A 57,671-nucleotide genomic window follows, 5' to 3' on the forward strand; every position below is an offset into this window, starting at 1 on the left:
ATCCTGCTGGGCCGTCGCGCAGATCGCCCACGAACGCGCCGCCGACATCGCCACCGCGCACGCCGCCCACCTGGCCCTCGCCACCGGCCTGCCCGTCCTGACCCTGCACCCCGGCACCTACAAGAACGTGGACGCCAGAATCGACACCGAACAGATCACCTGACCCCCACCCCACGCCGGAAGACCGGGTCCCGCAGCGGCATCCAGGACGGCGGTCCGCTCCGTGACAGCCTCGCCTGCTCGGCGGGGTCGGTGACCACGCCGGCCCGCCCGGCCGAGAGCCGCGCCTGGGTGACCTCCCCGGGGACGGCCCCGATCGGGTTGCCGGTCAGTGCTCGCCGCCCGGCGTCGCCTCGGCCGCGGCACCCCACTGACTTCCCGGAGGCGAACCTCAGGGCCGCCGGCGACCATCTGCCGGTGCCGGCGGCCCCGCGGGTCCCGGCCGCGGGACAGCGGCCTACGGGCGCTGCCTCACCCGGTCGACGATCCCCCAGTCCACCACGTGCGAAAGCTGGATGTACTTCTTCTCCCCGGAAGCCGAGATCCGCTCGTCGCGGAAGCCCAGGAATTCATACGACGCCGGGTCGAAGATCAGGTACTTGCGTTCGTAGGACCCGCGCTCGGTGGAGGCGATCCCCACCCCGGTCCGCCCGGCGGAGTCCTGCACCCCCGGGATCGTCTTGATGCCGGGCACAAGGGCCAGCGCCTCGTACGCCGCGGGGCGCAGTCCCTGGGGCAGCACCGGGTTCTTCAGGAGCTCGCCGAGCAGCCAGTAGGCCTCGTACCGCTCGGGCTTGTCGAGATCGCTGATCGGCCGGTCGTCGGGCCGGGAGCCGTAGGAGATGATGGCCAGGATGAGCTTCTCCGGGTCTTGGGGCAGTTTCTCCAGCTTGCTCCACTTCCGGGGTGGCCACACCCCGCCGCCGTTCTCCGCGGGCTCCTCCCACATCTCGCGGCCCAGTTCCATGGTCAAGGAGGGCTTGGAGACGTCCACCGAGTCCCACATCTCGTCGGTGTAGGTCTTGACCTCGCCGGTCTTCTGCTCCGTCTCCTTGATGATCCGCTTCGAGTAGATGAACTGGTCGTCGCGCGGCGCCACCGGCTCCTTCTCCTGCTCGCGCTCCCACGCCGCCGCCCCGTTCAGCACCGTCGCGGCGGCGTTCTCCAGCCGCGGGGTGCTCGTGCCCGGTGCGCGTCCCTCGCCGGAGCCGTCCGTGCCGATCAGCACCGCCGTCCCCGTGACCGCCGTGGCGACCACTGCGGCCGCCGCGAGGCGCAGTGCGTGGCGGCGACCGGGGCCGGTGCCGGTGCGCTGGTCCGCGTGGGCCATCGCGTTGAGCAACTGGTGCCGGGCCCGGTCCCGGGCCGGACCGGCGAGCGGGGCCGCGTCCGCGTCCCACTCCCTCAAGAGTTCGAGTTCGTCATTCATGGTCGGATACCTCTCGCAGTGCCGTCGGATTGGATCCGCCCAATGCTTCGCGCAGCTTGCTGCGAGCCCGGTGCAGCCGTGATCTGACCGTGCCCACGGGGATACCGAGGGCCTGGGCCGCCTCCTCGTAGCCGAGATCACCCCAGGCCACCAGCAGCAGCACGTCCCGGTGCCGAGCGGGCAGCGCGGCCAGCGCCGCCGCCAGCTCGCGGCGTACGGCCCGCGCCCCCACCCGGTCCGCGGCCCGGTCGGCCAGCGGCTCGTCGTGGTCGGCGAGGGCCGGGACCCGGGCCATGGCCTTGAACCGGCGGGCCTCGGCCCGCCGATGCCGGCCGATCAGGTTGGTCGCTATGCCGAACAGCCAGGGCCGGGCGTCGGCGCCCGCGCCGCGGGCCGGGTCGTAGCGATGCCGCTGCCGGAACGCGGTGGTGAAGGTCTCCGCCACGAGGTCATCGGCGACCTCGCCGCCGAGGCGGCGGGCCGCATAGCGGTGCACGGCGTCGGCGTGCCGGTCGAAGAGCGCGGCGAACGCCTCGGGCTCATCCCGGGACCGCGCGATCACTGAGGCGTCGCTCTCCGCATCGGCACGCGTGGTGCCGATGCCGACGCCTGGTCCGACGGTCATCGGGGCTCCTCTCGTCCAAGGGACGACGCTCGAATACTTGGGCTTTCACCTGTCCTTCGCCCATCGCGCCGAAGCGGTTCCCTCAGACCTCATCGGCATGCCCCACGGACGGACCGGAGCGCACTGGGCCCTGCTGGGCCCGGGCGTCGAACTCCGCGCCACGCACTTCGACATCGAGGCCGCAGCCACCCGACTCGGCCAGGACTCTTCCTATCCCGACAGCACCGCATGGGTCGACTGCTTCCCGCACGCCCGCATGCCCGCACGCTCGCGCGACCGACGCCGACGCCCTCGCAGCCTTCGCTCCGTCGAGCCGGGCAAGGTGGCTGACGCGGGTGCGGTCGAGCGGGTGGCCGTCCCACCAGGCATCGAGGCGTATGAGGTTGAGCGCGCGCGACGGCGGAGGAGAAGGCGTGCTCCAGGTGGTCTTCCGGAGACCGACAGAGCGGGGACGTCTCATCCCGGTGACTGCGACGGCCTGGTGGATGGTTCCCGCGGTGCCCACACGGGTTCCGTACTTGGCTCGCCACCGCTTGTCGCGCTGCCGGAGGCGGGCGTGGTCGAGGACTTCTTAGACCTCGCGGGGTTGCGGGGAGGGGATCCGGCCTCCGGTCTTCGAGCTGTGGCGCACTGGTCGCGCGCCGGGCAGGGGCGGCATGTTTCCTGGTTGAACTCGATGACGATGGCCTTTCCCCGGAGATCCCCGGCGGCACCGACCCGCACTGCCCGCGGCACAGCCCCACCGCGGTCGTCTTCGTGCCGGCCCCGCCGGCGGGCGCGGGCACCTGACCGCGCGGCGGGAGCGCGGGAGGACACGGTCACGGCAGGAGGAGGCAGGGTGAGCCGGACGGACGACACACACGCACCCGGCGGCCGGATCGTGGTCGGCGTGGACGGCTCGGAGCCGTCCACGCGGGCACTGCGCTGGGCGCTGCGCCAGGCGGAGCTGACCGGGGGCGTCGTCGACCGGCACCCTGGCATGCGCGGCTCGCACCAGCGGCTGGGGGAGTCCACCGCTCCGTTCACCGACGCCGCCGACGCGATCTTCGGCGGCAGTTGGGCGGGGGACGCGGTCGCGGTCGCCGCCATCGTCTCGGGTCTCGGGGCGCTCAACGGCTGGACGATGATCCGCGCGGAGACGCCGAACCCGGCGGCGCGGACGGACTGTTCCCGCGGGCCGGCGGGCAGGCCGCGCGGCCCTCCCGCCGGCCCGCCGGCCGTCACACCGATCACATCGGGCCAACATCGCTGTATCAGGCCAATTGGACGAGCACGCTCTGTCGCGATCGGCCCGAGGCTCCTACGGTGATACACGCAGTTGGTTCGCACCTCCGTTCGGGGGCGCGTCGCAAGAGGGAACCCGGTGGGAATCCGGGACTGTCCCGCAGCGGTGAGTGGGAGCGAACGCCGTCAATGGCACTGGGGCGTCGAGTCGGCCCGGGAAGCGACGGCCAGTAGTGGTCCGGCGGATGTCCGCCGGGCGGGCCCACGAGTCCGAAGACCTGCCAGCCGCGCACGTGTGAGACGCACGGGCTGTGCACGGCGACCTCGGGGATTGGGTCGGCGCTTCCGAACGTTCCGACGGCGCACGCGCCGCGGAGCCGCCTCCCCCCGGGCCGGTGCCCAAAGGCTCGGGACGACGAGGGAGGACGCGCTCGTGACCGTTGAAGTCCGCATCCACGCCGGCCGTGGACCGACCGGCTGCCGACCCCGCCGCGGCGTGCCGTGCTGACACTCGGGGCAGGAGGACGGGGTCCGCGGCCCTCCGGCGGCCGTGCTGCCTCCGGCGCCTGCCACGGCACGCTGGGCGAGCTCTACCAGGGCCCGCTGGCCCCCGGGCCCGATCCGGACATCGCGCTGGTGTCCTTTCCGGTGGACCGGCACTCCTGGGTCCACTTCACCCCGGGACCGGACCCGGTCACGGCGCCGCCCCTCGGGTGGAAGGCGTCGACGGCGGCGGGCCTCTTCCTCGACCGCTTCGGCCTGTCGCTGCCGTCGGGCCGCTGGAGCACGCACTCCGAGCTGCTCGTCGGTGTCGGGATGGCCAGTTCCACCGCTGATGTCGTCGCGACGCTGCGCTGCCTGTTCCGCGTCTTCTCCCTGCCGTACGACCAGGACGCGGTCCTCGGTGTCCTGGCCGCGATCGAGCGGGCCGACAGCGTCTTCCTGGACGAGTTCGCTCTCCACCTCAGCGCCCGGCACCGCGTGGTCCGGCGGCTGGGCACGGGCATCGGCTTCCACACCGCCTACGTCGCGGAGCCCGGCACCGTGGACACCCAAGCCGTCACGGAGGGGCTGCTGCGGCACTACCGGCGTCGCGGCCAGGAGTACGAGCGGTGCCTGACCGACCTGCTCAAGGGCTTCGAGTCCGGTGACCGGGCCGTCGTCGCCCGAGCGGCGACCGCCAGCGCCGTGCTCTCCCAGGAGGTGCTGCCCAAGGAGACGTTCGAGGACCTGCTGGCCCACCGCGAGGAGTTCGGTGCCGACGGGGTGTTCGTCGCCCACACCGGATCCCTGATCGGCTACCTCTTCTCCCGCCGCCCGACCGGGGAGGCCAAGTCCGACCTGTCCGCTTTCTTCCGCTCGCTCGGCCACCAGTGCTCATTCGCCCAAGGAGGCTACGGGTGATCCACCACCACATCGCCGACGCCCTGAAGACGCCCGATCTGGTCCGCCTCACCGACCGCATGGTCCTGGTCCGGTTCGAGTCGATGAAGATCTACTCCGCGCTCGCGGCCGTCCGGCACCTGCTGGACCGGGGCGCGGTCCGCCCGGGGCAGACCCTGATCGACAGCTCCAGCGGCATCTACGCCTACGCGCTGGCGCTGGCCTGCCACCGCCACGGCCTGCGGTGCCACATCGTCGCGTCCACCACCGTGGACACCACCACCCTCGCCCAGTTGGAGATCCTGGGCGCCACCGTGGAGCAGGTCAGGCCGTCGCGGAACCTGAAACTCGACCAGGAGCTGCGGGTGCGGCGGGTGAAGCAGATCCTCGCCGAACGCCCCGGCTGCCACTGGATGCGCCAGTACCACGACGACGTCCACTACCTCGGCTACCGCGAAGTCGCCGACCTGGTCGCCACGGAGTGCGGCGGGCGGCCGCTGACCGTGGTCGGCGGCGTCGGCTCCGGCGCCTCGACAGGCGGGATCGTGGAGCACCTGCGGCTTCGCGACCCGTCGGTTCGGCTGGTGGGGGTGCAGCCGTTCGGCAGCGTGACGTTCGGCAGCCAGCACCACCACGACCCGGAGGCGATCATCGCGGGGATCGGGTCGTCGATCGTCTTCGACAACGTCCGCCACCACCTGTACGACGCCGTGCACTGGCTGGACTTCACCCACGCCATGGCCGGCGCGGTCGCCCTGCTCCGCGGGCACGCGGTGTTCGCCGGGCTGTCCACCGGCGCCGCCTACCTGGCGGCGGCCCACGAGGCGCGCCGCGACCCCGACCGGCTGCACCTGGTGGTCGGCGCCGACACCGGCCACCGCTACGTCGAGCGGGTCTTCGCCCGCCACCGGGAGGCCCCTGACCCCGCCACGCTCAAGCCCGTGGAGGTCGCGGACCCCGAGGAGATGGCCATGCCGTGGTCCACGATGGCGTGGAACCGCACCCCCTGCCCGGAGCGCTGGAAGGAGCGGGCGGCATGACCGTGGTCTGCCTGGAATCCCTCACCTTCGGACTCGGCCACCTGGTGCGCGCGGCCGACGCGCTCGGCGAGCGGCTGCGGCTGCTGACCCGTGACCCGTCCTGGTACGCCTACGAACTGGACCGGCTCCCCCCGGGCGCCCTGGACGTCGTGGAGACCGACACCTTCGACACCGAGCGGGTGGCCGAGCTGCTGCACCGCACCCCCCGGCTGCGCGGCCTGATCAGCTCCACCGACACCTGGACGCTGGTCGGCGCCGAACTGACCGCCCGTTTCGGCCTGCCCGGCCTCGACCCGGCCGTGCTGCGGCTGACCCGGGACAAGGCCGCCGTGCGGAACCGGCTGCACCGGGCCGGGCTGACCCGGGGCAGGGCCTTCGAGGCCGCGCCCGCCGCCGCGGAGCCGGGCACCGACCCGCGGGCGCTGCTGCTCGAGGAGGTGGGTCTGCCCGCGATCCTGAAGGACTCGGCGGGCACGGGCAGCCAGAATGTGTGGCTGGTCCGGGACGAGCGTGAGCTGGACGCGGCGCTGGCGGAGGCCGCCGGGCGGCGGCTGGCGGGCCGGCTGTTCGCCGAGCCGTGTTTCCGCGGCCCGGTGTACAGCGCCGAGACGCTCACCTGGGCGGGCCGGACCCGGCTGCTGGGCGTCTCGAGCCGGCTGATGTCCCCGGAACCGCGCTTCCGCGAGGAGACGACCGCGTTCCCCGTCGCCTTCCCGGAACCGCGGCGAGTGTCCCTCGAGCAGTGGCTCGGCCGCGTGCTCGCCGCGATCGGGTACACCGACCGCTTCGCCCATGTGGAGTTCGTGCTGACCGCCGACGGCCCGGAGGTGGTGGAGGTCAATCCGCGGATCGGCGGGGCCCTGGTCGGCGAGGGCATGTGCCGGGCGCTGGGCGTCAACGTGTACGAGGCGATGGTGGAGACGGCGCTGGGCCGCTGCCCCCGGCTGATGGACGCCCGGCCGCCCGGCGGGCCGGCGGTGGCCTTCGTCCTCGGCTACCCGGCCGCGCCCGGGGTGTTCACCGGGGTCGCCGGGCTCGACCGGCTGAAGGGGATGCCGGGCGCACCGGCCTGGTACCCGGTCAAGCGGATCGGTGACCGCCTGGAGCACCTCGACGACAGCCGGGGCTACGCGGGCATCGTCTACGCGGAGGCCGAGACCGCCGAACTCGCCACGCACCGGGCCGTGGCCGCCGCCAACACCGTGCGGGTGCTCACCGAGCCCTTCGCCGACCGGCCCGGGCGGACGGACGGTGGGTGAGCGGCCGGGGGCGCCGCGGGCCCGGGCCCCATGGTGGCCACACTCAGCGGTCCGCCGCGGTTCCTGCCGCCCAACTCGTCGCTGATCCCGCTCGGCAGCTTCATGGTCGCCGCGCGGCCGGAACGGCGCGCCGCGCGCCGGCGACGGCGGGGAGGACGGCGGCAGCGGGGAGGGCAGCGGCCGGGCCGAGGGAGAGCACGACGGGAACCGCCACGACGACAACCGGGGCGACGACGGACAAGGAGCACCGAGACACCATGACCCACACGAGCGGATTCCAGGACGACGACTTCTGGACCGAGTTCCACGACTTCCTCTTCCCCGATGAGCGCTACGCCCGGGCGGAGGAACTGCTCGACAGCTCCCCCCTGCTGTCCTTCGCGCCCGAAGCGCGGGTGCTGGACCTGTGCTGCGGGCCGGGCGTGTTCACCGTGCCGCTGGCCCGCCGCGGCTTCGCCGTGACGGGTGTGGACCGCAGCCCGGCCATGCTGGAGCGGGCGCGGGCGCTGTCCGCAGGGGCCGGGGCGCCGGTCCGGTACGTCCGGGCCGACGTGCTGGAGTACGCGGAGCCGGGCGCCTTCGACGTGGTGCTCAACATGTTCACCTCGTTCGGGTACTTCGAGGACCCCGCCGACAACGCCCGCGTCCTGCGCACGATGTACACCTGTCTGGCCCCCGGGGGGAGCGTGCTGCTGGACCTGGCCGGGAAGGAGCAGCTCGCCCGCAGGGTCACCCCGCCGAAGGTGGTGCGGCGCGGCGCGGACCTGCTGGTGCAGACCGACACCGTGCTGGACGACTGGGCGCGGCTGCGCAGCGACTGGGTGCTGGTCCGGGGCGAGCGGGTGACGCGGGCCGCGCTGGTGTGGTTCGTCTACAGCGCCGTGGAGCTGCGGCGGATGGTCGAGGAGGCGGGGTTCGGCCGGGTGGAGGTGTTCGGCGGCTTCGACGGCCGCCCGTACGACGAGAATGCCGAGCGGCTGGTCCTGCGGGCGGTCCGCGAGGGATGAGGCGGTGCGGGGCGTGCGGTCGTGCGCGCGCCCTTTCACCCCCGGTGCACGGATAAGTAGGATCGCCTGGTCATCGCCGCGACGGGAGACAGGAAGCCGGTGCGAATCCGGCACGGTCCCGCCACTGTGACCGGGGAGTGCACCCCTTCGGCATGCCACCGCGCACCGCGTGGGAAGGCAGGGGGAACGTCGATCCGGGAGTCAGGACACTGGCCTGTCGCGGGCCCGTTCCGAGGAGCGCGGACTCCCCAGGAGGCTTCACGTGTACCACCGCATGCCCCGCCGTTCCCGCCTGCGCGCCGCCGCCGCGGCCCTCGCCCTCTCCGCGGCCCTGCTGACCGCCGGGTGCGGCACGGGCGACGACTCCGCCGGCAAGCCGGAGACCGCCGCGTCACCGGTCGACGGCTTCCCGGTCACCATCGACAACTGCGGCGTACGGACGACGTACGACGAGCCGCCCTCCCGGGTGGTCACCATCCACCAGCACCCGGCGGAGCTGATGCTCGCCCTGGGCCTGAAGGACCGCATGGTGGGCACCGCCTTCCCCGACTCGGCAGTCCTGCCCGAGCTGAGGAAGGACTTCGAGGCCGTCCCCGAGCTGGCGAGGAAGGAGCCGTCGTTCGAGACCGTCCTGGACGCCGAGCCGGACTTCGTCTACGGCGGCTACGGCAGCGCGTTCGCCGAGAACGAGGGACGCTCCCGCGAGGCGTTCGCCGACGCGGGCATCGACACCTACCTCAACCGCGAGTACTGCGGCAGGAAGCGGGTGACGATGGAGGACACCTACGACGAGATCCGCACCATCGGCAGGATCTTCGGCGTGCCGGACCGGGCCGACAAGCTGGTCGCCGACCTGCGGGGACGCGTCGGCAAGGCGTCCTCCGCCGTGCGGAGCGAATCCGCCGTCTCGGTGTTCGTCTACGACAGTGGCGACAAGACGGCCTTCACCGCGGGCGGCAGGAGCCTGGGCACCGAGCTCATCCGGCTCGCCGGCGGCCGGAACGCCTTCGCGGACCTCGACGACGTCTTCGCCGACGTCTCCTGGGAGCAGGTCGTGGACCGCGGGCCCGAGGTCATCGCCATCTACGACTACGCCGGCGCCGGCAGCGTCGAGCGGAAGAAGGAGTTCCTGCTCTCCCGGCCCGCGCTCGCCGATGTGCCCGCCATCCGGAACAAGCGGTTCGTGGTGCTGCCGCTGACCGCGACCCTGGTCGGTGTCCGCTCGGCGTACGCGGTCGAGGACCTGGCCCGCGGCCTGCACCCCGGCAGCTTCCGGTGAGGGCTCCTGCCAAGGACACCCCCGCGGCCGCGGACGCCGCCCGGCGCCCGCGCGCCGGGGACCGGCCCGGCCGCGGCTCCCTCACCCTCGCCCTGGTCGCCCTCGGTCTGCTGCTCCTGCTCTCGGCCACGGCCGGCATGGCCATCGGATCGGTGCGCGTGCCCCCCGGCGAGGTGTGGGGCATCGTGACGCACGCGCTCGGCCTCGACCGGTCCGAGCCGACGTGGTCCACGGCACGGGAGACGATCGTCCTGGACGTGCGGGCGCCGCGGGTGCTGCTCGGGGCCGTCACCGGCGCCGGTCTCGCCGTGGTCGGCACCGCCATGCAGGCCCTGGTGCGCAACCCGCTGGCCGAGCCGTATCTGCTCGGGGTCTCCTCCGGGGCGTCCCTCGGCGCGGTGATGGTGATCGTCTTCGGGGTGAGCGTGTTCGGTCCGGTGTCGCTGTCCGCCGCCGCGTTCGCCGGTGCCCTCGGTGCCCTGTTCCTCGTCTACGCCACCGCCAGCACCGGCGGACGCGTCACCTCCTCGCGGCTGGTGCTCTCCGGTGTGGCGATCGCGTCGGTGCTGACCGCGGTGCTGGACCTGCTGCTGCTCACCACGGACCGGGGCAACGAGGCGCGGGCGGTCCTCGCCTGGACCCTGGGCGGCCTGGGCGGAGTCGACTGGGGGACGCTGTGGCTGCCGAGCAGTGCCCTGCTGCTCGGCATCGGGATCCTGATGGCGCGGGCGCGCCACCTGAACCTGCTGCTGGCGGGCGAGGAGGCCGCCACCACGATGGGCCTGGACGTGGCCCGCTTCCGGGCCCGCATGTTCGTGCTGCTCTCCCTGGTCACGGGCGTGCTGGTGGCGGCGGCGGGGCCCATCGGCTTCGTCGGCCTGATGCTGCCGCACATCGTGCGCCTGTTCGTCGGAGGCGACCACCGCCGCGTGCTGCCGACGGCGGCACTGGCCGGAGCGGTCTTCCTGATCTGGGCCGACATCGCCGCGCGCACCGTCGCCGCACCGACGGAGATCCCGGTCGGTGTGCTCACCGCGCTGTGCGGCGGACCGTTCTTCCTGTGGTTGATGCGCCGGGACGCCCGGCGCCACACCGACCGAGGAGTGGCATGACCGCGGCAGAACTGGTCATCGACGGTGTCACCCTCACCGCGGGCGCGCGCCACCTGGTGCGGGAGGTCTCCCTGACCGCGCGCCCCGGTGAGGTGATCGGCCTGGTCGGGCCCAACGGCAGCGGCAAGTCCAGCCTGCTGCGCGCCGTCTACCGCGTGCTGCGCCCGCGGGCCGGCCAGGTCCGTGTCGACGGCGCCGACGCCTGGTCACTGTCCCCGCGGCGCCTGGCCAGGACCCTGGCCGCCGTGGTGCAGGAGCCCGCCGCCGACCTCGACCTGTCGGTGCGCGAGGTCGTCGCGATGGGCCGCACCCCCCACAAGCGGCTGCTCGACGGCGACACCGCCGAGGACGTCGGCCTGATCGAGTCCGCCCTCACCGCGGTGGACGCCGCCGACCTGGCCGACCGCCCCTTCGACCGGCTCTCCGGCGGCGAACGCCAGCGCGTGCTCATCGCCCGCGCCCTCGCCCAGCAGCCGGCGCTCCTCGTCCTGGACGAACCGACCAACCACCTGGACGTCCGGCACCAACTGGAGGTCCTGGGCGTGCTGCGGCGGCTGCCCGCCACCGTCCTGGTGGCCCTGCACGACCTCAACCTGGCCGCCTACTACTGCGACCGGCTGCACGTCCTGCGCGACGGCGAGGTCACAGCCTCCGGCCCGCCCGCCCGGATCCTCACCCCGGAGCTGCTGGCCGAGGTGTACGGCGTCGTCTGCGAGGTCGTCATCCACCCGCGCACCGGCGCGCCGCACGTGACCTTCCTCCCCACGGAGCCGGACCGGGCCGCCCCGGCGGGTTCCTGATCACTCCGATGACTGATCGTGCGGTGCCGTCGCCGGAGGATCGGCCGGGCGGGCCCGCCCGCCGTCGTGGCCGGACACCACCACCGCCAGCAGCCCCACGACCACGGCGCCGACCGCCAGTCTGCCCGCGGCCCGCACGGCCCACCCCGCCCGGGACGCCCCCTCCCGGCGGCCGGGCGGGCCCAGGCGCTCGGCCCGCCGGGCGGGCCGCAGCAGCCGCAGCAGGAGCAGCGCGGCGACCGGCAGTTGCAGCAACCACAGCACGGTGCGCGGCCACTCGTCGTACCAGACGTTGGTGCCGTACAGCAGCGTGTGCCACACACTCAGCACATAGACGACGATCACGAACCGGTGCAGCCGGCGCCAGGTGTTCGCGCCGATGCGGTGCCGCAGGTAGAACAGCAGCCCGAGCGGGACGGCGAGGTAGAGGGCGCCCTGACCGATCGGGATGGCCGTCCGGCCCGTCCCCGAGTCGTACCACCCGGGGACGAACGAGTCCGCGAACCCGCTCCACAGCCGGTCCGCCCAGGACAGCCGGGCCTCGTAGCGCACCAGTTCGGCGGCGAACATCAGCGCGTGCGCGGCCATCAGGGCCATGGTGGTCAGGCTCGTGGTGCGGTGCCAGCGCTCCAGGGCCGCGCGGGAGACCGGCAACCGGTCGGACCGCGGCCCCGACACCAGCAGCCCGAGCATCACCGTGCCCCACGCCCACAGCAGCCCCGACCAGCCGAACGCCTGGCTGAGCAGGTACATCCAGTACTCGGCGGGGTCGTCCATGAACGGCATCACCGCGACCGTCGCCGACGAGCCCGACTCCATCCGCGCGTACAGCAGCGCGAACACCGCCGCCGTCACCCCCACCGCGGCGGCCGCGTCGGGCAGGGCGGCCCGCAGGTCGGCGCGGAGCGCGCCCCGGCCGGCGGCGCTCCGTCCACGTGCCGACGACGCGGCCGTGCCGTCCCCGTCCGGCGTGGCTTCCGGCAGCATCCCCGAACCTCCCGAACACCGGCCACCACCAGGTGGCGTGTGGCATGAGTGACACAAGTGTCACCGAGACACGGCGCTTCACGAGGTCTGCTTCCAGCCAGAACGGAGCACCCCGGTCCGGTGGGTGCGGCGTGGGGGCAGGAGCGCCGCCGTGGCTGGCTGGTCAGTGGCCCGCGACGACGCCGGACAGTTCGTTGGTGCTCTTCGGCAGGGTCACGGAGCCGAGCTTCTCGCCCGATTCGATGTCGACGGCGTGGAGCTTGCGCTTGCCCGGCTCGGAGACGTACGCGGTGTGGTCGCGGACGAACAGGGTGGGCCGGGCCTGCTGCCAGTCCAGCGGTTCCCGCCACTCGTCCACGACGGGGATCTTCTTGTCCACCTTGCCCGTGCCGGGGTCGATGACGTGCAGGGCGCCGTCGGTGCCGAGGACGAGCGCCTCGCCGTGCGGGCCGCGGCCGAGCGAGCGGAACGAGTAGCTGGTGCCCAGGTCGACCAGGCGCAGCTTCGCGGTCCCGGTGTCGATCAGGGACACGCGGGTCGGCCGCTCCAGTTCGGCGTCCGGGTCGGTCTTGTAGTCGCCGAGGAGGACCGGCGACGCGTCGCTGCCCTGCTGGTTGCCGATGCGGCCGTAGTCGTCGGGGGCGTCGACCTTGGTGAACTCGCCGTCCTTGTAGATCAGGACGCCGTCCTCGCAGCCGACGGCGACCGCCTCGCCCTTGGCCGCGGCCTCCCCGTGGACGCCGGGGCACTTCTCGTTGCGCTCGATCTCCTTGTTGTCCTTGTCCAGGACGAGGGCTCCGGTGCGCTTCTCCTCGGTGCCGAGGGTGCTGAGCAGTTCGCCGTTGCTCAGCTCGATGGCGACGCCGTGGTGGGGCTCGGCGGAGGTGTAGGTGCGGCCTTCCGGCTTGGTACCGGCGGCGAGGTCGTCGGGGTCGAAGACGTTGACCTCGCCGGTGCCGTCGGTGAACAGGACGGTCCTGCCGGCGTGCCGGACGACGTGGCCGGGCTTGGCGCCCCGGTACTCGACGCCGGTGAAGGTCTGCTCGGCGGCGTTCAGGACGCGGAATCCGGAGTCGGTGGAGACGAGGACGTGGGTGTCGTCGCCGGCGGGGTTGACGCGGTTGAAGCCGGGCAGCTCGATCGTCCCGGCGAGCTCGAGGCTCCGGCCGTCCAGGATGTACAGGCCGCCGTCGAACGTGGCGACCAGCGGCTCCTTCACCGCGGCGGCGGCCTTGGTGCCCGGTGACCGCTTCGCCGGGTCCTTGGCGGCCGAGGAGGTGTCCTCTCCTCCGCAGGCGGCCAGGGCCGCGCAGAGCGCCAGGGCGAGGGCCGTTGCGGTGATCGTTCGCTTGCGTGTCGACGTGCTCACTGCTGTGTGTTCCTTTCTGGGCCGCGCGGGCGCGGCGTCGGGTTCCGGGTGTGTGGCGGCCGGCCGGTGTTTGTCCCGGGGGCGGGGTCAGGCGCCGGTCAGGCCCTCGGTCATGGCGGTGGTGTTGGCCCGCATCATCTGGAGGTAGGTGCCGGCGCCCTTGTCCTTCTCGGTCAGCGATTCGGAGTGGAGCTCGACCACGCGCACCCGGCCGTCCAGCTCCGTGCGCAGGACTTCGGCCAGTCGCTTGGGTTGGGAGGAGTCGGCGAAGACGGTCCGCACCCCCGCCTCGCGCATGGCCTGGGTGAGTGAGCGCAGATCGGAGGAGCTGGGGGAGGCCAGCGTCGTGCCGCTGGGGACGACCGCGCCGATGACCCGGAAGCCGAAGCGGTCGGCGAGGTAGCCGAAGACGTGGTGGTTGGTCACCAGCGCGCGCCGGTCCTCGGGTATGCGCTGGAAGGTCTTCTCCATCCATGCGGTGAGGTCGGCGAGTCGTGCGTCGTAGCGGTCGGCGTTGCCGCGGATCGCCTGTTCGTCCACGCCGTCCACGTTCTCGATCACCTGGTCGGCGATCAGGTCGGCGGCCTTGCGCACGCGGTCGGGGTCGGTCCAGAAGTGCGGGTCGGGCTGCCCGGCCTCGCGTTCCGGGCCGCCGTCGTCGTGCGTACGGAAGGTGAGGGGGTCCACCGCCGCGGCGGTCTCGAAGGCGGGCACGCCGGACTCGCGGGCGGTGTCCACGTGCCGCAGGACGTTCTCCTCCAGGCCCAGCCCGTTGTAGATGACCAGGTCGGCGCGCTCGAGTTCGGCGGCCTGCACGGCCGACAGGCCGAAGGAGTGCGGGTCGGCGTTCGGCTGCATCAGCACGGTGACGGCGGCTTCGTCGCCGACGATCTCCCGGGTGATGTCGCCCAGGATGTTGGTCGTCACCACCACCCGGGGCTGGTCGTCGCCGCTCGCGCAGGCGGTGGCCGTGCCCACGCAGGCGAGGGCGACCAGGGCCGGCAGCAGGCGGCGCAGCCGGAGGAGGGAGCGCGTCAGTACCGTCATCGTCCGGTCTCCGCCATCAGGGCCGGCTCGATGTCCAGGTCGAAGGTGCGCGCGATGCGCAGGTTGTCGTTGTAGTCGATCTCGTACACGCGTTTGCCCTTGGGGTCGTTGAGGTAGGCCCGGCTGCGGTCGACCTCGAGAACCGGTCCGGCGGTCCCGCCGGTGCCGGGCTCGGGAGCGTCCGCCAGGAGCGGCTTGGTCCTGGACATGTGCGCGCCGGTGCCGATGTCGTAGCCGTGCAGCGATCCGTCGGTCTGGAGGACGATCAGTGCGGAGCCCTCACCCGCGGTGTTGGCGGAGACGACGGGCCCGGTCCGCACCCGTGTCCAGGTGCGCTCGGTGACGTCCAGCACCCACACGGCCCGGCCCCCGGCCGGCGCGGTGAGGGTGTCGCTGCCGGCCCGGTGCCGGAAGGCCGCGGCGCGTTCGTTCGGGGGCACGTCCTGGCCGTACGGGATCCTCACGGCCCGGAACACACCGTCGTCCTCGAGGACGAGCAGGGCCCCGTCGGCGCAGCCGAGGACGACTCCGCGCCGGGTGACGGCATCGCCCCGCGGGTCCGCGCACCGCGCCCGCGGCGAGGTGACCGGCCTGCCCCGGCGGTCGTAGACGGCGAGCCTCGCGGGCCCGCGCCCGTCGTCCGCGAGCGCGACCAGGTGCTCCGCGTACGGCACGACGGCGCCCGTGTGCGTGCCGGGAAGCGTGCGGGAGGGGCCGACCTCGCCCTTCTCCAGTTCGGCCCGGCGGTAGAGCCTTGTCCGGCCGCCGTCGGTCACCGCGGTCACGGCGGCGTCGCTGCGCACCTGGGCCCGTGGCCCCGCGGGCAGTTGGCCGACGTCGCGCACGGCCGCGCGGTAGTAGTGCACGTGGTCGCCGTGGTCCACCATCCACGCGCCGCCGTCGAGGACGTGCGTGCCGCCCGCGGTGTGGAAGTAGCCGAACCGGCCGTCCGTGGTGAGTGCCCTGGCGCCCGTCTTCCGGGGCACGTCGTGGGATTTCCCGGTGATGAGGTCCAGTACCCGGGTCTCTCCGCTCCCCGGGTCGTTGAGCAGCAGCCGGGACTGCTGCTCGGCTCTCTCCTGGGCCCCCTCGACGTATCCGTGCGGGGTGGCGGAGGCCGAGGAGGGCTTCGTTGGCGCGGTGGACGGGTCCTCCTGACCCGCGCAGCCGGTGGTGAGCAAGGCGGCGGCCAAGAGGGTGGCCGCCCCTCGAGCAGGGACGTTTCCTCGGAAGAACACGTGAATCGCCTCGGTTTCCGTCAGTCGGTCGCGGATCCGGGGACGCCGGCGAGGTGCGCACGGCGGTGGTGGCGGAGACCGGATGCCAGGTGGGAGAGGAAGAACAGGACCACCGCGAGAGCCGAGACGGTCGCGCCGGCGGCGGTGCTCAGGTGCCAGGACACCAGCAGGCCGCAGAAGGTGGCGGTGACGCCGAGCAGCGCCGCGAGGGCCATTACGCCCCGCACGCTGCGCGCCCAGGGGAGCGCGGCGGCCGGCGGGGCGATGAGCAGCCCCAGCACCAGCAGCGTCCCCACGATGTGGAACGAGGCGACGATGGCCAGCGCCAGCAGTCCGAGCAGGACGGCGTGGGCGAGACGAGGACGCAGGCCGAGCGTCCGGGCCTTGCGCGGGTCGAAGGCCAGCGCGAGGAAGGCCCGGTGACCGAGTACCGAGACGGCCAGCGCCACCAGCAGCGCCCCGGAGAGCAGCATCAGGTCCTGCTCGCGGACCGCGAGGACGTCACCGAAGAGGTACCCGGTGAGGTCCACGGCGAAGGACTGCGAGCGCGACACGATGATCACACCGAGGGACAGCATCCCCACGAAGAGCAGGCCGATGCCGGTGTCCTGGGACAGCTTCGGGACGCGGCCGAGGGCGGTGACGCCCGCGGTCATGACGGCCGCGCTCAGCAGTGCGCCCACCAGCAGGTTTCCGCCGAGGAGCGCGGCGAGCGCCACTCCGGGCAGCAGCCCGTGGGACATGGCGTCGCCCAGGAACGCCATTCCCCTGAGCACCACCCAGGTGCCCGCCAGGGCGCAGATCACCGATACCAGCATCCCGCCCCACAAGGCCCGCTGCACGAACGTCACCTCGAAGGGGCCCGTCAACCACTCCATGCGAGCAATCTACAATGAAAATCATGTTCAAAACACTGGGCTCCTCCGCCGCCCTCGCTGAGGGCCGGCCGCCCCGCGTCCGCCTCACCGGGCTGTCCGCCGGCTACCGGGGCCACCCCGTCCTCCACCAACTGGACGCCGAGATACCGGCGTTCGCCGCCACCGCGCTCGTCGGCCCGAACGGAAGCGGGAAGTCCACCCTGCTCGGAGTCCTGGCCGGAGTGATCCCGCCCACATCCGGTGAACTCGGCCATGACGGCGACCGGCCGCCCGCGTTCGTCCCGCAGCGCGGCGCCATCGGTGACACGCTGCCCCTGACGGTCAGGGAGACGGTGGAGATGGGCCGCTGGGGGGAGCGCGGACCGTGGCGCCGGCTGACCCGGCGCGACCGTGTCGCCGTGGACGCGGCCATGGAGCGTCTGGGCGTGACCCACCTCGCCGCACGCCAACTCGGGGAGCTCTCCGGCGGACAGCGGCAGCGCGCCCTGATCGCCCAGGGCCTCGCCCAGGAATCGGACCTGCTCCTGCTGGACGAGCCGACCACCGGGCTCGACCCCGAGGCGAGGGAGCGGATCGCCGCCCTTCTGACGGAGCTGGTGGCCGACGGGGTGACCGTCGTCCACGCCACGCACGACCTGGACGCCGCACGCTCGGCGGACGCCTGCCTCCTGCTCCGCGACGGCCACCTGGCGGGGCAGGGGCACCCCGAACGACTCCTCACCCCCTCGACGCTCGCCGACATCTGGAGACCCGCCCCCTGAGGACCCGGCCCTCCCGCACCGGGGCTCTCGCTGCCACGGGCGCCGAGGCGGGTCACCGCATGGTGCTGCCGGCCGGGAAGGCCGTCCCCCGTGATCGCCGACCACAACGACGCCTGACCGGTGGTCCCGGCCGCAACGCGGCCGCGGCCTTCCTGCGGGAAGTGAGAAGGTGTAAGCCGACAGCCGCGGGAACCCTGCCGCTGCTCCCCCCCGACCCCCTCGACGACGCCCGGCCGGGTGACCGGCTCAATGGCCGGCAGTGGTCGCAGCCGCTGGACGCCCCGGCACACCGTGGCCGGCGAGCCTCCGAACAGCGGCGCGAGCCGCCGCGACCGCATCGGGGGCCGTCCCGCAACCGGGCGCGCGGGGCGTCAGCCGGCAGCGATGACCTCGATCTCGACGAGCCAGTCACTGTCGAGCGTCGTCGCGACGATCGCGGTTGTCGGGACACGCCTGCCGCCGAGTGCGGCCGTGCGGGCGGCGGCGTTGGCCTCTGCGTGGGCCGGGTCTCGCAGGTAACTGGTCAGGCGCACGATGTTGTCGACGGTCATGTCAGCCGAGGCGAGGATGGCGCGGATGTTCGACCAGATCAGGTCGAGCTGTTCCTCCAGGCCGGTCCCGGGCCTCCCGGCGGGGTCCAAGCCCATGGTGCCGGCGACGAACAGCAGTCGCGTGGCGCCTCGGACCTCCATGGCGTGCACATAGTCGTCGGTGGCCGCGTAGACGCCTGCGGTCGGGTTGTGGGGCACGAGCTCCATCGACTGCCTCGCTCTCTGGACGGACGGCTGCGGACCGATCATCGAGTGCTCGCAGGACGTAGGGGAAGCGATTTGCGAGCGGGAGGACGGCGGTGCCGGTCCGCCCATGGGCGGTCACCAGCAGCACCCGGTCTTCCACGGGAAGCTCCCAGGGGCGCCCCCGGCCCGGTTCCCCAGCGCCCTCACGGCGCACCTCGGCCACCAGCCGAGCGCATGTCCGTGGGCTCAGGCGCGACGAGATCGCGACACGGCCTTGCAGGCACCGAATGGTCCGTCCCCGCCCGAGGCCGCTCCCACCACGGCGACGCCCGCACGTCGTCGCGAGCCGAACCCCGTCGGCGCCAAGCGGCCTTGCTGCCTCGCGCGGCCGAGCGCCACCAGCCCACGGCCCCACCGGTCCGGCGACCGGAGGTGAGGATCGCGGCGGGCACGTCGTCGCCGTCACCCCCACCGCGGCGGCACCCGACCGCGGTGGAAGCCGGTGCGCGCGCGTGCCGCGGACTGCCAAGCCCCGGGCCGGGGCGGCCGGTGGCACGGCCACGCGGCGGCTCCCTGCCCGTCCGGTGCGGTATCCGGCGTTCCGGTGCACCTCCCGCAAAAACGCGTCAAACGGGGGGCGGACGTGCCCGTTCCGCGGGACCATGCGGGCATACCGACGCGCCACGACCGACCGGGGGCCGCATGCACACGCTGACGACGCAGGAGGAGGCGGCGGACCACGACCGTCCCCGCCACCCGGGTCCCGCCCCCGCCCAGCACCCGGCCGCCGCCCCGCACCCGGGGCCGCCGTTGTCCCCCCAGGCCGTCCTCCGGCTCCAGCGCCTCGCCGGCAACCGCGCCGCCCGCACCGTCGTCCCGCCCCCGCGCACCACCGTCCCGCCCGCCCCGGCCGCCCTCGCCGTGCAGCGCTGCGGCCCCGTGCCCTGCGACTGCACCGAGGAGGAGCGCGCCCGCAAGGAGGGCGCGGCCGTCCAGCGCGACTGCGATCCCACGGTCGCGTCCTGCCCGCCCGAGCAGGGCGCACCGCCGGAGATGTCGGCCGTCGACACCGAGACGGCCCTGGCGCTCGCCGAGATCGACGCGCGCGGGGCGCTCGCGACGCCGCGCTCCCCGCAGGCGCCACCGGGGGCACGCCCCGCGCTGTCCGTGCTGCGCTCCGACGGGCAGTACGCCGTCGCGGCCACCGCGGGCCTGGGCCTGGTGGCCTCCGGCGGGGGCGGCGTGCAGCGCGGGCTGCTGGCGTCGGAGGCGCTGGCCGCCGAGGGCACCGCGGCGGCCCAGGGCCTGGCCGCGGCGCACGGCGCCCGCACGGCGACGGCGGCCGTGGTCGAGGGCTCTTCGCTCGCCAGGACCCTGATCGCCGGGGGCGAGACGATCCTGGCCGTGGAGGCGGCAGGCGCCGGCGAGGTCGAGGCCGCCGCCGGGCCTCCCGGATGGGTGATCGGCGCCGTGGTCCTGCTCGCCGCCGGCACGGCGATCGGCGTGGGCTACCTGCTGCTGCGCGACCCGGCGACGGCCCCTCAGGCGTCCGCCCAGCCCCAGACCTCCCCGCAGACCTCCGCCCAGCCCCAGGCGGTCTCCCGGCGCCACCCCAACCAGACCTGCGACGACTCGGTGCTCGACGCCCTCCAGGCGGAGAAGGACCGGATCTGCAACAGCATCCCCGGCACCAGTTGCAGCCCCAGCAAGGTGAGTCCCAAGCGGCTGGCGCGCACCCCCTGCTCGGAGATCCGCCTGCGCATCGCCGCCATGCGCGCCTGCATGGCGATCCGCCAGCGCATCCAGGACGAGTGCTTCGGCGGCCGCCCCGACCAGGCCCACCAGGACGCCATGGACTTCCTGCGCAACGGCATCAACCACTGCCTGGCCCTGGAAGCCCAGAACTGCGCCCCCGGCCACCCGATGGCGGGCCGGTGAACAGCGACCGGAACGGTGCCCTGTTCGCGGCCGTCGAACGCCACGACGCCGACGCCGTGGCCGCGCTGCTGCGCGCCGGCACCGACCCGGACACACCCCGGGGCGCCGCACCGCACTGGCGCCCGCTGCACGCCGCGGTCGAGGAGCTGGAGCACGCCGGCCCGCTCGACACCCTGGTCCTGCTGCTGCGGGCCGGCGCCGACCCCAACGCCTGGGACGGCGCCCACGACGCGACCCCGCTGCTCATGGCCTCGTTCCGCGAGCAGCGCGAGGCCGTGCGGCTGCTGCTCGCGGCCGGGGCCGACCCCGGCGTCACCGGCGCGGAGGGCGACACCCCCCTGGTGTGGTGGACGGCCCTGGGCGACACGCGGACAGCGGCCCTGCTGCTGCGCTCGGGCGCGCCGCCCGACCCGCCGGGCGGGCTCCACGGCATGACGGCCCTGGGCGTGGCCGCCCGCAACCTCGACATCCCGATGCTGCGCCTGCTGCGCGCCCACGGCGCCGACCCGCACGCCCGCGACGCCGACCGGCTGACGGCGTACGACAGACTCCCGGAACGCGACCCCGACCACCCCTCCCCCTGGGAGGAGGCGGCGGCCCTGCTCACCTGAGCGCCCGCCCCGGGGCGGGCGCGGGCCGCCGTACGTCCGGGCGTGCTCCGCCCCCGCCCCCGCCCCCGCCCCCGGTCCCGGGACCGGCCGTACCCCTGGTCCACGTCCGCCGGGTGCCGTCCGCGGCGCGCGTTCCGGTCGTACGCGGCCCAGGCGACCCCGGCGCCCCGGCCGCCGCCTCACCGCCGCGGGACGCCCTCGGGCGCGGTGCGGGACCTGCCCGGGGGCTGCGCCGGCTCCTCCCGGGCGGTGGACGGTTCCACGGAGGGCGTCGTCGCCCTGTCCACGGGGCCGCGGCGCGGGTCGGACGGGCTGCTCCGGGGGTTCTCTGCGGGATGGTCGCGCCCGGGGGACACCGAAGGGGAGGGCGGCGGGGCCGGGGGAGCGCTCGCGGCCGGCGGGACGACCGGGACGGGCGGGGAGGCCGGCGCCTCGGACCCCGCCAGGCGGAACGGCAGGGCGACGAGGACGGCGACCGCGCAGGACAGGCCGACGCCGGCCGCGGCGCGCAGCAGCCGGCGGCGGGCCGCGCCGCGGCGGATCGCCTCGTACCGGCCGGGGGGCGGGACGAGCAGGACGGGGGAGGGGCGCAGGAGGGCGGCGAGGGGGTCGTCGGGTTCGAAGTCCGGACCGCGGTCAGAGTGTGTGGTCACAACTTCTCCCTAGATGGGCGCGCAGCAGCTCCCGGGCCGCGTGGAGGTCGGCCTTGACGGTCCCCTCCTTGCGCCCGGTCAGCTCGGACACCTCCCGGATCGGCATGTCAGCGTAGTAGTGCAGCAGGATCGGGACGCGCAGCCGCTCCGGCAGCGACTGCACCAGCAGCCGCACCGACGGGTCGGCCGGTTCGCCTTGCGGGCGGACGGCGGCCTCGGTGGTGGCGCGGCGCACGGCCCTGCGTTCGCGCTCCAGCCTGTGCCAGTGGTCCCGGACGAGGTTGGCCGCGGTGACGTACAGGAAGCCCCGGGGCTCCGCCACGGCCGTCCAGCGGGCCCAGAGACGGGTGAACGCCTCGGAGGCGATCTCGTGGGCCGTCTCGTCGTCGTCGACCAGACGGCGGCACCAGCCGGCGAGGCGCGGATACAGGACGGCGAACAACTCGGACGCTGCCTTCTCGCGGGACCGTTTCAACGCTCTCCATGTCGTGGTGCGGGTCGCGGCAGGTGTCCCGGGCCGCCGGCGCTCGGGGCCGGCGGCTCGGGACACGGGGGTGCGGTCAGGGGCTCGCGGACACCAGCGCGGCGAACACGATCACGTTGTCGGGGTAGCCGTCCCCCGAGCGGTGGCCGCCGCAGGTGATGAGCCGCAGCTCCGGGCGCCCCACGTCCCCGTAGACCGCGTCCGTCGGGAAGTCCGCCTTGGCCACCGTCCGCACGGCGGTCACGGCGAACTCCGCCTCGGTGCCGTTCTCCAGGCGCGCCGTGACCCGGTCGCCCGGAGCCAGCCGCGCGAGGTGGCGGAAGACCCCGTCACCGTACGCGCCGACGGTCACATGGCCGAGGATCACCGACGGGCCGACCTGACCCGGCGTCGGCGAGTGCCGGTACCAGCCCGCCAGGTCGTGCTCCACCACCGGCGGCACCTGCACGGTGCCGTCCGGAGCCAGCCCCAGCCGCATGACCGGGGTGTCCACCCCGATGGCCGGGATCCGCAGCGCGACCGGGACCGAGCGTCCGAGGGCGTGCGCCGCCCGCGCGGGGGTCCGCGAAGGCGGGCGCGCGCTCCCGGAGGGCGCGGTGGGGCCGGCCCGGTGGCCGCCGCAGCCCGCGAGCAGGCAGCCCAGCGCCGCGGTGGCGAACGCGCGCCTGGAGGGCGGGGTCATGCCCCGCTCGCCCTCCGGCGGCGCACGAGGACGACGGCCGCGCCGCCGACGGCGAACGCCGCGGCGGCACCCCCGCCGACCAGCCCGTCCGAGCTGCCGGACGAGGAGGACACCGGCGCCACACCCGTGTCGGGCGCCCCCTCCGGCACGACGGTGACCTCCCGCGGGGTCCGCGTGTCCTCCCTCGGCGCCGGCGACTCGTCCCTCGGCGCGGTGCGCTCGGCCGGGGCGCTGGGGACGGGGGAGGGCGCTTCGGTCGGGGCCCGCTCGGGCCCGGTGGACGGGGCGGCCGAGGGTGCCTGGGGCGCCCCGTCGGCGAACGCGGGCACCGCGGTCGCCAGCACGGCGGCGCACGCCAGTGCCGCGGCGGCGAGGACAGTTCGGCGCATGAATCGCTCTCCTTCGTCGGTCCGCCCGCCTGCGAGACCCGGCGGGCTGGGTCGTGGATCGAGGGGAGAGACAGGACAGCGGGGGAGCAGGTTGTAAAGAGATGGCAAAACCGCTGGGCTCCGGCGCGCGCCCGGGAGCCCGGCGCGGTCACCCGGCCGGGCGCGCGCCCGTGGAAACCGTGGTGGGGAGCGGGGAAGGCGCCGGGCCGCCGCCGACCCCCGTGAGGCGGTGCCGGCCTGCGCCGGGGACTGCGATGCCGGCGAGGATGCCGAACGGGACTGGATGGCGCGCACCGGCTGCTGGTCCCGCACGGTGCCGTGGTTGGCCCAGGAGGAGTCGGCGTCGGCGATGTAGCTCTCCCACCACCCGTCGTCGCCGTGCCAGTTCGCCCGCTGCCCCTGGAAGTTGTCGTGTTCCCAGGCGCAGAACTGGCCGGACGGGCAGTCGGCCGCGCCGGCCGGCGCGGCGGCGGCGAGGCTGCCGGTGAGGACGAGGAAGGCCGCGGCGGCAGAGGTCCGAGGTCTCCACCGCGCCACGCCCCGGGCCGGCGCCGGGCGGCGCACGCAGCCCCGCCCCGTCTTCGACCGAGGGCCCCGACGTCACAGTGTGCGTTCAATCGATGACTCAACGGAGTAGTGTACGTTCGTACGCTCTGCCTGTACGCTCCCGCGCATGACTGTTGACGCACCGCACCGGCCTGTCCGGATCGAGCGGCGGGCCCGCATGGCTGTGGGCGTGCTCTTCTTCACCAATGGCGCACTGTTCGCCAACCTGGTGCCGCGCTACCCGCAGATCAAGGCGGACCTCGGCATCGGCAATGCCGCCTACGGACTGGCCGTCGCGGCGTTCCCGGTCGGCGCCATCGCCGCCGGGCTCGCAGCCGGAGTCGTCATCCGACGGCTGGGATCGGCGCGCGCCGCGGTGCTCACCACCCTGCTGACCGGACTGTGGACCCTCGCGGCCGGCCTCGCCGACTCCGTGGCCCTTTTCGCGGGCGCTCTCCTGCTGGCCGGTGCCTCGGACGCCATCACCGATGTCGCCCAGAACGCCCACGGCCTGCGGGTGCAGCGGCGTTACGGGCGGTCCATCATCAACTCCTTCCACGCCGTCTGGTCCATCGGCGCCGTCACGGGTGGCGCCATGGCCGCCGCCGCCATCGCCCTGGACCTGTCGCGCGGGCGGCACCTGCTGATCTCGGCGGTGCTGTGCGGCACGGCGGCCTGTGTCGCGTTGCGGTTCTGTCTGCCGGGCCACGACGACCCTGCGCAGGGCGCCGAGTCCGAGGCGGACCCGCGCAGGGACCGGCGAGCCGGCGCCGGGCCGCGTACGGGATGGGTGCTTGCCGCGCTCGTCGTCATCGCCACAGCGGGCGCGCTCGTCGAGGACGCGGGCAGTTCCTGGGCCACGCTCTACCTCTCCGGCTCCCTGCACGCCTCGGTCACCATCGCGGCCTGCGGTTACATCGCCCTGGTCGGAGCGCAGTTCGTCGGCCGCCTCCTCGGCGACCGGCTCGTCGACCGGTTCGGCCAGCGCGCCGTGGCCCGCGCCGGTGGGCTCGTCGCCGCGGCAGGCATGGGCCTGGCCCTGGCCGTGCCCACCGTGCCGGGCACGGTCCTCGGCTTCGCCGCGGCGGGCTTCGGCGTGGCCACGCTGGTGCCGGCGGCGATGCACGAAGCCGACGAGTTGCCCGGCCTCAAACCGGGATCGGGACTCACGATCGTCTCCTGGCTGATGCGCATGGGTTTCCTGCTCTCCCCGCCGGTCGTCGGGCTGGTCGCCGACGCCACCAGCCTCCGCGTGGGCCTGCTGGTGGTGCCCCTCGCCGGCCTGCTCGTCATCCTGCTGGCCGGAGTGCTCAGCAACCGCCGCCCGTGACTCCTCCGACACCGGACCGGCACACCACACCCATGAGCGTACGAACGTACGCTCATGGGTGTAGGCTCGCTCCATGGCGACGGACCACTGTGCGGACGACCCGGGCACGAACCCGGCGCGCACGGAGGCGGGCGTTCCCCGCGTCGCCGACGACCCCGGGACCGCCCACCGCCGGCGACGGGCCGCGCGTCCGCCCGCCCGCCACCGGACCGCCCACGCGGGAAACGCCCTCTAGGTTCGTCCCCATGGCCACCGGACACACCGACCCCCAGCGGCGCGAGCGCATCCTCGCAGCCACCCTCGACCTCATCGCCGAGGAGGGCATCGCCCACGTCTCCCACCGCAAGATCGCCAAGCGCGCCGGCGTGCCTCTGGGATCGATGACCTACCACTTCAGCGGCATGGACGACCTGCTGCGCGAGGCCTTCGGCCGCTTCACCGACCACATCGTCGCCGTCTTCGACGCCCACCTCACCGCCCCCGCCGACCCAGGACAGGCCAGAGAGGCCGTGGCCGACCTCGTCCACGCCCTGTCCGAGGGAAGCCAGCGCGACCTCGTGCTCGCCCAGGAGTTGTACACCCTCGCCGCCCGCCAGCCCTCCTACCGCGAACTCACCCACGAATGGATGCGCCGCAGCCGCGTCCACCTGGAGAAGCACTTCGACCCCGACACCGCCCGACAGCTCGACGCCCTCATCGAGGGCCTGACCCTCCACCGCGCCCTGGCCACCGAGCCCCATGACCGCGCCCTCACGCTCGAGGCCATCGCCCGCATCACGGCGACCTCCGGGCAGGCCCCCTGACTCAAGTCACCGCTGCTTGGCCGTGCACGGCGCCCGGGCGGCTGTCCGCGCGGGCCGCCGCGCGGACCCGTTCCGGGCTCGATGGCCCGGTTCCGGCCACCGCGCGTCTGCATCGGCACGTGCACCCGCCTCGCGACGGCACGCTTTCCGCCGGGATGCCACATCCCACCCGAGCCTCGCGGAGTTCGCGTTCCTCCGGGCACGCGGACCGCACCGGCAGCTACGGCGCACGGCGCGATGACAAGCGGGTGCGCACAGGAGCGACCGGCGCGGCGGCGGGGTCATCGGCTGCTATCGGGCGCCATACCGAGCCTGGCCGGGACAGGCGTCCCTCATGACGCTCGCGATCGTGCCCGAGTGGTGCTGGGACGGAACGGCTGGCGCGCAGTCGGAGGCGGCGGTCGTCGTGGAGGGTGCGCGGGTGTCGTTCGTCGGCGACCGCGACCGGGTGCCGTGGGAGGCTGAGCGGCTGGCTCTTCCCGGGTACACCCTGATGCCGGGCCTCATCGACTGCCATGTGCACCTGGTGGACAACCCGGAGGCCACGGACGAGGACGTGTCGGTGTCGATGGGCCGGCGGCTCGCGATGGTGCTGGCGGCTCTGCGCGCCGTGTTGGACAACGGCTTCACCACGGTCCGGACGATGGGCTCCGCCCTGCCGGTGCCGCTGGAGCTGATGGTGCGCGACGCCGTGGAGGCGGGGCTGGTCCCGGGGCCGCGGCTGGTGGTGGCTCCGCACCTGATCTCCGCGCGGGGCGGTCACGGGGACCACAGTGCGCAAGCGGGCGGCTGGCCAGGGACGGAGCTGGGGTTCCTGGCCGACGGCGAGCAGGAGATCCTGCGGGCGGTGCGCACCGAGAGCCGCCTGGGGGCGGACTGGGTCAAGTTCTGCGGCACGGGCGGGTTCTTCTCCCCGTCGGACCGGCCGGAGCAGGTGACCTACACCCAGCGGGAGATGGACGTGCTGGTCGCCGCGGCGGCCGATCTGGGCCTGCCGTGCGCGGTCCACGCGTTCGGGGACGAGGGGGTGCGCCGGGCGGTGCGGGCGGGCGCGCGGTCCGTCGAGCACGGGTCGCTGGCCGGCCCCGACACGCTCGCCGAGATGGAGCAGCGGGGGACGTTCCTGGTGCCCACGCAGAGCGTCCTGTTCGGGGCGCTGCGGGCGCTGGACGACGACGCCTACTGGAGCGGCCGCCCGGACCAGGCGCGGGAGAAGTTCCGGGCCTGCCGCGACCGGCTGCACGACGGGGCGGCGGCGCTGTGCGCGAGCGGGGTGCGGATCGCCTACGGCACGGACGCGGGCATGCTGCCCCACCGGGACAACGGCGAGGACTTCGTCACCCTGGTGGAGAACGGGTTCGCCCCGCTGCGGGTGCTGCGCGCCGCCACCAGCACGGCCGCGGAACTGCTGGCCCTGCCGGACGTCGGGCGGATCGCCGTCGGCGCCCGCGCCGACCTGGTGGCGGTACGGGGCGATCCCTTCACGGACATCACGGCGATGACCCGGGTCGGCCTGGTCGTGCGGGACGGCGAGGTCCGCAAGAACACCACCGGTCACGGGCGGCGGCGCGGGACGGGGGGCGACCCGTGACGTACCGCCCGGGCGGGCCGGCGCGCGTCCGGCACCCGGCCCGGGGCGCCGCGGTCCGCGCGCCGGGGGAGCCGCCGAGAGGACCGGCGGGCAGTCGCTGCCCGCTCCCGGGTGGCCGCACCCGCGCGGGCAGCCGGGCGCGCACCAGCGGCCACCCCCCGCACACCCCCGGCCGTCCGCTCCCGAGGAGGAGACGATGAGCGAGGACACCCCGCCCCCCGCCAGCGACGTGCAGGCCGACTTCCCCTTCGACTACGCCGCCCACGTCGCGCGCGACCGCGTCGGACGGCTGCCCGCCGAGGCCGCGGGAGCCCCGGTCGCCGTCATCGGCGCCGGCGGGGCGGGGCTCACCGCCGCGTACGAACTGCTGCGCGCCGGATGCCGACCGGTGCTGTACGAAGCCGAGACCAGCCAGGACGGGCCGGGCGGACGCCGCCTGGGCGGGCGGATGTACTCGCGCCGGCTGGACCCGGCCGACAGCGCCGTGGTGGAGCTGGGCTGCATGCGCTCCCCCGACTCGGCGCGGCTGCTGCACCACTACGCCGACGCCTTCGGCCTGCACTGGCTCCCCTTCCGCGACAACTACGCTCCCGCCACCCCGCTGACCGTGCTGCACCTGGACGGCGTGCGCTACGACGTGGGCCGGATCACCGACCTGTACCCGCACCACGAGCCCTTCCACCAGGCGCACACGCGCTGGACGCGGGCCCTGGAGGCCATCGGCTTCTTCGCCCTCCAGCGCGACCTGGCCGCCCGCGACCGCGCGTCCGCCAGGAGGCGATGGAGCGGGCTGGTGCACCGTTTCGCCGGATGGACCTTCCACCGCTTCCTCACCGACCCGGACGGCGCCGGCCTGGACGGCGGGCAGGCCCGTGTACTCGGCGGCGCCGGCATCGGCCCCGTCGCCTGGGACGTCTTCTTCCACCTGGCGTTCCTGGACATCGTCCGCGTCCTGCTGGCCAGCGAGGGCGGGACCACGCACTATCCGCGGGAGGGCATCAGCGCCCTGGCCGAGGGCTTCTGGTCCCACCACGTGACCGGGCCGGACAGCCGCACCACCAGCCTGGAGGAGGCCAACGGCGGGACGGTGCGCCCGGCGGTCACCGCCCTGGACATCCCCACCACCGCCGGCGGGCCCGTCACGGTGCACTGCGCGGACGGCCACGCGGAACGCTTCCCCGCCGTCGTCTTCACCCCGCAACTGCACATCCTCGAGACCGCCGTGGACGTCCGCTCGGCCGGCCCCGGCTCCTCGCCGTTCGGGCCCCGCCTGTGGCGGGCCGTGCGCCGCCTCAACTACTGGCCCTCCTCCAAGACCGCGCTGGTGACCCGCACCCCCTTCTGGGAGGGCAGCAGCCTGGACGGTGTCACCCTCACCGACCGCCTGCCGCGCGCCAGCTACACCGTCGACTACGGGCCGCCCCGCGCCGAGGGCGGCGGGACGAGCGTGTTCGACCTCAGTTTCACCTGGGCGCAGGACTCGATGAAAGTGGCCGCCGCCTCCCTGGAGGAACGCGTCGCGGTGTTCGTGCGGGAGCTGGCGGCGATCCACCCCGGGGCGGCCGGGCGGCTGCGGGAGGCGGCCTCCACCGGCCGGGCGGTGACCGTCTCCTGGGAGAACGAGCGCCACTTCCGCGGCCAGTGCCGCTTCTCCCGCCCCGGCGAGCACCAGTACCAGTGGGACCTGTTCGCCCACTCATGAAGGACTTCACCGGCACGCCCGCCATCCCGGGCGAACCGCCCCACGGCCTGTTCCTGGCCGGCGACGACACCGCGTGGACCCCGGGCTGGCTCGACCACGCCATGGCCTCCGGCCTCAACGCCGCCTGGGGAGTCCTGCGCCACCTCGGCGGAAGCACCCTGCCCGGCAACCCCGGACCGGGCGACATGTGGGACGACCCCGACTACCGGCCCCTCACCCTGGAGCACTGACACCTCCGGACCCGACCACCCCCGGCCCCCGACCCCAGACCCCCGACGCGAGACCCCTGCCCCAAGACCCCAGGAGAACCGCTGTGCCCACCACATCGTTCATCGACGCCACCGGCGTCAACGTCACCGAACACGTCAACGCCAACGAGGTCCTCGCCCTGGCCCGCCGGGGCGGCGTCGACACCGGCCTGCTCAGGCGGTTCGCCCTCGCGGAATTCCAGTCGCAGGAAGCCGAGATCACCACCTACGGCATGCTGCTCTCCCGCTTCCCCCACGAGGTGCCCGGCGGGTTCTTCGTCTTCACCGCCAACGAGCTGATGCACGCCCGCCACCGCATGGTCAACGGCGCCTGCCAGGCCCTGGACCTCACCCCCGACGAGATGCGCCACGCCCCGATCGCCCCGGTGGTGCGGCGCTTCACCGAGTAAGGGGGTACCGGGATGGAGGGGTCGAGGTTGTCGGCGGGGACCGGGGGGCCGTAGGTCTGTCCGACGGGCAGGGCACCCGCCCAGTACCGGGAGGCGATGTCCTCCGGGGTCTCGTCCCTCGGCCCGCCGTGGCGCACCTTCGCGGACACCTCGTTGAGGTCCAGGCGCAGCACCCCGGTGTAGGACAGCTCCTTGTCGCCCGGGCGGCGGGTGTCCCCCCAGCGGCCCGGGACGACATGGTCGACCAGGCAGGCCAGAGCGGCGTACCGGTCCTTGTCGTCGGTCACGGGGTGCAGATTGCCGTGGACGACGACGGACCGGTGATTGACGGTGTGCTGGAACGCGGAGCGGGCCAGCACCAGGCTGTCGAGGAGGGTGACGGTCAGGCACACCGGCAGGCCCCCCGTCCCGGAGCGCGCCGCCAGCTCGTACAGGCGCGCCTCCCTCGCGCCGTGCAGGTAGAGCCGATCACCGGTGCGCCCGTAGAGCGTGGGCAGCACCACCGGGGCGCCGTCGCTGACGAACCCCACGTGGCACACGAAGCCCTCGTCGAGGATCGCGTGCACGCCGCGCCGGTCGTAGCGGGCGTTGCGGGACAGCCGCTTGACCTGGGTACGCGCGGTGGGTCTCCAGGGATAGTCGTCCGGCTCGAGAAGGGGCATGGCGGTCTCCGCGGGTCTGCGCAGGGTCGGTCCTCCCGCCACGAGCGTGCCCCGGCAGCCGCCGGGCCGCACGCGCGCCCGCCGCCGTTCGGCGCAGCGAGCAGTACGGCGTCGTCCGCGCCACCACGGGCTCCGGCCGGGACCGCGGCCCGCGGCCCTCGCGTGGCCGGGCCGCCCACGGTCCGTGGTCGCCTGGCCTCCAGCGCACACCGCGGGAAGCGCCAGGTGCGAACACCCGGGGCTGCCAGGTGACCTCGCCGGCGTGGCCTGCGCGTCGTGCCGATCGGAGGGCCCCATGCCCCGCTTGCTCCCGCGCTCGCTGACCACCGCCGCTGCCACGCTCGCGGCCGGCGCCGCCTTCACCGCCGCTTCCGCGGCCCGGGCGGCCGCGATCGACCACCAGTGCGGCATCTTCCTCGACCTGATCGACGGCCGTGTCATCGGCGCCGACTGCGACGCCGCCTGACCACCCCACCGCGCCCCAGGGGTGTTCACGATCCCATCCGCCCGGGTGGGGTCTGCCGTCGGGCGCGGAGCCGTCCTCGGCCTCGGAGTGGGGCGGCGCGCCGTCGCCGGTCCCGGTCACGCCGGGGTGGGCGGCAGGGGGAGCGGGAAGAGGAAGGCGGTGTTCGGTGGGGCGGTCGACCCGGGGGCGCGGTAGTCGCCGAGGGACCGCCCGCCGCAGGCCGTGTAGTAGGCGTGCAACCGGGGCCTGCCCGCGGAGGTCGCGCACACGGCGCGCTCCACGTCGTAGGCGCCGAGGAGGTTGTCGAACAGGCGGCGGCCGGTGCCGGTCCCGCGCCAGGCCCGGCGCAGCATGAGTTCGCGGAACTGGAGGGTGCGGGACCCTGTCTCGGCCTTCACGTCGGCGGGCGCGGGGGTCAGCAGCCCGTCCCACCAGTCGGTGTCCGCGGGCAGGGGCCAGCCGTAGCCGCATCCCACGGGTTCCTCCCCGTGGTAGGCGATGACGCACGACCAGCCGGGGATCGCCGTGTGGGCGCGCGGTACCTCGGCGAACCGCTCGACGGTGGCGGACCTCGGGACCCGCAGGCCCTCCTCCAGCATCCCGGCGTAGATCACGACCAGGGCGGGTCGCACGGCGGGCGCCTCGTGGGCGTCGTGGTGTCGCACAGTGATCTCGGTGGTGGGCATGCGGAACTCCTGCAACACGGGACTCCTGGAAGGGACGTTCACCAGGCCAGGGCCGTGTAGGTGATGGCGGGGTAGGTCGCGGTGAAGGCCCACACGAAGACGTTCAGCCCCATCACCGCGGCGCAGACGAGGTGGAACAGCACGCCGCCGGCCAGCAGCGCCGGCAGGGCGGCGGACGGGGCCAGGAGGACCAGAGGGAAGCAGGTCTCGGCGCAGATGACGCCGCGCGAGGCCCACGCGGCGGCCGCGGGATGGGCAGTGCACCACACGGCCGGGCGGGGGCTGCCCCAGGCGCGGGTGCCCAGGATCCCGGTCAGCCCGCTGCCGTCCCGCCACACGCGTGAGGCGGCCTTGTAGATCCCGGAGGTGAAGTACGCGACGACGGCCTGGCCCGTCAGGAACCACAGGCCCAGGCGCATCACCCCGGGTGTGGGGTGCGCGGACGTCAAGGCCAGGGCCGTGAACGTGATCGCCAGCAGGTGGTCGGCGCCCTCGGATCCCGACGGGCCGCGCACCATCCACAGCACCGAGGTCACGGCGACGGTGCCCAGGGCAGCCGTGTGGGGCGCGCCGCGCAGCGGCCACACGACGACCGCCAGGGCTGCGGCCATCCGCAGTCCTTGCAGGACCAGCACCCTGGGATGGGCGAACACCGCGTCCCCGCAGGCGGCCCAGCCGCGTCCGCGCAGGCGCAGCAGCGGCCAACCGGCCAGCGAGGTGTCATCCGTCAGCGCCGGGCGGGCGAGGAACTCCGCGCAGGAGATCACTGCGCCGATCCCGGCGAGGACCTCCACCCACCGCAGGGCCGTCTCGGCGCCCAGGGTCACCGGCGGACCCCTTCCGTCTCCGTGGCCGCGGCCGCGCGGCCGGGCAGCGGGTGCCACCGGGACAGGAACCGTATGTCCGGCCGGTCCTCGCCGTCGGAGCAGCGCGAGTGCGAGTGGGCGATGAGGAACTGCACCTGTGTGTCGGGTGGTTGTGTGCCGGGCGGCGGGCCGGAGCCGGTGACGGCCGCGACGGCGTGGTTGAGCAGCAGCAGGTAGGGGACGGACAGCGCGGTCGAGGCCGCCTCGCACCGCGGGTCGATCCTGCCAGGTGGTCGGCGAGGTCGGCCATCTGCTTGCACTCCCTGCGACCGGGGTTCCACACCCAGTCCCACCGGGTGCGCACCGGCTCGCCGGTCAGCTCCCACCAGGGGCCGGGGCCTCCCCCCGGACCCCGCAGCCGCACCAGCAGGTGCGGGTCGGTGGTGCCCGGGACCGGGGCGAAGAAGTTGTAGGCGGGGAGCAGCAGACGCACAGGCTCGGCCGACAGTGCCTTCCTCACCCGCGGAACGGCCTCGCCGAGCTGGGCCACCACCGTCAGCGCCAGCCACAGCGCGAACAGGGCGGCCAGCCCGGCCTCGTACGGATCCATGGTCCGGCGCCCGGAGCCGTCAGCCCCTCAGCGCCCGTGCCCTGGCGGACATCAGTTCCGTCACCCCGGCCTGCTCGGGCCGCGCGGGCGCCGCGCCCGGACGCAGAAAGCGGTCCTGGCCCTCCCAGTAATCGAAGCCATCGAGGAGGAGGTCGCGCACAGGACGGCTGTCCAGGCGTATCGGCTCCGGGTGTGCTCCGACCGCGGCCGCCAGGGACCACGCGGTCTTCCCTGCCATGGTGAACAACTCCTTCCGGGTACTCGACGCCCCGTCGCCCTTCACGACGGGCGGCGTCGGCGCAAGGGGGGCGGGGTCGAGGCCGGGCGAGGGAGCCGCGGACGGCACCCCGTCACGCGGCCACGGCCACCCCCTGCTCACGTCCCACTCTCCGACCCGGGCGCTCACGCCACATGTCCGCCTAGGCCGAACGGGTGACCGAACGAGTGGCGTTCATTCGGGTGCCCGGGTGCCCGGGCACCCGGGTGTCGGGGCCGGGGTCTTCCGCCCGCCCGGCCCGGGGTGTCCGGCGGCCCGCGCGCAGGAGGCCAGGCAGGCACGGAAGACCCGGACCAGGTACGCGCCGGTGATCGACCGCGGGCCGGGCAGGTCGCCGACGGCGTTCAGCAGGTTCGTCCGGTCGTAGGTACGGCGCTGCCCGCTCGCCCCCAGCAGGAACCCGCCCTGCTCCACGGCCATGGACTCGTACGGGGTCGGCGTGCGCAGGGAGGGCACCACCACCACCCTCAGATTCGGCTGGACGGTCCGCAGCGCCTGCTTCACCGCGGCGAGGGAGGTGTTGCGCGGGTGGGTGACGTGGACGGTCGTCACCCCGGGGAGAGCCGCCGCGGCGTGGGCGGCGGCCACCCGCGCCATGGCGGTGGCGGCGTACTCCACCTGGATCACGTTCGCCGACCCGCGGGGGTCGCCCTGGATCCGGAAGAGCCTGCCGCCGCCGGGCAGCACGCCCTCGCTGATGACCGACTCCAGCGGACCGGCGTCCTGGGCGCGCAGCGTCCGGTCCCCGATCCGGTACAGCGCGGCGGCCGGCTGGTCCCGCACCCCGGGCGGGGCGGCGCGGTCGGTGACGAGCAGGGAGGGGCGCAGCACGGTCACGGCCCGGCCGCGGTGCTCCGCCCAGGAGCGGACCAGCCGCTCGGCGGTGTACTTGGTCTCGTGGTAGTACGTGGCGAAGCCGTGCTCCTCGCTGAGGTCGTCCTCCATGACCCGGCCGGTGGCGCGCCGGCCGGCGACGTAGGCGGTGCTGACGTGGACCAGCCGGGCGCCGGGGAGCTCGTCGGCGAGTTCCAGCACGGCACGGGTGCCGCGGACGTTGACGCGGTACAGCGCGGCCGGGTCGCCCTGGAGGCTGGTGTCGGCCGCCAGGTGCCAGACGGTGCTGACGTCCCGTGCGAGGAGGGCGCGGTCCTGCCCGGCCAGGCCCAGGCCGGGCGCGCCGAGGTCGGCCGTGACGGGGCGCAGGCGGTCGAGGGCGCCAGGGGGCAGGGCCGGGTCGAGCCAGGACACGGCGGCCCGTACGCGGTCGGACAGCTCCTCGGGAGTGCCGCGGCCCAGGACCGCGATCGTCTCGCCGCTGTCCCGGGCGAGCAGTTCGCGCAGGACGCGGCTGCCGAGGAATCCGGTCGCTCCCGTGAGCACTACAGTCACGTCGGGCTCCCGCGGGGTGAGGCGGCACGAGGGGGAGTGGGCCGGACGGCGGTGCGGAGGGGACGGGCCGTGGGCGCGCCCCGCCGGGGCGGCGGCGCCCGAGTGGAGCGGGGAGCGCCCGGCGCGGCGTCCGCCGACGTGCGTCGCGGCGTCCAATGGCATGGATTGCCAGGCGCCGCGCCTGCCATGCGCCGCCCCGCGTGAGTCCTCCGAACGGGCGACCCGCGAAGTATGCGTCCGGTTTGTTGCTCATATCACATGCTTTGAAGTAGAGAATCACTGCTTGGTGTGACTGTCCGCGCGGACGCCGTGGGTAGCCCGTTCGGGAAACCGCTCCACCGGAGGGAGGCCGCGCGTGAAGCGGAACCGGAAGGGCACGGCCGCGCGGGAGCCGGTCGCCATCGTGGGCGCCGCCTGCCGGCTTCCCGGGGGGATCAGCGACCTGGACGGGCTGTGGCGGGCGCTGACGGAGGGCCGGGACCTGGTCGGGCACGTGCCGGAGGACCGTTTCGAGACCGAGCGATTCGTGGACACCTCCCACCCCCGGGCCGGCCGCAGCTACACGGCGGCCGGCGGGTTCCTCGATGACGTGTCGGGCTTCGACGCCGCGTACTTCGGCATCTCCCCGAAGGAGGCCGAGCACATGGACCCCCAGCAGCGGCTGCTGCTGGAACTGGCCGCCGAGGCGCTGGACGACGCCGCCGTCGATCCGGCCACGCTGGCCGGGTCCGACACCGGGGTGTACGTCGGCATCTCCGACGCCTCCTACGGCGCTCTTCAGATGATGTCCCCGCGCACCGTCGGCCCGTACACGATGTCCGGCGCGGCCCTGTCGGTCGCGGCCAACCGCGTCTCCCACGCGTTCGACCTGCGCGGCCCCAGCCTGATCGTCGACACCGCCTGCTCCTCAGCGCTGTTCGCGCTCGACGCCGCCTGCCGCTCCCTGCGCGAGGGCACCAGCCGCACCGCCCTGAGCGGCGGCGTCAACCTGCTGCTCAGCCCGTACCACTACATCGGGTTCTGCCAGGCGGCGATGCTGTCGGTCCGCGGCAGGTGCGCCTCGTTCTCCGCCGACGCCGACGGCTTCGTACGCGCCGAGGGCGGCGGCCTGCTGGTCCTCAAACGCCTCACCGACGCCCAAGCCGACGGCGACCGCGTGCACGCCGTGATCCTGGGCACCGCCACCAACAACGACGGCAGGACCCTGGGCATCGCCCTGCCCAACACCGCCGCCCAGGAGGAGCTGCTGCGCCGGGTCTACGCACAGGCCGGCGTGCACCCGGACGAACTGGTGTACTTCGAGGCGCACGGCACCGGCACACCCGTCGGCGACCCCATCGAAGCCCACTCCATCGGCCGTGCCCTGGGCATCCGCCGCATCACCGGCGACCTGCCCATCGGGTCCGTCAAGACCGCCATGGGGCACCTGGAGCCCGCCTCCGGCATCGCCGGCCTGTGCAAGGCACTGCTCGTGCTCCGCCACGGCGTCGCCCCGGGAAGCCCGCACCCGCTGCCGCCGCACGGGGACATCGACTTCGCCGGGCTCGGGCTGAGCCTGACCGGCGAGACACGCCGCCTGCCGAAGCGCGAACGGCCGGTGGTGGGCGTGAACTCCTTCGGTTTCGGCGGCGCCAACGCCCACGCCGTCCTCGCCGGCGCACCACCCCGCGACGACCCGCCGCCGCCCGCGGCGCCGCCCGAAGGGCTGCCGGTGCTGGTCTCCGCGCGCTCGCCCGAGGCGCTGCGGGAGGCGGCGGCGCGGATGGCCCGGCGCCTGGCGGGCGCGGGGCCGCGGGAGTTCTACGACATCGCGCACACCTCGTGCCTGCGCCGCGGCAGGCACGAACAACGCGCCGTGGCGCTGGCCCGCACCGCCGACGCGGCCGCACGGTGGTTCGCGGGCCTCGGCGCGGAAGACGGGGACGGCACCGGCGACGGCGCGGGCCGCGCGGGAGCGCGGGACGCCGGGGAGGCGGTGGACGAGGCCGTCCCCGGCGCCCGGACCGGGCAGGGCGCCGGGGACGGCCTCGTCCCCGAGGACCCCGAGGACCCCGGCGCCGCCGGTACAGCCGGCACGTCCGCAACAGCCGGCGTCGCCGTCCGCGTCACCGCGCCCGTGCCCACGCCGTGCCCGCCCGCCGCCGTGGGCGCGAGCGCCCGGGCCGTGGCCGGCGGCCACGTGGTGTTCGTCTTCGGCGGCAACGGCTCGCAGTGGCCCGGCATGGGCGCCGACCTGCTCGCCGCCGACCCGGTCTTCCGCGAGGCGGTGGCCGAGGCGGACGCGGCGCTCGCCCCGCTGCTGGGCTGGTCGGTGACGGACGCGCTGGCCGCGCCGCCACGGGCGTGGCGCCTGGCCGCGACCGAGGTGGCCTCCCCGCTGCTGTTCGCCGTGCAGCTCGGCCTGGTGGCCTGCCTGCGCGACCGCGGCGTGGAGCCGTCCATGGTCCTCGGGCACAGCGTCGGCGAACTCGCCGCCGCCCACGTCAGCGGCGCCCTGACCCTGGAGCAGACCGCCCGCGTGCTGGCCGCGCGCGTCCGCGCCCAGGCGGCGACGGCGGGCGCCGGGCGGATGGCGGCGGTCGGCCTGCCGGCCGAGCGGGCCGCGCGGGAACTCGTCCCCTACGGGCGGGCGCTGGAGATCGCCGCGGACAACAGCCCCAAGGACGTGACCGTCTCCGGCAGGGCCGCCGCGCTCGCCGCGCTCGGACGGCGGCTGGCGGCGCGCGACGTGTTCGTCCGCGACCTGGGCCTGGAGTACGCCTACCACAACCGCTGCGTGGACCGCGGGCGCCCGTCGTTCACCGCCGCCCTGTCCGGCCTGTCCCCTTCGCCCTGCGCGGTCCCGCTGTACTCCACGGTCACCGGCGGCCAGGTCACGGGCACCGAGCTCGGCGCGCGGTACTGGTGGCACAACCTGCGCCGCAGGGTGCTGTTCCGCCAGGCCGTGGAAAGCGCGGTCGCCGACGGCGGGGACGTCCTCGTCGAGATCGGGCCCCACCCGGCGCTGCGCACCTACCTGCGCAGGACCACCGCGAGCCGCACCGGCACCCCCTGCGCCGTGGTGCCGACCCTGCACCGCGACGGCGACGGCCCCGCCGAGGTCGCCACCGTGCCCGCCGCCCTGCTCGCCGCCGGGGCCCAGCCCGACTGGAAGCGCTGGTTCCCGGCGCCCGGCCGCGCCGTGGGCCTGCCCGCCCACCCCTGGCAGCGGCAGCGGCACTGGAGCGGATCCCCCCGCTCCTGGGTGGCGTCCAGCGGCGACGGCGTTCTGCGGCACCCGCTGCTCGGGGAGCGCCTGCGCGCGCCCGTGCCGGTGTGGGAGGGGGAGGCCGACCCGGCGCGCCTGCCGTGGCTGGGCGACCACCGCGTGGCCGGGTCCGTGGTCATGCCCGCCACCGGCTACGCCGAGATGATGCTCGCCGCGGGACGCCTGGTCCTGGGCACCCCGGCGGAGGTCCGGCACCTGGGCGTCAGCGGCGCCCTGGTCCTGCCGTGGCCCGACGCCTCCGCCGTGCGCACCCAGGTCAGCCTCGACCCCGAGGACGGGACCTGCCGCGTCACCAGCACCGACGACACCGGTGGCGAGCCCCGCGCCCACGCCAGGGCGCGGGTGCGGGCGCTGCTCGACCCCCGGCCGGCGCCACTGGACCCGGCGGCGCTGCGGGAGCGCTGCACCCGCGAGATCACCGGCGAGGAGCACTACGGGGCCTGCGCGCACGCCGGCCTGGACTACGGCCCGCACTTCCGGGTGCTGCGCCGCCTGCGGACCGGCGACGGCGAGGTGCTGGCCGTGTACCGGCACGAGCGGCCGGGCGGCCCCTACACGGCCCACCCGGCCGTGCTGGACGGCGCGCTCCAGGCCGGAGTGCCGCTGCTGGCCGAGCGGATCGCCGCCGGCGAGGCATGGCTGCCCTCCGGGTTCGGCGCGATCCGCGTGTGGGGCACCCCGGCGGCCGAGGGACTGGTGTGGGTGCGCCTGAAGGCGCGCACCGGGGACGAGGTGTGCTGGGACGTCACCGTCGCCGACCCGGACGGCACCGTGACCGCCCGGCTCGAAGGGGCCCGCCTGCGCCGCCTGGCCGCCCTGCGCCGCCTGCCCGTCACCGTCAGCCGCACGGTGCTGCGCTCCGTCCCGCACGAGGACACCCCGTGCGCGCCGTCCCCGCTGCCCGGCCCCAAGCGGATCCTGGCCGCGGCGGCGGACGACATCGCCCGGACGCGCGCCTGGTGGCGCGCGCACCACTACGACCGGGTGACCGTCCACCAGGGAGAGGTCACCGCCCGGGCCTTCGCCCGAGCGGTCACCGCGCTGCTTCCGGACCCGGCGGCGCCCTTCACGGTCGACGACCTCGTCAGGTCGGGGATGCCGGAGCGGTACCGCGCCCTCGTCCCGACGGCGAGCGGCATCCTGGTACGGCACGGTCTGCTGAGCCGCGACGAGGACGGCCGGCTGCGGCTGACGGCGAAGGGCCGCGGCGCGCTCGCACTCCGGAGCGAGGAACTGCTGGCGCAGGCCCCGGCGTTCGTCACCGAGACAGCCCTGTCCGCCTACCAGGGCGAGCACTTCGACGCCGTGTTCAAGGGAGCGGTCGATGCCGTGGAGCTGCTGGCGACCGACGCCGCGTTGCACGCGGTCGAGCAGGTCTACGACATCGGGCCGCCGTGCCGCTTCCACAACCGCCTCGCCCAGGCGCTGCTGCGCGAGACGCTGCGCCACTGGCCGGCGGACCGGGCGCTGCGCGTCCTGGAAGTCGGCGCGGGGACGGGAGGGCTCACCGCGGCGCTGCTGCCGCTGCTGCCCGCCGACCGCACCCGCTACTGCTTCACCGACATCACCTCCTTCTTCCTCGCCCGCGCCCGCAAGCGCTTCGCGGCCCACGACTTCGTGGAGTACCGCACCTTCGACCTCGACGAGGACCCGGCCGCACAGGGCCTGCGGCCCCGCAGCTTCGACCTGGTGGTGGCCGGCTACTCCCTGCACGCCGCCAAGGACCTCGCGGCGGCGCTGCGGCGCGTCCGCGCCCTGCTCGCCCCCGGGGGCCACCTCCTGGCCGTCGAGCCCCACGACCCGGAGACGCTGCTGCTGCTCTTCGGCGGCCTGGGCAGCTTCTACGGGCACACCGACACCGAGCTGCGGCCGCACTCCCTGCTGCTGCCCCGCGACCGGTGGCCCGCGCTGCTGCGGCGGTGCGGCTTCACCGGTGTGGTCCAGACCGGGGACGACCGCCCGCCCACCCGTGAGCAGTTCTCGGTCCTCCTCGCCGCCGCCCCCCGGCGCCGGGCCCGGGACTGCCCCGCCCTGCCCCCCGGACGCCCCGGCACCGACTACGTCATCGCCACCGAGTCCCACCACGACCGGGGGCTCGCCCGCGCGCTGGCCGATGCCCTCGCCGGCGCCGGCGGCGCGTGCGTGCGCGTCGGACCGGCCACCGAGCGGGTCCGCGGATGGCGCGCCCTGCTCGCCGCACCACCGCGCCACAGGGCGGGCACCAGCGGCGAAGAACCCCGGACACTGACCGTCGCACTCCTCCTCGGCGATGACGACGCCGCGGACGAGGACGGCCTCGTGGCGCAGGCGACCCGCCGCCTGGCCACCCTGCGCGCCCTGTGCGCCGCCGGCGACGACCTGCCCCCCGGGACCGCCGTGAACCTGTGGCTGGTCACCCGGCCCTGCGGAGCCCTGCCCGACCCCGGCGAACCCACCCACCCCGCCGACGCCGCCGCGTGGGGCGCGGCGCGCTGCCTGGCCGGCGAGCGGCCCGACCTGGGCGTCCGCAGGCTGTCGCTGGCCCGCGGCCAGGACCCGGCCGCCGACGCCCGGCGCCTGGCCAGGGAACTGCTGGAACCCACCGACGAGGACGAGATCGTCCTGACCGCCGCTGACCGCTTCGTCCCCCGGGAAGTGCCCTGGACGGCGGCCCGGCCCGCCACCGGCCAGGACTCCTTCGCCCTGCGCGTCCACGACCCGGGCCTCGCCTACCGGCTCGCCTGGGCCCAGACGCCCCGCCCCGAGCCGGGCCCGGGCGAGGTGGTGGTTGAGGTGCGCGCGGCGGCGCTGAACTACCGCGACATCATGCAGTGCGCCGGTGTCCTGCCCACCGAGGCGTTCGAGGGCATCGCCCCCGACTCCGGACCCGGCTTCGAGTGCGCGGGCGTGATCGTCGCCTGCGGCCCCGCGGTGGACGGCCTCGCCCCCGGTGACCGCGTGGCGGGGACCGCCCTGGGCGCCCTCGCCTCGCACACCGTCACCAGCACCCTGGCGCTGCGGCGCATCCCCGACCACATGACGTTCACCGAGGCCGCCACGATGCCGGTGGCCCTCGCCACCGTCCACTACGGACTCGGCCACCTCGCCCGCCTCCGCGAGGGCGAGACGCTGCTCGTGCACGGCGCCGCGGGCGCGGTGGGCCTGGCCGCGCTCCAGTACGCCGGGAAGATCGGCGCCCGGGTGATCGCCACCGCGGGCAACGACGTCAAACGCGCCCTGCTGCGCACCCTCGGCGCCGAGCACGTCCTGGACTCGCGCGGCTTGGACTTCGCCCCGCGGGTCTGGGAGATCACCCGGGGCCGTGGCGTCGACGTGGTGCTCAACTCCCTGGCCGGCGAGGCCATCGCGCGCGGACTGGAACTTCTGGCCCCCGGGGGCCGCTTCGTGGAACTGGGCAAGCGCGACATCCACGACGACAGGTCCGTGAGCCTCCGCCCGTTCGGCAACAACACCGCCTTCTTCGGCCTGGACCTCACCAAGATCCTGGAGAGCGCCGACGCCGACCCCGGACTGCTCGACGAGATCGACACCCTCATCGCCGAGGGCCGCTACCACCCCCTCCCGCACAGCGCCTTCCCCGCCGCCCGGGTGACCGACGCGTTCCGCCTGCTCCAGCACTCCCGGCACATCGGCAAGGTCGTCGTCACCTTCGACCAGGGCGACGAAGCCCCGCTGATCGAACCCCTGCCGCGCCCGCCCCGCCTCGACCCCGCAGGCACCTACCTCGTCACCGGCGGCACCGGCGGATTCGGCGGCGCCACCGCCGAGTGGCTCACCCGCCTCGGCGCCCGCCACCTGGTGCTGGTCAGCCGCCGCGGCGCCGACGCCCCGGAGGCCGCCCAGGTGCGCGCGCGGCTGATCGAGCGCGGCGCGGACGTCGCGGTGCACGCGGCCGACGCCGCCGACGCCGAGGCCATGCGGCGCCTCGTCGCCGACATCGACGCCGGCGGCCACCCCCTGCGCGGCGTGGCGCACTGCGCCATGCACCTGGACGACGCCCTGCTCACCGAGCTGACACCGGAGCGGATCGCCGCGGTCCTGCGGCCCAAAATGGCCGGCGCGGCCGTCCTGGAGCGACTGACGCGCGACCGGGAGTGCGACCTGTTCCTGCTCCACTCCTCCGGCGCCGCCCTCGTGGGCACCCCCACGCAGGCCCCCTACGCCGCCGCCAACCTGTTCCTGGAGGCGCTGGCCCGCGTCCGGCACCGCTCGACCGGCACCGGCACCGCCCTCGCCTGGAGCGCCATCGGGGACGTCGGCTACGTCGCCCGCAACCGGATCGCCGACTCCCTGGCCGTCCTCGGCATGGAACTGCTCCGGCCGGAGGAGGCGTTCCCGGCCGCCGAGCGGACACTCGGACGCGGCGCGGACGTCGCCTTCGTCGGGCGGGGCGACTGGTCACGGGGCCGGGCCCTGCTGCCGCTGGTCTCCAGCCCGCGCATGAGGGCCCTCGTCCCCGACCGCGCCGACGGCGGAGCCGCGACCGTGGAGGACATGCGCCGAGAGCTGGCCCGGATGCCCGGTGAGGAGGCCCTGGCCTTCATCTCCGACAACCTCGCCACGGCACTGGCCGACGTGCTGCACATGGACCCCGGGCAACTGGACCACCACCGCCGCCTGGACGAGTACGGCATGGACTCCCTGACGGCCGCCGAACTGCTGATCTCCGTACAACGGCGCTACCGGATCGAGATCCCGCCCATGGAACTGCTGCGCAGCAAGGGCACCATCGCCGACATCGCCCGCACCATCCACATCCGCCTCGGCCTGTCGGGCCTCCCGGTCACCGCCGACCCCCAGGAGCGGCGCAAGCCGGACAATCCCATGTTCCTGCCGGCCTCGTCCGTCGTCACCTGTGACGGAGCTGAATCGTTGACGCGGACGTGAGACCTGGTTTCGTGCTCCGTGCCATCGTCGTCGGCTGCGCCGTCCTGGCGGGCACCGTACTGCCCGTCGGCACGGCCTGGGCAGGCGGCATCGTGGACGTCCTCGCGCCGGCGTTCCGCAACGGCTGCACCAACCACTACCAGCGAGCCACCGCCCGCGCCGCCGCCACCACGGCCCCCGGCACCGCCGGCGGCAACGCGCTCGGCATCCCGGTCACCACTCCTTTCAACCACTGCGGCGGGGCCGACGCGTCCAACGGAGCCGACCAGATCTACGGCGCCGCGAGAACTGAACTCACCTCGCTCCAAGGAGCTTTCAACGCCCCGTGCACCGCTCTTCCGGCGAAGGTCGACGCGCAATCGGTCCTCGCCCTGGTCAACCTCGGTGTCCAGGACGTCCCCGTCCTCGGCAACCTCCAGAACCAGCAGTGCACGGGCGGCGCGGGTGCAGGGCAGCCAGAGCCCCTGTCCCACCTCCTCGACCAGATCCCCGTCCTGTCATCCAATGGCCACACCACCGGATGAGCGAGCGGTGGCATCTGCCGCATGCGCGCCGGACACCGGCGAAGCGACGAGACCACCGGGGCCACCAGCCTCATCCGAGGTCCGAACACAGCCACTCAGGCGGCCGGGGCCACCCGCACCGCTCCGCGATACGACGACAGGCCCTGGGGTCGTGCGTTGCCGCACTGGTTGCCCCTGCTGCCGGTTCGACGCCACTGTGCCCGGTCCGGACACGCCACAGCGCCCACGACACCCCGGACAGCCCACAGGCGCGGACGGGGCAGGGACACACCTGTCCGCGCCCGTGGCCGCCGCCGCGATCACCGCGCACCGGCCGCGGACGTCCGCGGCCGCTCGTCGACGCGCGGGCCGGGACCCGCTCGGCGACCCCGCCCGGGCGCTCTTCCCCACCCGGGCCGGGGGAGGGGGCGTTCGTGCGCGAGGGTGAAACCGCGGCCGGCGACCCGTCTGCCTCCCGTGACGGCGCCTGGCCGGCTGCTGTGCTGGAGGGGCGAGAAGCTCCCGGTGAAGGAGGACGCGATGATGCGCCCGTGTTCCAGCTCCGGCGCTGCCCCCGGGTGTCGTCTCCCGGTGGGGCGGGGCCCGCGGTGAAGCCTCCCTACGTGCCGTACTGGCACCCCGGCCCGACCGAGCTGCCGCCCGGCGGCAGGAGCATCCTGGACTGGTCTCCGGAGGAGGACGCGGACGCGCCGTTCAACCGGTGCCGTGTCCCCTTGCAGTGGCGGGAGCGGACAGCGGCGCTGAAGGCGAACCCCCTGGCCCGTGCCGGCGAGGCCCGGGTGATGTCCTGCGCGGAGTTCTGGGGCACCAGCAGGAACCCGGCGCAGGGAGTGCCGGACCACCGTTACTACGCGTTCGGGCACTGGCAGTACGTGGACGTGCTGGTGTTCTGGGCCGGGTCCGCGGGCGAGGGACTGATCTGCCCGCCCAACGGGCACGTCACCGACGCCGCGCACCGCAACGGGGTCAAGGTGTACGGGAGCGTGTTCTTCCCCCAGACCGGCGACGGCGGGAAGAAGGTGTGGGTCGAGGACTTCGCCAGGAAGGAGACGACGTACCACGGTGAGGTCGTCCGCCCGGTGGCGGACAAGCTGATCGAGGTGGCCGAGTACTACGGTTTCGACGGCTGGTTCATCAACTACGAGACCCCCACGGAAGACGCGAAGCTCGACGCGGACGTTCGGGACCTGCTGGCCGACGCGCGCTCCCGCTCCTCCGTGGAGTTCACCTGGTACCAGGCCTACGAGTACGAGCTGTCCGACGGCTCCGGCGGCAATGCCCAGTACCTCCAGCACGACGGCAGGCGCGTCTGCGACTCGATCTTCATCGACTACGGCTGGGACGACGAGAAGATCACCAACTCGGTGGCCACGGCCGGGAAGATCGGCCGTGACAAGTACGACGTGCACTACGGCCTCGAACTCGTCCGGGACGCCGACCGGCGCACAAGGGCGGACCTGGTCTGCCCCGCGGGCGGGGAGCACCGCGGTTCCCTCGCCCTGTACGCCGCGCACATGGTCTCCAACCAGCCAGGGCCGGTCACGGACACCTGGCTGGAGCGCTTCCACAGCGACGAGGCCGCCTTCTGGGCCGGCCCCTGCCACGACCCGTCCCAGGGTGGATGGCCGGGCATGGCCCGGTACATCGCCGAGAGCACCCCGGTGCTGACCCTGCCGTTCGTCACGCACTTCAACGCCGGGCACGGCACGGCCTACCGCCACGCCGGGCAGACGGTCCGCGAGGGCGGCTGGGCCAACCTCTCCGCGCAGGACGTCCTGCCCACCTACCGGTGGATCACCAGAGGCCAGGGCAACTCCAGGATCAGGGCCGCGCTGTGTTTCGACGACGCCTGGGAAGGCGGCTCCTGCCTGCGGCTGACCGGTCTGCTGGGCGAGGGCCGGCCGGCGACGGTCCGGCTGTACCAGACCCGGTTCACCGCCACCTCGAGCACCATGATCACCGTCCGCGCCAAGACGCCCGACACCCCCACCTTCAGCCTGCAAGCGGTGGTCGCCCGCGACGACGCCCCCACCGAGCTCGATGCCGTCTCCCTCACCTCCACCGGCAAGGACGCCGGAGGCTGGAAGACCTACACCGCCGACCTGGGCGTCCCCGCCGACACGACCGTCGTCCAGCTCGGGCTCCGGCTCCTGTCCAGCGCGAAGAGCGACACCACCTTCGACGTGAGAATCGGCCAGCTCGCGGTCCACGACACCGCCTTCCTCCCCCCTCCGGCCCCCACCGAGCTCCGCGTCACCGACACCACCGACCTCGCACCGGACCGCAAGGCCCTGCGCCTGTCGTGGACACCCGCCCCCGCCACCAGCGCCGCGCACCACTACGCGGTCCACCGCGGCGGGACCGACCCTGGCACCTACCTCGGCGGCACACCCAACGACGTCTACTACGTCGAGCTCGACAGGAACAACGACACCACCACCACCACGATCACCGTCACCGCCGTCGGCCCCGACGGCACCCACTCCACCACCGGCGCCACCACCACCATCACCTGGTGACCCGTCCGTCCGCTCGGACCGGCAGGGCCGGCACCTCGCCCGGAGTGAATCGCGGCGCCCTTCCCGCCGCCCCGTGCGCGTGCGCGTGCGCGTGCGCCTGCCCGCGAGCGATCGCGAGGTCGCACTGTTCGACCTGCTCCTGGAGATCTTCGAGGAACGAGGTGTTGAGCGTCCTCCTGCGGTGACGGCTATCGCTCTCAGGGGATCGATCGGTCCGGGCAGGGTCGTTCGGACTCCTGCGGACGAGGGACGCCGTGGGGGCGCCCACAGGCTGCTCGCTGCGCTGTGTCGTCTCGTTCCCTCTTCTCTCCTCCCTCACCCATCAGTCCGCTCGTCACAGAGCGCGCCCCGAGAACATCACCGAACGCCACCAGGCCAGGTCATCATGGACAAGCCCACGACCGTCCGAACTGGTGCAGGATGCCGGGGGACGCGAAAGGACGGCAGACATGCGGGGGACACGCCTGGCGGCGATGGTGGCACTGGTCGGTCTCGCCGTGGCGGGCTGCGGCCCCGGGAGCGACCCGGACCCGCCAGCCACCCGATCCACCGGCCCCACCACGGCCACCGCGACCCGGACCACCCACTCCATCGACCAGCCGGCCATGGCCCTGCGGGTGACCCTGGCCCGTGACGAGCGGATCGAGGAGAGCGAAGGGCTCCCGGCGGACGCCTGCCCGGACGCCTGGGCGCATCTGATCCGGGGGGACGACACCATCGCCACGATCAAGACCTACGCCTGGACCTGCGATCCGCGGGACGAGCGGATCGGCAACGGCCGCCACGGCATCTACCGCTCCGCCGACGACATCCCCCGGATCCCCCGGCAGACCATGCGGAAGGTGCGGACCCCCCTCGGCCCCGCCTCGGTCTTCACCCAGAAGTACTACGAGTGCACCCAGTCCTGCGAGGTGTGGTCCGAGCCGGTGGCCATCGTCGACCTGGTCCACCCCACGGATGCGAACCACCCCACTCTGGTGGTCATGTCGGCCCGCGGCGTCCTCGACCAGGACGAGCTGGTGGCCCTGATCACGGAGCGGCTGAGGCCCTGAGTGCCGCCCGCCCCGGCGCCGCCCGCACCGGGTAGGTCCCGCCTCGGTGTTCCCCACCTCGTGGAGGTGATGGCTGTCTCGGCGTGCCCTGGCCCGTCCCCGCGGCGCTGCGCCCCGTCCCGCAACCGCCACAGCGCCCTCGGCATCAGCGGCTGACGCCGGCCTCCCGCGTCACGCGCGACAGCTTGTCAGGGTTGCGGACGTGATAGGCGCCGGTGACACAGCCGTCCTCGACGCGCACGGCCAGGACGCCGTCGACCTGCCCGTTGACCCGGACCAGGAGAGCCGGGCCGCCGTTGATCTGCACCGGTTCGAGCGACCTCGCGGCGCCGTGCTTCCACCAGCCGCCGGCCAGCAGGCGGGCGACCTTGTCCGCGCCCACGACGGGCCGCAGCAGGGCGTGTCGGACACCGCCGCCGTCGCTGAGGGCGACGACGTCGGGGGCGAGGATGTCGAGCAGGCTCTGCAACTCGCCTGTTTCGACCGCTCGTTGGAACGCGTGCAGCGCGGCCCGGGTCTGGGCCGGCGAGGTGGTGCCGCGCGGTCGGCGGGCAGCGACGTGTGCCCGTGCCCGATAGGCGAGCTGGCGGACCGCGGCGGGGCTCTTGCCGACGGCTTCGGCGATCTCGCCGTACGTGAGGTCGAACACCTCGCGGAGCACGAAGACCGCCCGCTCGACCGGCGTGAGTGTCTCCAGTACCAGCAGCATCGCCATCGACATGCTGTCGGCCAGCTCGACGTCCTCGGCCACGTCCGGCGCGGTCAGCAAGGGCTCGGGCAGCCACGGGCCGACGTACGCCTCCTTGCGCCGGCCGAGCGCGCGCATCCGGTCCAGCGCCTGCCGGGTGACGATCTGCACCAGGTACGCGCGTTCCTTCCGCACCGTCGCCGGATCCACGGCCATCCACCGCAGCCACGTCTCTTGCAGGACGTCCTCGGCGTCGGCGGCCGAACCGAGGATCTCGTAGGCGACGGTGAACAACAGGTTGCGGTGGGCCACGAACACCTCGGTGGCGCCGTCCGCCGCCTCCACCCGGGCGGCGCGGTCCGGCAGCCCGGGTGTGCCCGATCCCCATCTGCCGTGCTCGCTCACAACCAGCTCCCGTCTGTGCGCTTCCCCGCCATGCCCAGCCATGGCCCGTGCATGAGACGTCGGCCCCCGCCCGCCCGTAACACCAGCGAAGGGTGGCCTGCGTCACACCGCCGCGGCTGTTACGGGCGAGCGGGAGCCGACGTCTGGTGTGCGGCAGGACGCCGCGCCGTACGCACCACGCGTTCCGTGCGCCGGCGCACCAACGGGCACCCCTGAGTCTGAGAAAGGCATGGACCATGAGCAGCAGCAAGTTCGCCGTGGCGGGAGCAACCGGACGGCTGGGACGCCACGTCGTGGACGTCCTCACGGAACGGGGGCACCGGGTTGTGCCGGTGTCCCGCGCCACCGGCGTGGACGTGATCACCGGTGAGGGCCTGGCCGACGCGCTCACCGGTGTCGACGTCATCATCGACGTCGCGTCATGGCACGCCTCCGACCAGGAGGCGGCCACGGAGTTCTTCCGCACCGCCACCGGCAACCTGCACGAGGCCGGCCGGCGAGCCGGAGTCGACCGGATCGTCGCCGTCTCCATCATCGGCGCGGACAAGGCCACCGCCGGTTTCCTCGCCGCCCAGCAGGTGCACGAGGCAGCCCACCTGTCCGGCCCGCTGCCCGCTCGCATCCTGCGGGCCGCACAGTTCCACGAGTTCGTCGGTCAGCTCCTGGACTGGCAGCCCGGCGACGTCGCCCGCATCCCCGCCCTGCCCACACAACTCGTGGCCTGCCGCACCGTGGCCGAGACGCTGATCGACCTGGCCCTCGACCTCCACGCCGCGCAGCCGGGTCCCGGCGTACCGATCCCCGAGATCGCCGGACCCCGCACGGAGATCCTGTCCGAGGCGGCCGAACTCCTCGGTGCCCGCCGAGGCATCAAGGTGGTCGCGGTCGACGGCTCCGGCATACCCGATGCCGAAGCCGCGTCGGCCGGTGCGTTCCTGCCCGGCCCGCACGCCAGGCTCGCCGGCCCCACGTTCCGGGAATGGCTCGACACCCAGCCCTGACCCGGACGATCGGGCGGAACCGGCGGCCCGCAGTGCCCCGGGACCCGGCCACCCACAGCACGTCCGGCCGCCCATCCGTGACGCACAGCGACCCAGCCGAAAGAAATGGGGACTTCGATGCACGACACCTCTTCCCGGAGCGAGCCCTCCCCTGCCGGGGCGGGCACTGCGGTCATGACGGCCCGGGGGGTGAACGGACGTGGCGCCGTCACGCTGTTGCAGGTCGCGTCCGCCCTGGCCTGCCTTGGAACCCTGGTGCAGGGCCTGCTCGCCGGAATGCTGCTGAACGGCGACGTCGATTCCATCGACCCGCACGGCGTCAACGCCTACGTCTTCGAGCTCTTGGTGTTCCTCCAGGTCGCGGCAGCCGTCCTGCTGTGGCGCGGCAACCGCCGGCTGACGTGGCCGCTGAAGGCCGCCATCGGCATCCTGGCGGCCACCTTCACCCAGACCGCGCTGGGTCTGGCAAGCTCGCTCGCCGCGCACGTCGTCCTCGGCGTGGCACTGTGCGCGATGGAGACGGCGTTCGTCATGCGGGCCCTCACACTCCGCGCGGACGAACCGGCCACGCCCGCCTGAGCGCTCGGGAGGAGCCCGCGAGACGGGCCCGTGCTGTTCGAGGCATCCGTCCGTCGAACCGCGCGCGCGAGCCCTTCCCGGCGACTCCGCACGTCGCCGGGCCGCCCCGGCACGAAGCGCGGGCGGGGAGCCGGAGGCGGCCACGGGCGACACCGCGGCCGCCTCCGGCGGGACCGTCAGGCGGTGACCAGTTGTGCGCTCTTCCGGGCGACACGCAGGGCGTCGGCCCGCAGACCCTCCAGACCGTCGTACTTCTTGTCCTTCACCGGGTGGCTCACCTCGACGGGGACGCAGATCGTCACCTTGCCGGGCAGCGGGTGGCTCCGCCCGTCGGACATCACCCAGGCGACGTCTCCCGCGGTGCCGTACTCGGGGGCCTTGTTCCACGTGTGCAGCCCCTTGGGCGGCTTGTTGGCCCGCAGGAACTCGGACCCGCGGGGGACCCGGAAGTGGATCACCCAGTCCTGTGCCGGTTTGATCAGGGGACCGTCGTAGGTGACCTCGAGGCCGTAGGTGTAGATCCACCGCCCGCCCTTCGGCTCCCTCGCCAAAACCGTGCATTTGACGGCGATGGGCTTGCGGGCCCGGACCTTGGTCTTGCGTTTGTCGGTGTTGTTCTGCGGTGCCGGGTCGTAGGTGCGTTCGGAGTCGATGCGGGAGGAGAAGGGCGCCTCGGTGCCCTCCGGGGTCTTCTCGGCGATGGTCCCGGTGACCCGGACGGTCGCCCTGCCACCTCGGGGCAGTTTCAGCAGGCCGGTCACCTGGTGTTTCTGCCGGTTCAGCGTCGGTCCCGACAGGAAGTCGCCGCCGCCGGCCGTGTCCACGACGCGGACGTCGGCGTCGGTGAACTGCGGGGCGAGGTCGATGCACACCTGCGCGTCGTCCACCGCCTGGGGACCTGTGTTGCCGAAGGCGGCGGTGCAGGACAGCGGGCTGCCGGCGACGTGCTCGGGCCAGGCGTCCAGCTTGGTCCACAGGTCGGCGACCAGGGCCCGCACCGCGGTGGTGCACGTCGCCGTGTTGTTCCCGGGCTTCGGGTCCTTGACCTTCGCGGACGAGATGGAGGACTTCCCGGTGAGCTGCGTGCGGTCGGGGACGTGCTTCGGCATGGTTCCGGTGGCGCTGATGACCACGGTCGCGCCCTTGGGCAGTTCGAGCTGGGCGGTGACCTCCCGTCCCTTGAGCTGTGGTCCGGTGACGCACCGGCCGCCGCCTGTGCTGCTTTCCATCTTCGGCTTCACCCCGACCAGCTCCGCGGGCACCGCGAGGCACGCGGCGCCGTCCTTCACCGCGTTCGGGCCGTGGTTGCCGAAGGTGGCGGTGAACGTGAGTGGTTTGCCGTTGTCCACTGTCCCCGGCGCGCTCAGCGCGGTGTACAGGTCGGCCGTGCGGACCTGCACGCAGGTGCTGCGCGTGTCGGTGTTGTCGCCGGGGTTGGGGTCCTTGGTCGTCCTGGACCGCAGATCGGACGTGCCCGTCAGCCGTGTGCCGTCCGCGGTGTCCTCCGGCACGGTGCCGGTCGCCTTGACGACGACCGTGGCGCCCGCGGGCAGGTCCACCATCCCGGTGACCTTGCCGCCGCTGACCGTCGGCCCCTGGACGCAGCGTCCTCCGCCGGTGACCTTCTCCACCTTGGCGGTTACGCCGGTCAGTTCCCGGGGCGTGTCGATCCGCGCGGTTCCGTCGGTCACCGGATGGGGCCCCGCGTTGCCGAAGGTGGCGTAGTAGGTGAGTTCCCCGCCGGCGTCGACCGTCTGCTGCGCGCTCAGCTTCGTGTACAGGTCGGCGTCCAGGTACTTGACCGTTGTCCGGCGCTTGCAGACGTTGTTGTCCGGCTTGGGGTCTGCCGTCTTCTCGGAGCTGATTTTGGATTCGCCGGTCAGCACGGTGCCGTCGGCGATGCCCTGCGGCACGGTGCCGCTGACCGTGAGGGTGATCGTGGCGACCACCTTGTCCTTGGGAGCCGGCAGGTTCGCCGTCCCGGTCACCGTGTGGCCCTGCTTGTCCGGCGCCCAGGTCCCGCCGCCGGTCTGGCCCGTCAGCTCGCAGGTCACCCCGGTCAGTTCCTTGGGCACCTCGATGCGCACGGCGCCGTCCTCGACCGCGTTGGGGCCGTTGTTCCCGAAGGTGGCGGTGTAGGTGAGCCGCTTGCCGTTGGTGATGCTCTCCGGAACCCTCAGTTCCGTGTACAGGTCCGCGGGCAGCGTGACGCCGAGGTTGCGGATGTCGTAGTTGTTGGTGGCGAAGCCCGTGGACGCCGACAGGCCGAGTTTGAGCTCCGCGGGAAGAGCGTCCATGCCCATCTTCCCCGGAGAGGGCAACTGCTCGCTGATCAGGACCTTACGATCGCTGCCGTTGCCCACCGCCACGGTCACGTGCCCCTTGATGATCGAGAGGTGCACGCGTGCCGGATTCTTCTGCGAGAGGCTCAGGTCTTTCGGTAGTGCCACTCCCTTGATGTAGCAGTAGCGGTCGTACTGATGACCGGAGCCGCGGATCACCGCGTGGTCCGGCTGGCGTTCCTTTGTCCCCCCGTGCCCGGCGTGCGTCTCCAGGGAGAAGGACCCGAATTGGTCCAGGCCGATGCCGATGTATCCCTTGTTGACTCCAGGGGTCTTCGCGTCCTGGCAGGCATAGCCGAGTGCCCCTCCCGGGGCTCCGGGGCCGGTCGTGTTGCCGCCTGTTCCGTCGATCAGATAGAAGGACAACCCGTCCCCGTAGGAGCCGTCGTACTTCTCCCCGCCGTGCGCGGCGAGTTCGAATTCGACCGATATCCCCTTGTCGCTGCTGAACGGCAGGTCCAGCAGCGCAGTGCCGGCCTGGGACTTCTGCGCCTTCACCAGGCGCAGCCAGTCCTTGATTCTCACGGCGCCGGTCAGTTTCCACTTCTTGTCGATGGGGCCTTCTCCGGCGAAGCTCTCATGGAAGGGGAACACTTCTTCCTCGCTCCTTCGTCTGGGTGTTGTCCGTGGGAAAGCACGGGGCAAGGCGCCCGGCGGGCGCCGACACGTGGCGGGGCAGCACGCACCCGCCTCTGCGGAGAGAGGCTCATCGGCGCGCGCGTGCCCGACCCCCGTGCGGCGACTTCCTCGACCAGGCTGCAAGGCCCGGGACAGCACCGCCGGGCCCCGCTCCCGTACCGCACGGAACCGGAGCGATCCCCACTGCTCCGAACGGGTGAAACGGATCTCAGAGCTCGCGCGGATAGGCGGCTTGACGCTGCCCGTACCGGGATGCCGAGCAGACCGTTGGCGAGCTGAGTGTCAGAGGGCTCTGGCAAGGTGCCGGTATGTCAATTCGCTCTCCCTTGATATCCAGTCTGCCTGCGTCCTGCGGTCACATCATTGATTTCGACCTCGTCACCCTTGACGGTCGGCTGATCCTCGTCGGCAGCCCCGACAGGGACCGGCTTGCGTGCACCTGGGATCCGGCGAGCGACCGCTGGACACAGTACGAGCTCGACGTCCCGGACGAGGAATTCCCCCACACGGAGCTCACTTCGATCGGTGCCGCGGTGGTCGACGGCCGGATCGTGATCGGCGGCGGAGGTGACCACCAAGGCTTCGCCATGTGGGACCTGGAGACGGGCAAGGTACGGCTGAGCGAATGGCAGGGCAGCGTGGGCTCGGTGGTCAGGGCCGACTTCGGTGACCGTTCGAGGTTGCTCGTGGGATTCGTCGGCACGTGGGGCGTGCAGTTGTGGGACCCCTCCGTTGCCGAGCCGGAGGACTGGCATGACGACGATGGCGACGTTGACGACGGGGACGATTCGGTGACAGAGCCGGAGCAGCCCTCGCTTGACGACTCTCTCGTGGACATTGAGGAGCTGGAATGCCAGTCGGGCGCCAGTAGCGCTGCCGCGGCGGGACTGTGGGCAGGCCGGCCGGTCGTGGTGGCCGGTGGCCGGGACGGTGGCGTGCTGGTGTGGGACATCGAGGAAGAGCGGCACCTCGCCGAATTTGACGACCTGGACGAGACGCCCACCGAGTTCGCCCTGGCCTCGGTGGACGGTCGTATGCGGGTGGTCGCGGCGGGCGGGCAGAGCGTGGTGCTGGGAGATCTCGAATCCAGCGAGTGGGGCGAACCCCTCGCCGTGCCCGGGGGTGAAATCAGTTGCTTGACCGCCGGCGCCGTGCACGGTCGTCCGTTCGCCGTCACCGGGGCGAGGGACGGCACCGTCTGTGTGTGGGACCTGGCCGAGCACCGGTTGCTGGGCCAGCCGCTCCGGGGGCACAGCAGCGAGGTGTTCGGGGTGCGGGTGGCCGATCTCGACAGCCGCCCCGTGATCATAAGTAGTGCGCACTGCGACTCGGTCCACCTGTGGGAATTTCCGCTGTAGAGGCCATTCAAGAATGGCTGTGCGGTCATGGTCGGCGGTTCGGGCGTTCGTCCCAGCGGTGGGTGGTCCACGCCCGTCGGATCAGGCTGCGCACGGTGATGGAAAGGGGGCCCCGGCCGGACAGCCCGGCGACCACGCCCTGGGGCGGTCCCGCGGCGGGGTGAGGACCACGATCCATCCTGCTGCCGATCCCCGCTGCCGGCCCCTGGCATCCGCCCGGTGATCCCCGTCCCGGCGGACCAGCGACACAACTGGCTGCGACGAGGAAGCCGGGGCCCCGCGACCATCCACCTGGCCGGGCTCCACATCGCAGGCACCTTCCCCCGGTCCGCCCGATGATCCGAACGAGAGACCCCAGGCCGCCGCCGCGCCGAGTTGGGCAGTGCTCAGTGCCGACATCCACAGGGTTTCCCGGCCTCATGTGCGCTGAATCCGTTCCGCACCGAAGTGGCTGCCGTGGTGGTCAAGGCGTGGCACTCGTGAGGGTGCAGCTCTGGTGGGACAGGTCCAGCTTCGACCCTGCGGTCAGGCAGGCCGTGAGCGTGTACACCTGCTGGCCGTAGCCGCGGCCCTGCACGGAGGTCACGGCTCCGTCCGGGCCCACCTCGCAGGGGTTGTTGTCGGTGCATTGCTCGCCGGCGTCGTTGTGGGTGCTGTGGATCCCCGCGATCGTGGTTCCGTCGGGGGCCAGCAGCGCCGAACCGGACATACCGTGCTGGGCGATGCAGTCGTCACTGGTGGCGTAACGGATCGAGTTGTCCTCCTGGTAGCCGCCCTCCCGCAGGTGCGGGACCACCGCCTCGGCGGTGCAACTGAGGCGACCACCGGTGTAGGCCATGGTCAACGGGTCACCGGCGCGCACGGGGGTGGAGGTGAGCCGGAAGACTTTCGCGCCATCGGCACTCAACTGCGCGTAGGTCTTGTCCAGGCGGTAGAGCGCGATGTCGGTGCCGGTCATCGTCGCGTACACCAGCCGCTTCGTCCGGACGGTGGTCCGGGGGTAGCCCTGACGGTCGGCGATGGGTACCTCACGGTCGGCCGGCTGGTCCACCAGCGCGGCTCCGGGGGCGGGCCGCTGTCCCTCCACGCAGTGACCGTTGGTCAGCAACAACGCCGGGTCCCAAGGCCGGGAGGCCGGGCCGCTGACCACTGAGCCTACGCAGTTGCCCAGGTCCGCTGCGCCTTCCACGTTCGGGATCTTGTCATCGGGGGGCACGTCGGTGCCGCTGATGATGCCGCGGATCCAGTCCGCGTGCCTGGTGACGTCGGTGTACAGCGTCTTGCCGCTTTCGTCGGGGCCGCTGACCACACCGGCCACCGCCCACCGGCCGTTCTCCCGGACCAGCGCAGGCCCACCGGAGTCGTAGTTCGACGCGGCGACGCTGCCGTCACTACTACCGATGCACAACTCTCCGTCGGCGGCCGACGGACACGTCGAGGCCGGCTGCACCACGGTGTCGGCCTCCCGCAGTCGCTTGGGGGAACACGCCGGACTCGCGGAGTCGTCACAGGTCACGCCCCAGCCCATGATGCGGACGGGCGTGTTGTCCGCCGGCGTGGTCGAGGCGATCCGTACCGGCTTGGCCCTGACCGGGGTTCGCAGGTGCATCAACGCCATGTCGCGGCCCCAGAATCCCCCCTCATCTCGGCTGGTCGCCAGCCGGTAGTAGTGGTCGACCTCGGCGACCTCGCCTCCGGACGTGGTGTCCAGTGACCCGACCCGGACCTTCCAGCCCTTCGGGACACCCACCTTCGCGCCGGTCGGGTTACGGCCGGCGCAGTGGCTGGCGGTCAGTACCCATTGCGGTGCGAGGACCTCCACCCCACAACCGTGTCCGTCCGGACGCGGCGGCGCGGGGTAGGAGGGCTGGAACGATCCCATGAACGAGTAGGCGTGGGTTGACTCGGTGCCACCAAGAACGGCCTGCGCCGGTGAGGCGGCCATCAGGGTCGCGGTCATCGCGGCCCCCGCCGTCAGGGCGGCGCCCGCCCTTGGGCTGATCCACTTGCGCATGAGTGACTCCCCTTCGTACGCCGCCGAAGCAGCGCTCCGGCGGGTTGTCCGCGGGAACGGCACCCGGCCGTCCCGTCCGGCGTCGATCCTGGACCCGGCGGTCCTCCGGCTGGTCTCGCCCGCGTATCAGGCGTGTCAGGGCAGCCGCTCAGTTCTGTATCACCCTGGGAAGTCCAGTGCCGCCGCACTTCTCGCCAGGCGGAAGGCGGCGTCATGCGCTGCCCCGGGCGGGGAGCGACCACCGCCGGTCGCCACTTCGGCCTACCTCTGATCGTTGTTCTCCCTACTCTTGCCGTGGCGAGTCGTTGCATCGTGAGTGACAAGCAGGGCAGGTGAGGCAGAGGTGTCCGAGCCGGTGAACGTTCTCCTCGTCGAGGACGACACAGTCATCCGCAGGGCCGTGGGGCTCGTGCTGGAACGCTACGGATACACGGTGACATCCGCGGAGGACGGGCTGGCGGGGCTGGACGGCTTCCGCGCCGGCGGACACGACCTGCTGCTCCTGGACGTGATGTTGCCGGGCCTTGACGGCATCGGACTGTGCCGACGGGTGCGGGAGACCAGCCTGGTGCCGATTCTCATGATGTCCGCGCGCGGCGACTCGATCGACGTGGTCGGCGGCCTGGAGGCAGGCGCGGACGACTACGTCGTCAAACCCGTCGAGCCCTCCGTCCTGGTGGCGCGGATACGCGCGCTGCTGCGCAGAGCCACCTTCACCCGCGTCGAGTCAACCGCCGAGCCGATCGTCGACGGCCACCCGGTGCTCACCTTCGGAGACCTGACACTCGACACGGAAGGGCTGGAGGCGCGGGTGGCCGGCGAGCCCGTGGTCCTCACGCCGACCGAGCTGCGGCTGTTGCTGGAGTTCGCCGCCCGCCCGGGGGTGGTACTGGAGCGACAGACGCTGCTGCGCAATGTGTGGGACTACGGCTGGGACGGCGACAGCAGGGTCGTGGACCTGTGCGTGCAGCGGCTGCGAAGAAAGATCGGTGCCGAGCGGATCGAGACGGTCCGCGGCTTCGGCTACAAGCTGGTGCGCTGACATGGCACGCCCATTCGCCTCGCTGCGCTGGAAGATCACCGCTTTGGTGGCCACCGCCTGCTCCGTGGTGGCCCTGGGTATCGGTGTCCTCGTGCACACGGCGACGTACGAGCGCTCGCTCGCAGAGGGCAGGGCAAAGGCACTCGCCGAACTCCCCGGCGCGTTGCGGCTGTACGACCCCGCCAGGAGCCCCGGCGAACTGCCCCGCACCAAGGCGTTACCGCAGGCGCCCAGAGTGTACGACTCCGTCATCACTGACCCCGAGGAACTACCCCGTCCCCTCCGCGAACAGGTACGCAGGGCTGGCGGCAGTCCCCAGACCTGGTACGACACACGTGTGGCTCATGTGCCCTGGATGTGGGCCGCCCAGGAGTCCCACGGCCGATGGACGGGCGTCCGCGTCCCCATGGACCTCGACTGGCTCAGCCGTAAGGCACTCGACCGGCACATGGTGTACGCGGCGACAGCGGCGCTGGCCGCGGTGCTGCCGCTGTCGGCGCTGGGTACCGGGCTCCTGGTCCGCAGGCTGCGTCGGGTCGCCGCCACCGCGCGCCGCATCACCGACGGTGAACTCGATGCACGGACCGGCGGCCCGGGGCGGGGCAGGGACGAGATCGCGGACATCTCAGTGGCCGTCGACCGGATGGCGGACAGCCTGGAGCGGCGGCTGCGCGGCGAGCAGCGGTTCACCGCCGATGTGGCGCACGAACTGCGGACCCCGCTGATGGGACTGGTCACCTTGGCGGAACTGCTGCCCGGGAGCGAGGTGACCGATCTGGTGCGGGACCGGATCCGGGTGCTGCGTACGCTGGTCGAGGAACTCCTGGAGGTGTCGAGGCTGGACGCGGGCGTGGAACGGGCTGATCCGGTGACCGTTCCGCTGGGCGATCTGGTC

Annotated in this window: 48 protein-coding genes, 2 pseudogenes and 2 riboswitches (2 of these 52 running past the window's edge); of the genes and pseudogenes, 27 read left to right on the forward strand and 23 right to left on the reverse strand. The window is 73.7% G+C overall.

All coding sequences use genetic code 11. The annotated features are described in order from the left end of the window. Positions 1–163, forward strand: partial view of a hypothetical protein gene (locus tag ACYVO2_RS05265; RefSeq protein WP_461006399.1) — the 3' end only. The gene continues 227 nt to the left of window position 1, outside the view; only the last 163 of its 390 coding nucleotides appear in the window; the start codon falls outside the window, past its left edge; it ends in the stop codon at positions 161–163. A 294-nt stretch (positions 164–457) separates the two neighbouring features. On the opposite strand, the gene ACYVO2_RS05270 is transcribed toward ACYVO2_RS05265, so the two are convergent. Together ACYVO2_RS05270 and ACYVO2_RS05275 are read right to left on the reverse strand one after the other, a co-directional pair. Then, positions 458–1,429 (reverse strand): CU044_5270 family protein, encoded by a 972-nt coding sequence (locus ACYVO2_RS05270; RefSeq protein ID WP_461006400.1) that lies wholly within the window; start codon positions 1,427–1,429, stop codon positions 458–460. Further along, a complete protein-coding gene (locus ACYVO2_RS05275) occupies positions 1,422–2,054 on the reverse strand; it encodes an RNA polymerase sigma factor (RefSeq protein WP_461006401.1) in 633 nt (210 codons plus the stop codon). The genes ACYVO2_RS05270 and ACYVO2_RS05275 overlap by 8 nt, the downstream gene beginning before the upstream one ends. Positions 2,055–2,892: 838 nt before the next feature. On the opposite strand from ACYVO2_RS05275, the gene ACYVO2_RS05280 reads away from it, so the two are divergent. The 8 genes from ACYVO2_RS05280 to ACYVO2_RS05315 all read left to right on the forward strand — a co-directional run bounded on the left by ACYVO2_RS05280 (position 2,893) and on the right by ACYVO2_RS05315 (position 11,158). Beyond that, positions 2,893–3,363 (forward strand): universal stress protein, encoded by a 471-nt coding sequence (locus ACYVO2_RS05280; RefSeq protein ID WP_461006402.1) that lies wholly within the window; start codon positions 2,893–2,895, stop codon positions 3,361–3,363. Continuing rightward, positions 3,357–3,578: riboswitch (cobalamin riboswitch) on the forward strand. It overlaps the preceding gene by 7 nt. Positions 3,579–3,779: 201 nt before the next feature. After that, entirely contained in the window at positions 3,780–4,682 is a 903-nt protein-coding gene (locus ACYVO2_RS05285; RefSeq protein ID WP_461006403.1) for a GHMP family kinase ATP-binding protein, read from the forward strand. Continuing rightward, positions 4,679–5,701: a cysteine synthase family protein gene (locus ACYVO2_RS05290; protein ID WP_461006404.1), complete on the forward strand. Its 1,023-nt coding sequence runs from the start codon at positions 4,679–4,681 to the stop codon at positions 5,699–5,701. The genes ACYVO2_RS05285 and ACYVO2_RS05290 overlap by 4 nt, the downstream gene beginning before the upstream one ends. Further along, on the forward strand, positions 5,698–6,960 hold the full coding sequence (locus ACYVO2_RS05295; protein ID WP_461006405.1) for an ATP-grasp domain-containing protein: 1,263 nt from the start codon (positions 5,698–5,700) through the stop codon (positions 6,958–6,960). The genes ACYVO2_RS05290 and ACYVO2_RS05295 overlap by 4 nt, the downstream gene beginning before the upstream one ends. Before the next feature lie 257 nt (positions 6,961–7,217). Then, positions 7,218–7,967: a class I SAM-dependent methyltransferase gene (locus tag ACYVO2_RS05300; protein ID WP_461006406.1), complete on the forward strand. Its 750-nt coding sequence runs from the start codon at positions 7,218–7,220 to the stop codon at positions 7,965–7,967. A gap of 52 nt (positions 7,968–8,019) precedes the next feature. Further along, positions 8,020–8,199, forward strand: a riboswitch (cobalamin riboswitch). Positions 8,200–8,241: 42 nt separating this feature from the next. Then, the gene (locus ACYVO2_RS05305; RefSeq protein WP_461006526.1) at positions 8,242–9,246 is read left to right on the forward strand and encodes an ABC transporter substrate-binding protein; all 1,005 of its coding nucleotides are present in this window, start codon (positions 8,242–8,244) and stop codon (positions 9,244–9,246) included. Next, the gene (locus ACYVO2_RS05310) at positions 9,243–10,358 is read left to right on the forward strand and encodes a FecCD family ABC transporter permease (protein ID WP_461006407.1); all 1,116 of its coding nucleotides are present in this window, start codon (positions 9,243–9,245) and stop codon (positions 10,356–10,358) included. The genes ACYVO2_RS05305 and ACYVO2_RS05310 overlap by 4 nt, the downstream gene beginning before the upstream one ends. After that, positions 10,355–11,158, forward strand: a complete 804-nt coding sequence (locus ACYVO2_RS05315; protein ID WP_461006408.1) for an ABC transporter ATP-binding protein — start codon at positions 10,355–10,357, stop codon at positions 11,156–11,158. Before ACYVO2_RS05310 ends, ACYVO2_RS05315 begins: the two co-directional genes overlap by 4 nt. Here ACYVO2_RS05315 and ACYVO2_RS05320 read toward each other — a convergent pair whose 3' ends face one another. The 5 genes from ACYVO2_RS05320 to aztB all read right to left on the reverse strand — a co-directional run bounded on the left by ACYVO2_RS05320 (position 11,159) and on the right by aztB (position 16,677). Beyond that, positions 11,159–12,145, reverse strand: a complete 987-nt coding sequence (locus ACYVO2_RS05320) for a ferric reductase-like transmembrane domain-containing protein (RefSeq protein ID WP_461006409.1) — start codon at positions 12,143–12,145, stop codon at positions 11,159–11,161. Positions 12,146–12,308: 163 nt separating this feature from the next. After that, entirely contained in the window at positions 12,309–13,514 is a 1,206-nt protein-coding gene (gene aztD, locus ACYVO2_RS05325; RefSeq protein WP_461006410.1) for a zinc metallochaperone AztD, read from the reverse strand. 87 nt (positions 13,515–13,601) lie between these two features. Next, complete coding sequence (gene aztC / locus ACYVO2_RS05330) at positions 13,602–14,561, reverse strand: zinc ABC transporter substrate-binding protein AztC (protein ID WP_461006411.1); 960 nt, start codon at positions 14,559–14,561, stop codon at positions 13,602–13,604. Continuing rightward, the gene (locus ACYVO2_RS05335) at positions 14,558–15,799 is read right to left on the reverse strand and encodes a hypothetical protein (RefSeq protein WP_461006412.1); all 1,242 of its coding nucleotides are present in this window, start codon (positions 15,797–15,799) and stop codon (positions 14,558–14,560) included. Before ACYVO2_RS05335 ends, aztC begins: the two co-directional genes overlap by 4 nt. 20 nt (positions 15,800–15,819) lie before the next feature. Further along, positions 15,820–16,677 (reverse strand): zinc ABC transporter permease AztB, encoded by an 858-nt coding sequence (gene aztB / locus ACYVO2_RS05340; RefSeq protein ID WP_461006413.1) that lies wholly within the window; start codon positions 16,675–16,677, stop codon positions 15,820–15,822. A 14-nt stretch (positions 16,678–16,691) separates the two neighbouring features. Here aztB and aztA point away from each other — a divergent pair, with 14 nt between their 5' ends. Next, a complete protein-coding gene (aztA, locus tag ACYVO2_RS05345; RefSeq protein WP_461006414.1) occupies positions 16,692–17,438 on the forward strand; it encodes a zinc ABC transporter ATP-binding protein AztA in 747 nt (248 codons plus the stop codon). A gap of 230 nt (positions 17,439–17,668) precedes the next feature. Here aztA and ACYVO2_RS05350 read toward each other — a convergent pair. Together ACYVO2_RS05350 and ACYVO2_RS05355 are read right to left on the reverse strand one after the other, a co-directional pair. Next, positions 17,669–17,767 (reverse strand): annotated as a pseudogene (locus tag ACYVO2_RS05350) (IS5/IS1182 family transposase); the annotation flags it as partial. A 42-nt stretch (positions 17,768–17,809) separates the two neighbouring features. Continuing rightward, a complete protein-coding gene (locus ACYVO2_RS05355) occupies positions 17,810–18,196 on the reverse strand; it encodes a RidA family protein (protein WP_461006415.1) in 387 nt (128 codons plus the stop codon). Positions 18,197–18,877: 681 nt separating this feature from the next. On the opposite strand from ACYVO2_RS05355, the gene ACYVO2_RS05360 reads away from it, so the two are divergent. Next, a complete protein-coding gene (locus ACYVO2_RS05360) occupies positions 18,878–20,113 on the forward strand; it encodes a hypothetical protein (protein ID WP_461006416.1) in 1,236 nt (411 codons plus the stop codon). Further along, complete coding sequence (locus tag ACYVO2_RS05365; protein WP_461006417.1) at positions 20,110–20,724, forward strand: ankyrin repeat domain-containing protein; 615 nt, start codon at positions 20,110–20,112, stop codon at positions 20,722–20,724. The genes ACYVO2_RS05360 and ACYVO2_RS05365 overlap by 4 nt, the downstream gene beginning before the upstream one ends. A 179-nt stretch (positions 20,725–20,903) precedes the next feature. Here the strand turns inward: ACYVO2_RS05365 and ACYVO2_RS05370 are convergent, their stop codons facing one another. The 5 genes and pseudogenes from ACYVO2_RS05370 to ACYVO2_RS05390 all read right to left on the reverse strand — a co-directional run. Continuing rightward, positions 20,904–21,377, reverse strand: a complete 474-nt coding sequence (locus ACYVO2_RS05370; RefSeq protein WP_461006418.1) for a hypothetical protein — start codon at positions 21,375–21,377, stop codon at positions 20,904–20,906. Then, positions 21,361–21,852 carry an RNA polymerase sigma factor gene (locus ACYVO2_RS05375; RefSeq protein ID WP_461006419.1) on the reverse strand — a complete coding sequence of 164 codons (492 nt, stop codon included), beginning with the start codon at positions 21,850–21,852 and terminating at the stop codon, positions 21,361–21,363. Before ACYVO2_RS05375 ends, ACYVO2_RS05370 begins: the two co-directional genes overlap by 17 nt. Before the next feature lie 85 nt (positions 21,853–21,937). Continuing rightward, positions 21,938–22,543, reverse strand: a complete 606-nt coding sequence (locus tag ACYVO2_RS05380; RefSeq protein ID WP_461006420.1) for a class F sortase — start codon at positions 22,541–22,543, stop codon at positions 21,938–21,940. Next, positions 22,540–22,932 (reverse strand): sortase-dependent protein, encoded by a 393-nt coding sequence (locus tag ACYVO2_RS05385; protein ID WP_461006527.1) that lies wholly within the window; start codon positions 22,930–22,932, stop codon positions 22,540–22,542. The genes ACYVO2_RS05380 and ACYVO2_RS05385 overlap by 4 nt, the downstream gene beginning before the upstream one ends. A gap of 315 nt (positions 22,933–23,247) precedes the next feature. Then, positions 23,248–23,469: pseudogene (locus ACYVO2_RS05390) on the reverse strand (peptidase inhibitor family I36 protein); the annotation flags it as partial. Positions 23,470–23,605: 136 nt separating this feature from the next. Between ACYVO2_RS05390 and ACYVO2_RS05395 the strand changes: the two are divergent. The 5 genes from ACYVO2_RS05395 (at position 23,606) to ACYVO2_RS05415 (ending at position 29,134) form a co-directional block, all read left to right on the forward strand. Beyond that, positions 23,606–24,808 (forward strand): MFS transporter, encoded by a 1,203-nt coding sequence (locus ACYVO2_RS05395; protein WP_461006421.1) that lies wholly within the window; start codon positions 23,606–23,608, stop codon positions 24,806–24,808. A gap of 245 nt (positions 24,809–25,053) precedes the next feature. Next, positions 25,054–25,611, forward strand: a complete 558-nt coding sequence (locus ACYVO2_RS05400; RefSeq protein ID WP_461006422.1) for a TetR/AcrR family transcriptional regulator — start codon at positions 25,054–25,056, stop codon at positions 25,609–25,611. A gap of 334 nt (positions 25,612–25,945) precedes the next feature. Beyond that, entirely contained in the window at positions 25,946–27,202 is a 1,257-nt protein-coding gene (locus tag ACYVO2_RS05405; protein ID WP_461006423.1) for a metal-dependent hydrolase family protein, read from the forward strand. A gap of 196 nt (positions 27,203–27,398) precedes the next feature. After that, the gene (locus ACYVO2_RS05410; RefSeq protein ID WP_461006424.1) at positions 27,399–28,904 is read left to right on the forward strand and encodes a flavin monoamine oxidase family protein; all 1,506 of its coding nucleotides are present in this window, start codon (positions 27,399–27,401) and stop codon (positions 28,902–28,904) included. Further along, on the forward strand, positions 28,901–29,134 hold the full coding sequence (locus ACYVO2_RS05415) for a hypothetical protein (RefSeq protein ID WP_461006425.1): 234 nt from the start codon (positions 28,901–28,903) through the stop codon (positions 29,132–29,134). The genes ACYVO2_RS05410 and ACYVO2_RS05415 overlap by 4 nt, the downstream gene beginning before the upstream one ends. A 244-nt stretch (positions 29,135–29,378) precedes the next feature. On the opposite strand, the gene ACYVO2_RS05420 is transcribed toward ACYVO2_RS05415, so the two are convergent. Beyond that, a complete protein-coding gene (locus ACYVO2_RS05420; protein WP_461006426.1) occupies positions 29,379–30,224 on the reverse strand; it encodes a pyridoxamine 5'-phosphate oxidase family protein in 846 nt (281 codons plus the stop codon). A gap of 295 nt (positions 30,225–30,519) precedes the next feature. Between ACYVO2_RS05420 and ACYVO2_RS05425 the strand changes: the two genes are divergently transcribed. Next, on the forward strand, positions 30,520–30,690 hold the full coding sequence (locus ACYVO2_RS05425; RefSeq protein WP_461006427.1) for a hypothetical protein: 171 nt from the start codon (positions 30,520–30,522) through the stop codon (positions 30,688–30,690). Positions 30,691–30,806: 116 nt separating this feature from the next. On the opposite strand, the gene ACYVO2_RS05430 is transcribed toward ACYVO2_RS05425, so the two are convergent. The 5 genes from ACYVO2_RS05430 to ACYVO2_RS05450 form a co-directional block, all read right to left on the reverse strand. After that, positions 30,807–31,376, reverse strand: coding sequence for a GNAT family N-acetyltransferase (locus ACYVO2_RS05430; RefSeq protein ID WP_461006428.1), 570 nt, complete (start codon positions 31,374–31,376; stop codon positions 30,807–30,809). A 38-nt stretch (positions 31,377–31,414) separates the two neighbouring features. Then, a complete protein-coding gene (locus tag ACYVO2_RS05435) occupies positions 31,415–32,203 on the reverse strand; it encodes a hypothetical protein (protein ID WP_461006429.1) in 789 nt (262 codons plus the stop codon). Then, positions 32,200–32,502: a hypothetical protein gene (locus ACYVO2_RS05440; protein WP_461006430.1), complete on the reverse strand. Its 303-nt coding sequence runs from the start codon at positions 32,500–32,502 to the stop codon at positions 32,200–32,202. Before ACYVO2_RS05440 ends, ACYVO2_RS05435 begins: the two co-directional genes overlap by 4 nt. A 309-nt stretch (positions 32,503–32,811) precedes the next feature. After that, on the reverse strand, positions 32,812–33,030 hold the full coding sequence (locus ACYVO2_RS05445) for a hypothetical protein (protein WP_461006431.1): 219 nt from the start codon (positions 33,028–33,030) through the stop codon (positions 32,812–32,814). 213 nt (positions 33,031–33,243) lie between these two features. Continuing rightward, complete coding sequence (locus tag ACYVO2_RS05450; protein ID WP_461006432.1) at positions 33,244–34,458, reverse strand: SDR family oxidoreductase; 1,215 nt, start codon at positions 34,456–34,458, stop codon at positions 33,244–33,246. A gap of 355 nt (positions 34,459–34,813) precedes the next feature. Here ACYVO2_RS05450 and ACYVO2_RS05455 point away from each other — a divergent pair, with 355 nt between their 5' ends. The 4 genes from ACYVO2_RS05455 to ACYVO2_RS05470 all read left to right on the forward strand — a co-directional run bounded on the left by ACYVO2_RS05455 (position 34,814) and on the right by ACYVO2_RS05470 (position 46,708). Continuing rightward, on the forward strand, positions 34,814–42,613 hold the full coding sequence (locus tag ACYVO2_RS05455; protein ID WP_461006433.1) for an SDR family NAD(P)-dependent oxidoreductase: 7,800 nt from the start codon (positions 34,814–34,816) through the stop codon (positions 42,611–42,613). A gap of 11 nt (positions 42,614–42,624) precedes the next feature. Continuing rightward, a complete protein-coding gene (locus tag ACYVO2_RS05460) occupies positions 42,625–43,137 on the forward strand; it encodes a rodlin (RefSeq protein ID WP_461006434.1) in 513 nt (170 codons plus the stop codon). 587 nt (positions 43,138–43,724) lie between these two features. Further along, positions 43,725–45,656 (forward strand): endo-beta-N-acetylglucosaminidase, encoded by a 1,932-nt coding sequence (locus tag ACYVO2_RS05465; protein WP_461006435.1) that lies wholly within the window; start codon positions 43,725–43,727, stop codon positions 45,654–45,656. 449 nt (positions 45,657–46,105) lie between these two features. Continuing rightward, positions 46,106–46,708, forward strand: coding sequence for a hypothetical protein (locus ACYVO2_RS05470; protein ID WP_461006436.1), 603 nt, complete (start codon positions 46,106–46,108; stop codon positions 46,706–46,708). A 145-nt stretch (positions 46,709–46,853) separates the two neighbouring features. On the opposite strand, the gene ACYVO2_RS05475 is transcribed toward ACYVO2_RS05470, so the two are convergent. Next, positions 46,854–47,801: an RNA polymerase sigma-70 factor gene (locus tag ACYVO2_RS05475; RefSeq protein WP_461006437.1), complete on the reverse strand. Its 948-nt coding sequence runs from the start codon at positions 47,799–47,801 to the stop codon at positions 46,854–46,856. Between the two features lie 236 nt (positions 47,802–48,037). Between ACYVO2_RS05475 and ACYVO2_RS05480 the strand changes: the two genes are divergently transcribed. Both ACYVO2_RS05480 and ACYVO2_RS05485 read left to right on the forward strand, forming a co-directional pair. Beyond that, a complete protein-coding gene (locus ACYVO2_RS05480) occupies positions 48,038–48,802 on the forward strand; it encodes an SDR family oxidoreductase (RefSeq protein WP_461006438.1) in 765 nt (254 codons plus the stop codon). Between the two features lie 189 nt (positions 48,803–48,991). Beyond that, the gene (locus ACYVO2_RS05485; protein ID WP_461006439.1) at positions 48,992–49,381 is read left to right on the forward strand and encodes a hypothetical protein; all 390 of its coding nucleotides are present in this window, start codon (positions 48,992–48,994) and stop codon (positions 49,379–49,381) included. Between the two features lie 176 nt (positions 49,382–49,557). On the opposite strand, the gene ACYVO2_RS05490 is transcribed toward ACYVO2_RS05485, so the two are convergent. After that, a complete protein-coding gene (locus tag ACYVO2_RS05490) occupies positions 49,558–52,317 on the reverse strand; it encodes a hypothetical protein (RefSeq protein ID WP_461006440.1) in 2,760 nt (919 codons plus the stop codon). Between the two features lie 353 nt (positions 52,318–52,670). Here ACYVO2_RS05490 and ACYVO2_RS05495 point away from each other — a divergent pair, with 353 nt between their 5' ends. Further along, on the forward strand, positions 52,671–53,720 hold the full coding sequence (locus tag ACYVO2_RS05495) for a WD40 repeat domain-containing protein (protein ID WP_461006441.1): 1,050 nt from the start codon (positions 52,671–52,673) through the stop codon (positions 53,718–53,720). 463 nt (positions 53,721–54,183) lie between these two features. Here the strand turns inward: ACYVO2_RS05495 and ACYVO2_RS05500 are convergent, their stop codons facing one another. Beyond that, positions 54,184–55,734: a trypsin-like serine protease gene (locus ACYVO2_RS05500; RefSeq protein ID WP_461006442.1), complete on the reverse strand. Its 1,551-nt coding sequence runs from the start codon at positions 55,732–55,734 to the stop codon at positions 54,184–54,186. Between the two features lie 355 nt (positions 55,735–56,089). Here ACYVO2_RS05500 and cseB point away from each other — a divergent pair, with 355 nt between their 5' ends. Both cseB and ACYVO2_RS05510 read left to right on the forward strand, forming a co-directional pair. Then, positions 56,090–56,776: a two-component system response regulator CseB gene (gene cseB, locus ACYVO2_RS05505; RefSeq protein WP_461006443.1), complete on the forward strand. Its 687-nt coding sequence runs from the start codon at positions 56,090–56,092 to the stop codon at positions 56,774–56,776. A gap of 1 nt (position 56,777) precedes the next feature. After that, positions 56,778–57,671: the 5' portion of a sensor histidine kinase gene (locus ACYVO2_RS05510; RefSeq protein WP_461006444.1), read on the forward strand. It continues 378 nt past the right edge of the window; the window shows 894 of its 1,272 coding nt (coding positions 1–894); the start codon lies at positions 56,778–56,780; its stop codon lies beyond the right edge, outside the window.

It is taken from the genome of Streptomyces capparidis, assembly GCF_054782095.1.

Coding starts and splice junctions, on each gene's coding strand:
- ACYVO2_RS05300 (WP_461006406.1), top strand. CDS start 7,218: ATGACCCACACGAGCGGATTCCAGGACGACGACTTCTGGACCGAGTTC.
- ACYVO2_RS05385 (WP_461006527.1), bottom strand. CDS start 22,932: ATGCGCCGAACTGTCCTCGCCGCCGCGGCACTGGCGTGCGCCGCCGTG.
- ACYVO2_RS05420 (WP_461006426.1), bottom strand. CDS start 30,224: ATGCCCCTTCTCGAGCCGGACGACTATCCCTGGAGACCCACCGCGCGT.
- ACYVO2_RS05400 (WP_461006422.1), top strand. CDS start 25,054: ATGGCCACCGGACACACCGACCCCCAGCGGCGCGAGCGCATCCTCGCA.
- ACYVO2_RS05295 (WP_461006405.1), top strand. CDS start 5,698: ATGACCGTGGTCTGCCTGGAATCCCTCACCTTCGGACTCGGCCACCTG.
- ACYVO2_RS05360 (WP_461006416.1), top strand. CDS start 18,878: ATGCACACGCTGACGACGCAGGAGGAGGCGGCGGACCACGACCGTCCC.
- ACYVO2_RS05425 (WP_461006427.1), top strand. CDS start 30,520: ATGCCCCGCTTGCTCCCGCGCTCGCTGACCACCGCCGCTGCCACGCTC.
- ACYVO2_RS05445 (WP_461006431.1), bottom strand. CDS start 33,030: ATGGCAGGGAAGACCGCGTGGTCCCTGGCGGCCGCGGTCGGAGCACAC.
- ACYVO2_RS05305 (WP_461006526.1), top strand. CDS start 8,242: ATGCCCCGCCGTTCCCGCCTGCGCGCCGCCGCCGCGGCCCTCGCCCTC.
- ACYVO2_RS05320 (WP_461006409.1), bottom strand. CDS start 12,145: ATGCTGCCGGAAGCCACGCCGGACGGGGACGGCACGGCCGCGTCGTCG.
- ACYVO2_RS05380 (WP_461006420.1), bottom strand. CDS start 22,543: ATGACCCCGCCCTCCAGGCGCGCGTTCGCCACCGCGGCGCTGGGCTGC.
- ACYVO2_RS05270 (WP_461006400.1), bottom strand. CDS start 1,429: ATGAATGACGAACTCGAACTCTTGAGGGAGTGGGACGCGGACGCGGCC.
- aztC (WP_461006411.1), bottom strand. CDS start 14,561: ATGACGGTACTGACGCGCTCCCTCCTCCGGCTGCGCCGCCTGCTGCCG.
- ACYVO2_RS05495 (WP_461006441.1), top strand. CDS start 52,671: ATGTCAATTCGCTCTCCCTTGATATCCAGTCTGCCTGCGTCCTGCGGT.
- ACYVO2_RS05275 (WP_461006401.1), bottom strand. CDS start 2,054: ATGACCGTCGGACCAGGCGTCGGCATCGGCACCACGCGTGCCGATGCG.
- ACYVO2_RS05355 (WP_461006415.1), bottom strand. CDS start 18,196: ATGGAGCTCGTGCCCCACAACCCGACCGCAGGCGTCTACGCGGCCACC.
- ACYVO2_RS05500 (WP_461006442.1), bottom strand. CDS start 55,734: ATGCGCAAGTGGATCAGCCCAAGGGCGGGCGCCGCCCTGACGGCGGGG.
- ACYVO2_RS05430 (WP_461006428.1), bottom strand. CDS start 31,376: ATGCCCACCACCGAGATCACTGTGCGACACCACGACGCCCACGAGGCG.
- ACYVO2_RS05405 (WP_461006423.1), top strand. CDS start 25,946: ATGACGCTCGCGATCGTGCCCGAGTGGTGCTGGGACGGAACGGCTGGC.
- ACYVO2_RS05315 (WP_461006408.1), top strand. CDS start 10,355: ATGACCGCGGCAGAACTGGTCATCGACGGTGTCACCCTCACCGCGGGC.
- ACYVO2_RS05395 (WP_461006421.1), top strand. CDS start 23,606: ATGACTGTTGACGCACCGCACCGGCCTGTCCGGATCGAGCGGCGGGCC.
- ACYVO2_RS05470 (WP_461006436.1), top strand. CDS start 46,106: ATGCGGGGGACACGCCTGGCGGCGATGGTGGCACTGGTCGGTCTCGCC.
- aztA (WP_461006414.1), top strand. CDS start 16,692: ATGAAAATCATGTTCAAAACACTGGGCTCCTCCGCCGCCCTCGCTGAG.
- ACYVO2_RS05410 (WP_461006424.1), top strand. CDS start 27,399: ATGAGCGAGGACACCCCGCCCCCCGCCAGCGACGTGCAGGCCGACTTC.
- ACYVO2_RS05480 (WP_461006438.1), top strand. CDS start 48,038: ATGAGCAGCAGCAAGTTCGCCGTGGCGGGAGCAACCGGACGGCTGGGA.
- ACYVO2_RS05415 (WP_461006425.1), top strand. CDS start 28,901: ATGAAGGACTTCACCGGCACGCCCGCCATCCCGGGCGAACCGCCCCAC.
- aztB (WP_461006413.1), bottom strand. CDS start 16,677: ATGGAGTGGTTGACGGGCCCCTTCGAGGTGACGTTCGTGCAGCGGGCC.